The following is a 55,812-nucleotide window of genomic DNA, read 5'->3' on the forward strand; positions in this document are numbered from 1 at the left end:
GCCACCGACCGCAGCCAGGGTTTGCGAAACCGGCACGGTCACGTCTGCGCGGACCTGCTTTCCTTCAAACCGCTGATCCAGCTGGCTGCCATCCTCGCGTTGCCAACCGGCACCGACGCTCCAGCCAAAGGGCAGATCGCCCGGCTGCATAGCTACGCTGGCATTGGCGGAATGGCTGACACTATCGTCGAATATATCGACCGGGACCTGTCCGGCGGGCAGGACCCCGGCCGTTTCATCCTCTACCTTTGTATAACCGATACGGTAGCCGGCATTCACATCCAGAGCACCTGCCCGGGTCGAGAGGGACGGACCGGCATATACGGAATATACCTGCGTCACATTGTCGATATCGCCCACCGTATTGCTCGGTGCTTCGCCGCGCAGATCGACGCGGCTCCGGGCCGCAAAAGCACCGGCTTCCAGTGCCAGCAGATTCGGAACGACCTGCACGCTGCCACGGGCAAGACCGGTTATGATATCCTCATCACCCAAATTGTCCTCGTAGAAAAACCGGCGTTCGTAACGGACATTCACCTGGGCCTCGGCCCCGCGTGTCTGCAGCGACGTGTCGACACCGGCAGCAACCGACGTATAGGTCAGCACATCGCTGCCGTCTTTCAGGTCGGCGACCAGGATCTGCTGAATTTCGATATAGGGCGCCACATCGGCCTCGCGTTCGCGCGCTTCGACGGCGGGAACAGCCAATCCCGTCAACGGCAGGATGGCGGCTCCACATCTCAGGAAACTTCCGGTTTTATACGCGGTCATGGGTTACTCTCCATATCCATAATAGGATCCGAACCGCCGGCCTGTTGGCGAGAATTTCGTGCCGTTCAGCAGCAGCTGGATATGATCGCAGCCACCCAGCAAACTCAGCGCATCGCGCAGCGCGGTCTCGGTTGTGTCATCGGCTTTGACCACCATCAGCACCTGGCCGACATGCATTGCCAGAACCGAGGCCGGCGAAGCCGACAGGGCTGGTGGTGAATCAAAGATCACGATGCGGTTGGGATTGTTCTGGGTCAGGCGGTTGAGCACCTGCTCGGTTCGTGACGAGGCCAGATATTCGGTATCGGCGTTGGTCTGATCGCCAGCCGGCAAGATCGCCAGTCCAGGAATATCTGTATGGATGATACAATTTTCCACCGGCAGTTGCGGGTCGGCAAGCGCATCCATCAGGCCCTTGCTACCCTCCAGCCCAAGACTGGACAGAATACTCGGCTTGGCGAAATCCGCGTCGACCAGCAGGACTTCATTATCCTTCTCCGCGGCGATCGAAAGTGCCAGATTCAAAGCGCAGAATGTCTTGCCTTCATCCGGATGGGCCGAGCAGATCAATATCCGTTCACCCCGCGGTACCGGCGCCATTTTCTGGCTGCCTTTTGCGGCGAGCAGCAATTGGCGCTTGATGATGCGGAACTCTTCCGAAATCCCGGTCACCGGACCGTCGGGCACTATGAAACCAGCGTCTTTCAGCTTCTCCCGATCAACGATCACGGTCGGGCCATCATAGGCCTCGACCGGTCCGTGCCGGACCGGCGTCACTTGCCGCGCCGATGAGTCGATATCCGATCGTTGCGACGGGTTCTCCCGCTGCTCTCCGGTGCGGACAGCCGGGATGTAGTCATAGATTTCGCCTGCTCTTTCGAGCAACGAACCGGATTTCTTGGGAGGACTATATTTGTTCATTTCTGTTCTCTCAGGCCACCATGCCGCGCTGGATAAATTCAACGACCATCAGCATTCCGAACACGCCAAAAAGCGCGCCGCTTGTACCGAAAAAGAGGCGCAGCTTTTTCTTCTGAATTTCACGCTGCGCGCTGGTTACGATCTGGCTTACAGAGCCGATTACCGGCAAGCCGCTGGCTTTTTCCAGCCGCGCTGCGGTCGGATAGCTGGTCTGCACATGGCCCATGGCGAAAGCCGTGCCGACACCACCGCCAATTCCCGCGATCAGCACCATCGCCAGAAGCAGCGGCCGGTTTGGCGCAGCGGGCGAACGCGGGCTGGACGGCGGATCAATGACGCGGAATTTCAGCGAATCGGTTTCGGATTCTACTTGGCCGCGCAACTTGATCTGCTCCCGGTCGGCGAGCAGCTTGTCATATTGCTCCTTCAGGACCTCGTGGTCGCGATTGATCCGCGACATTTCCGCAGCAACGCCCGGTTCGAGCGTCTGTTTCGATGCTAGCTGGGTCATATCCGACTGCAGCGCATTTTTGCGTGCCTGCAATGCGGCCAGGCTGGCCTGGCGTTCCGCCCGCATGCTCTGCAAAGAACTATAGGCGGGATTGGGTGTCCGATAGCCACCGCCGCCAGCTGACTCTTTGCCGGCCTGAACACGCAGCGCCGCGATTTCCTTTTTCATCGAAATGATGTCGGGATGGCTGTCGGTCCAACCGCGTGCGCGGGCACCGGCAAGATTGGCTTCCAGCTGCGCAAGCTGGCCACGGGCTCCGCCACCGCCAACGCCCGGCGTCGCAATCGACGGCGGCGTACCGGCAAGCTGCCCGTTCAGCGCCGCCAGCGATCCGGATGCCTGGCTGATCTGCGATTCGATCTGCGCGAGTTCGGCCCGGGCCGCTTCCATCCTCTGGCTTATCGAGCCGACACCAGGCAGCAAGCCCAGGTTTTCGGTCTCGAACTGGACCCGCTTCTGCTCGACTTCCTGAAGCTCCTTTTCTCTCTGCGCGAGCTGCGCGTCGAGAAACTTGATCGTCTGGCTGGTTTCATCACGATCGCCCGACAGATTCTCCTCGACAAAAATATCGATCATCTTCTGGACGATGTCGCGGGCCAGCACGGCATTTTCGGCATCGGAAAAATTGCTGGCAGACGATTTCGCTGTAATCTCGAAGAGATTGTCCTTTTCCGACTTGATCTCGATATTCTCGCGCAGCATCTCGACCTTGCTGGCCAGTTCACGGTCTGTCGCCACCGACTGGTTCAGTGCGGTTCCGCGAACGACCTTTTCGAGATTGATAGTGGAGGCCAGCGTTTCCTGAACCCGTTCCATGTTTTTCTTGCGCTCGCGCTCGTCCACCCCGACCTTGTCGGATAGAATCGACTGCATTTCGACGGAAATGCGCGCCTGCGATTCGTAGCTGTTGGGAATGAGCGCAACGACAAGCCATCCCAGCAGACAGAGACCCCAGGCAACAGCCAGTGCCAGCCAGCGCCGGTTCCAGACGCTGTACAACGCTATTTTAAATTCATCATAAAGGCCGTTCATGGGTCTATTCAATTCCTGTGATGGGAAGCCAAAAACAAATCAGAACATACTTTCGGGGATGATGATCACGTCCCCGGGACGCAGCATGACATTGGCGCGGGTTTCGCCCTTCTTCATCAGATCGTCTATGCGGAGAGCAAATTCCTGCTGCTTGCCGGTACCCCGGTCGAAACGGATCAGCCGGGCCCGGTTGCCGGATGCAAATTCCGACATGCCCCCCACCGCGATCATCGCATCGAGCAGGGTCATATTGGCACGATAGGGGATCGAAGCCGGCTTTTCCGTCGCACCGACCACACGGATCTGCTGGGAAAACGTGCCGGAGAAATTATTGACGATGACGGAAACCAGCGGTTCATTGATATATTGCGACAATTGCAACGTCAGGTCTTGCGCCAGCATGGCGGGCGTCTTGCCGACAGCGGGCATGTCGGTGATCAGCGGTGTGGTGATCCGGCCATCGGGACGAACCTGGACCTTGGCCCCCAGTTCGGGATTGCGCCAGACAAAGATGGTCAGCTCGTCGAGCGGCCCGATAACATATTCCTCGCCCGGGCCTTCCTGCATCGAAACAAAGGAAGCCGGCGGCAGTTGCGGTCCGCCGGAATTGCCGGAACAGCCGGCAACGGCCAGTGACGCCATGCCGGCCCCGACCATCAGCTTTGCTAAATGATTGTTTTTAATCGCAGAACGCATTTTAACCACCTCGTATAAACCAACTGGCGAATGGCCGGTTTTCAGCAGAAAACGGACAAATCACGCAAAGTCACGAGATGGCTATGCTGGAAAATAGTGAATATAGCGTTAGGATTAGCTGAATTTCCGATTAACGAATGCCGCACTCCGACAGCAGCCCAATTTCCGGAAAAACTAGTCGAGCAAAAGCTCCGCCGCAGGCCCCTGACCCAGAAAATTGGCTGGGCTTGCAGATGCTCCGTAGGCGCCTGCGCAGAATATCGCGACGATGTCACCGACGCCCGCCCTTGGCATTGCAGCATTGTCGCTCAACCGGTCGAGCGGCGTGCACAGACAGCCGACGATCGAAACCGTCTCCTCCGGCTCCTCTTCAAACCTGCTGGCAATCGCAGCCGGATAGTTGCGCCTTACCACGGTCCCGAAATTGCCGCTGGCAGCAAGCTGGTGATGCAAACCGCCATCGGTGACCAGAAAGGTCTGCCCCTGGCTCTGCTTGCGATCGACAATCCGCGTCAGATAGACGCCCGCCTCGCCGACCAGATAGCGGCCCAGTTCAATCGCGAACTGCGTCGATGATAGAATGTCCGGCAGCCGCGCGAGCTGGTCCGACAGGGCATCACCCACCTTGATGATATCCAGCGGATCATCCCCCGGAAAATAGGGAATGCCGAAACCGCCGCCGAGATTGACATGGGCCGGTGACTGACCGATTTCGGTCGCCAGACGGGCCGCCAGCGCCACCGTTTGCGCCTGTGTCTCGATTATCGCATCCGCGCTAAGCGCTTGCGAACCGGCAAAAATATGAAAGCCGCGCCAGTCGGCACCGGCTTCCACGATTTGCTTCACGGTTGGTGCCACCAGCTCGATATCCATCCCGAACGGCTTGGCACCACCGCCCATTTTCATACCCGACCCCTTCAGGTCGAAATCCGGATTGACCCGGATCGCCAACCGCGGCTGTTTTGCAAAAGCCTTGCCGATTTTCAGCGCCCTATCGCATTCGCCGGCCGATTCAATATTGATCGTTACTCCAGCCTGGATCGCCTGCTCCAGTTCCTCGTCCCGCTTGCCTGGTCCGGCAAAGCTGACATGGTCGGGAGCCGCTCCGGCAGCCAGCGCCATCCGCAATTCGCCGCCGGATGCAATATCGATTCCGTCGGCCAGACCGATCATATGGCGAAGCAGCGGCGCATAGGGATTGGCCTTCATCGCATAATGCAGATCAAGACCATCCGGCATTGCTACGCGCAGTTCGGCCATTCGATCGTCGAGTCTGCTTTTCGCATAGACGAACAGTGGCGAGCCATGTTCTGCAACCAGTGCGCTGGCTTTCTGGCCGCCAAGGGCAAGCTCGCCGTCAATAGCCTGAAATCCGGTCGGGATCGGACCTGTCGCTTTCGTTTTGATCATTCGATATCCATGCTGGCCAGCGCGTTGCGGTCCAGCTTTCCGTTAGGGTTCTTGGGAAATTCAGAAAGCAGGATAATATCCCGGGGGTGCATAAAATTCGGTAAATTCTGTTTCAGATATTTTGCCAGCTGCTCGGCGTCAGCTGAATTGTCCCCGGCATGATCAACCGGCCGGGCGAAAAGCCGGATTGCATGACCCAGCCGGTCGTCGGCAACGCCCAGAGCGACGGCTTCGGCCACGATTCCCGATTCGACCGCGATCTCCTCGATTTCCGTCGGACTGATCCGGTTGCCGGAGCTTTTGATCATCGCGTCATCCCGGCCGACAAAATATAGCAGCCCGTCATCGCCGCGCTTTACCGTATCACCTGAAAATACGGCCGTTCCGCCAAATCGCGAAGCCGCGGGCGCCTTTTTGAACCGCTGCGCCGTCCGGTCCGGATCATTCCAATAGCCCTGCGCCACCAGCGGTCCGCAATGGACCAGTTCACCGGCCTGGTCCGGACCGGCGACATCACCGGCCGCGTCAACCACCAGGATCTCGGCAAAAGGAATCGCGGTCCCCATGCTGGTCGGATTGTCATCGACAAGGGCGGGATCAAGATAGGTCGAACGGAACGCCTCGGTCAGGCCGTACATCGCGTAAATATCGGTCGCGGAACCGAATATGCCCCGCAGCTGCTTGACCAGCGTCGGGGTCAGCGCGCCACCGCTGTTGGTGAGCCGGCGCATCGAGGCCACCGCTTCTTCGGGCCATTGCTGTTCCACCAATTGCACCCATAGCGGCGGGACGGCGGCAAGCGTCGTAATCTGTTCGCGAACGCATGCCTTCATGACGTGACGCGGCGTCAGATAGTCCAGCGGTACCGCGCAACCACCTGCCCACCAGGTCGAGAGCAACTGATTCTGGCCATAGTCAAAGCTGAGCGGCAAAACGCAAATCGTGCGGTCATCGGCAGACAGATCCAGATATTCGGCGACACTGACCGCGCCCAGCGTCAGATTGGCGTGGCTGAGCATCACTCCCTTCGGCCGCCCTGTCGAGCCGCTGGTGTAAAGGATCGCGGCCAGATCACCGGTATCGGTAGATTCGGCACTTGGCTCCATGGGTTCAGCGATGGATTCCAGCGCGCTCTCGACGATTTTGTCCTCGAACAGACGACAATGTGTCTCGTCAAGGCCTTCCAGGCCTTTGAGACGTCCTGCGTTGCTGATCAGCAGCTTGGCTCCGCTATCTGCGACGATGTGCGAAACCTGCGCCTGCTTGAGCAGCGGATTAACCGGAACATGCACCAGCCCTGCCCTCGCCGCCGCGAGCGGCATCAGACAGGCCAGTTCGGTCTTCGCCAGCCAGGTTGCGACTCTGTCCCCCTTGATCAGGTCCTGTTCCTGCAGCCATGCCGCCAGCAAGCCGATACGATGATTTAACATCTTGTAGCTAAGAGACCCTGAACGCGTCACCAGCGCGCAGCCATCCGGATCCTTGCCTATCGTCAGATGGTCAAGCGGAAATGCGGCGTTTTCGGATGTGATGTTCAATTTTTGACCTATGGGAAAAAGAGCAGATTTGTGACAGATACGACCTTAGCCATGACCAGTGAATATCATAGCAATTTCCAGTCCGTGCAAGCCATTGCCGGAGAAAAACTGGGGCGATCGGTCCAGAAGTCGCTGTTCGACCGGATCGAATGGCTGAAACCGCTTCACGAACTGTGCCTGCCAGACAAGTCCCCGCTGATCGTCCATAGCCAGGAAGGCGATGCGGAAGCATGGATGTTCCTGATGAAAACCGGATTTCGACGCCATGCCGCCCTCGCCAACTGGTATAATTTCACCTTCCGCCCGATTTATCTTGGTGAATATGACGAAGTAACCAAATTGGCTCTGCTCGCCAAATTGGCAAAGCAGCTGAAATCTAGCTCGCATCGTATTGAAATAACGCCAGTTCCTGACGAGGATTCTGCTGCCAGCCTGACCGAACGCGCCTTCCGGCAGGCCGGCTGGATTGTTTTCCGGTCAAAGGCTGACGACAATCATATTTTGAACGTCAAGGGCCGTACGTTCGACCAATATTGGGCGGGCCGTCCCGGGCAGCTCCGCAACACGGTAAGGCGCAAGGCGAAGAAAAATCTGGTGTCGGTCCGTATCGAAACAGAATTTTCCGACGAGGACTGGGACGATTATGTCTCCGTCTACGAACGCAGCTGGAAACCCGAGGAAGGCAATCCGGATTTTCTGCGAAACCTGGCCCGACACGAAGCGGCGGCCGGCTGCATGCGCCTCGGTCTCGCCTATATCGACGGAGAACCGGTTGCCGCCCAGTTCTGGACCGTGGAAAATGGCGAGGCGCTGATCCACAAGCTGGCGCATATCGAGGATGCAACCAAGACTTCACCGGGAACCTTGCTCTCGGTCGCCATGTTCCAGCATGCGATTGATATCGACCATGTCGATCTGATCGACTTCGGCACCGGCAACGACGGCTACAAGCGCGAATGGATGGAAGATGTCCGGGACCGCTATCGGCTGGAATTTTACTGGCCCAACAATCCGATGTCCTGGCTAGCAATTTTGAGGCACTATGCCTCGGGCCTTGCCGGAAAGCGCTGACCGCTTTAGGGAAGCGCCGTTATCCGAGATTCGGGGGAATTGATGCAAGACAAGGTCGAAGTTACGCCGGAAGCTGCCGTGCGTGCAGTGATGCAGGATATTTTGGGTCTGAGCGAGGAGCAGGTTGCCGAATTTACCGCGGAAACCGAGCTTTTCGGTGCCCTTCCCGAGCTCGACAGCATGGCCGTTGCCGGATTGCTGACAGAACTGGAAGACCGTCTGGACATCATGATCGACGATGACGAGGTCGATGGCGAACTGTTCGAGACTTTTGGCAATCTGGTCGCCTTCGCCGAGATGAAAGTCACCGAGTGACCCCCCTTCCCGCATTCGTCTCCTACGAATTTGCGGATCGCAAAGAATTATGTCTGGCACTCGATGCCCCGTCCGGCCGCAACGTCATGCTGGTCCCGCCGCTGTTTGACGAGATGAACCGCATGCGCAAGATGCTGGTCGATGTCATGCGTGCGCTGCAAACCTTTGATATAAAAAGCTTTTTTCCCGACCTTCCGGGCTGCAACGAAAGCCCGGTTCCGCTGGCGCAGGTCACGCTGACCGACTGGCAGCACGCCGTTCAGGCCTGCGCGCAGCAGCACCGGATATCCCATATTGCCTCGTTCCGTGCAGGCGCGCTGACGGTTGCGGCAATGCCAGATGCCGGGCACTGGATGCTCAGCCCGGTAAAAGGCGCGGCCATACTGCGCACCATGATGCGCACTAGGATCGCTGCCGACCGGGAGACCGGCCTGAATACAAGCCTCTCCGGGCTGGCCGAACAGGCCAAAGCGGAGCCGATCGAACTTGCTGGCAACATCATCGGGCCGGCGCTGTTCTCGCAATTGAATGACGCGAAACCTCCGACACCGAAGCATCAGCGAATCGCCCGCCTTGCTTCAGATAACAAACCGGCCGACGTCCAGATCGACGGTTCCGCCCTTTGGCTGCGCGCCGAACCCGGCGATGATCCGGCCATGTCTTGCGCCATTGCGAAGGATATCGCAGCGTGGGTGGGACAATGACGCGCGGTTTCCACCAGATAAGCTGTGAAGGCGATACGCTCGCGGCGACACTGGATTCCGGCTCCGGTCCCACCGCCCTGCTCATCGTCAGCGGCGGCAATGAAATCCGGTCGGGCGCCCATAATGGGATGGCCCGACTGGCGCAGCTACTCTCGCAACAGGGATTTCCCGTGCTCCGCTATGACCGGCGGGGCATTGGTGAAAGCAGTGGCGAGAATAAAACGTTTCTGGACAGCGCCGCAGATATCAAGGCAGCCGTCGCGTTTCTGCGACAGGAACTGCCACAGCTGCAGTCGGTCATCGCCTTCGGCAATTGCGATGCGGCGACGGCACTGGCCCTATTTGGTCCTACAGCCGGTATCGATGGCTATATACTGGCCAATCCCTGGGTGATCGAGATGGACGAGGAGGCAGCAGGCGAAGAACCGACCATGTCGGCGGCGGCCATCCGGTCCCGTTACTGGGACCGGATCAAAAACCCGCGCACCATCATCGATCTGCTTTCCGGGAAAATCGATTTCGCGAAGTTGCTAAAAGGTCTTAGGCGCGCCTCGCAGACGGAGCAGAACAGCCGGCTGTCCTTGCGGGTACGTGATGCTCTTTGCGGGATGGACAAGGATGCGCATATCTTGCTGGCAAAGCGCGACACCACGGCCCGTGCTTTTCTCTCTGCCTGGAACAGCTCCGATTTTGCACAGGCACGAGACTCAGCCATAATCCGGGTCGAAACGCTCGACAGCGCTTCCCACAGTTTTGCCGATGAAACGGCCAGCGAATGGCTCACAGAAAAATTGCTGGAAGCGTTGCGCGCCGCCTGACTATTCGGCTGCGATCTGCTCGAATTCCTGTTCCGCCAGAAAACGCTCGGCATCGAGCGCGGCCATACAGCCGGTACCAGCGGCAGTCACCGCCTGACGATAGACATGGTCCATGACGTCGCCGCAGGCAAACAGACCCGGGATTTTGGTCTTGGGCGTGCCTGGCTCAACCTCGATATAGCCGCCATCGATCAGGTCGAGATGGCCCTTGAAAATCTCTGTTGCCGGCGCGTGGCCGATCGCGACAAATGCACCATCCAGTGCGAGATGGCTTTTCGCGCCGGTCTGCGTGTCAACCAGATCAAGGCCGACCAGCCCGACCGGCTCACCACCGCCGACAAAACGTTCGACATTGGTGTTCCACAGCACGGAAATCTTGGGATTGGCAAACAGCCGTTCCTGCAGGATCTTTTCTGCCCGCAGACTGTCGCGGCGGTGGATCAGCGTCACATCGTCGCTATGGTTGGTCATATAGAGGGCTTCCTCCACCGCGGTGTTGCCGCCGCCAATGACCGCCACCTTCTTGCCGCGATAGAAAAAGCCGTCGCAGGTTGCACAGGCCGAAACGCCCTTGCCCGACAATTCCTCTTCCCCGGGAAGGCCCAGCCATTTGGCTTGAGCGCCGGTCGCGATCACCAGGGTATCACCCTCGTAAACGTCGCCGCCATCGCCCGTCATCCGGAAAGGTCGCCGGGAGAAATCGACATCGACGATTGTGTCGAAGATGAACCGGGTGCCGACTTTTTCAGCCTGCGCCTGCATCTCGTCCATCAGCCATGGCCCCTGGATCACATCGCGAAACCCGGGATAATTTTCTACATCCGTGGTGATGGTGAGCTGGCCGCCCGGCTGCAGCCCCTGAACCACAATCGGCTCCAGTCCGGCACGCGCGCCATAGATGGCGGCTGACAATCCGGCGGGTCCCGAACCCAGAATGAGCATTTTCGTTTTATGCGTTTCGGCCATTTTCCGTTCCTGACGATGATGATTCTGTTACCTGCAAATAGGGATGCCGGACGCCGGTAGGCAAGGCCTATCACCGGCAAAAGCGGCGAAGAATAATTATCGCCGGTGATAGCGGCCATTGACAGCGCGCGAGCCGGCTGAATATCGCAATGACAGGCGGGTTCCGCCAGCATTGACGGGCCGGATATCTCCAATACTAGATCAGCCGGTGGTCAGGCCGTGATTGCATATTTGGATTCCCCGGCGGCGCGGCACATCTGTTTGGATATGCGTGTCTCTTCGCCATCGATAATCGCAACATCGGTGATCGTCAGGCATTTGCGACCGTTTGGCTCGGTATTGAGGGCTGTCACCGTGGACGATCCGGAGACCCCGCCCCTGGTCGGGCTCTCCCACTTGGCTACCGCTCCCACTTCCTCCTGTTCAACCACGGCGAAAGTGGCTTCCGCCGCCTTTTCCTGTTCATCCTGACTCAATTTGCAGGCAATCTCGCCAACAAGCACCGCGCCGACCGCACCGGCAATCAGCGTTCCGACATCGTCGAGTCCGGCCACGGAGCCGACCACGCTACCGAAAATGCCGCCAAGCAGACCGCCGCGCCCTCTGGATTTCTTGCAGCTTTTATTGTCCGCAGATTTTTCCCTGGCCTTCTTCTTCGGCTTGTCGGTCTTGGCAAGGCTCTCTGCCACATAGGTATAGCCGTAATTTTCCGGCACCGGATAACCGCCGCAGCCGGTGTTGTAGCAATAGCGGTCGCTCAGATAATTGCGGTCCGCCTGATACAGCTGTTCGGCCGCCCGGTAGATCGCCATATTGGCACCATCGGGGTCGGAATTTGCATGTTCCTGCATTATTTCCTGGTAGAAACGATCCCGGCTGGCGGCGGAATATTCCATCCGCCCCGCCACTTTCTCGTTATATATCCGGGAAAGCTCATCCTGATACTGGTTCATCCGCTCGCGATATTCGGTCAGCACGCCGCTGTAATAATTGTCCAGCGCCGTCGTGCATGCATTGATATTCTTCGCCTTGTCGTGCGGATCCGCCAGATGCAGATGATCTTCGCGGCAGTCCGGATAATCCTGCTGCAACAATTGCGGGACCGGCGGCAGTTCCGGCAATGGTGGTTCCACCTGCGCGGGGGGCACATAGGCCTTGTCGTCCAGGGCCGGTGCCTGCCGATCGTCCGGGGTACCGTCGCCTCCGGGCTGCGCCTGCGAATCCGGAGAATCGACCGCAAACTGCCGGCTGCCATGGATGGCGACAGAGAGACCGGCCGGCCGGACCGACGACATAGCCCGCTGCTTTTGCCCGTCTCCGGTTTCAACATTGCACCCCAGACAGGCGGTGCTGCTGTTCATGGCAATAGCAACCTCGGCTACAACCGGATCAGGGGACAGGCCCAATGCTCCGGTTGCGAATGCCCCCGTGACTCCGACGGCCATCACCGAAAGTGCTGCTTGAACCTTGCTCAAATATTCCTCCTGTTTCATCCCCCCGAGACGAACCGGGACCCCATGCCCTAAACGAAATGTCCGGCCAAATCCAATTGCGTTAAATTTTCCACAACCACGCCCGTTTTACGGGCAGACACAATGACACTGAGAAACCGGCAATAGAAAGACTCTAAGCGCGCTATGTCCCGGCCAATCAACGGCGCGGGCTTCTGCCGCACAATAGCATGTTTGCTGATTGGGTGACCGTGATAGATCATGCGTCTTTGTTGGTAGCGGAGGGACCATGATTTCTCATTAGAATCAATGCTTTAGATGTAACTCTACTATCTGTGCCACGAGAACTGTGCCAGAATCACTGCCGGTTGGCACAGTTTGGCACACTCAAAATCCTACAAAATCGAACTTTTAATTGAAGACTATCGCGAATGCAGTGCCAGTCATGTTGTATCTGTGCCAGAAAGGATAATGAGAAGTAGAAGACATAACGGAATGAACCGAGGATTGCGCGCATGAACGACAAACTGCAGTTCGACGATCCCTACTATGACCGTCTGAGGAATTACCTGAACACTCTGAGAGAAGAGACCGATAGAGGCAGCACCCTTATAGTCGCCGCTCTACTCGAAGAGATGTTGGAAGAGGTGTTGAGAGGTTTTCTTATCGAGACACCTGCCACCGACAGCCTATTCAAGGCCCCCTATGCACCACTTTCAACTCTCTCTGCCAAAGCCGCGGCTTCCCGCTCCCTTGGTTTGATTGATGCCAACGAGTTTCGAGATATTGAACTTATCAGGAAAATCAGGAATAAGTTTGCGCACAATCTAAAGTGCTCATTCGACGAACCACAGCTGCGGGATCGAGCTAATGCGTTGCAGGTTGGGATGGGAATCTTGGACGCCCTAGAAGCAGGGCATGTGTCGAAAGTGACTGACCCAAGGCAGCGATTCATGATGGTAGCCACATCCCTAGTTTCGGCTTTGTACAATCGACGGCATCACGTCGTGAAGAGCAAAGCCCAAAATGTGTCTTGGCCCGACTAATCTGCGGTGACCTATACCTACCCGTATCGAATATCCAGTACTACACAAGCGTGCCAAAACTGACCGATATTTGTGCCAAAAGCGAGCAAAAACCCATAAGAATCTTGGCACACTTTGCCAAACAACCACCTAAAACTGCGTTTTTTACAACTGGTAATGGTAGCGGAGGAGGGACTCGAACCCCCGACACATGGATTATGATTCCACTGCTCTAACCACCTGAGCTACTCCGCCAACAGGTTAAGCCGGTTCACAATATTCCGGCAAAACTCTCTCTGGACGGCGGCGCTATAGTCATAGCCTTCGGTCTGGTCAACAAGCGGAAGTAAGAAATACGCTAAAACTTGCACGGCCAATACGATCCGCGCTAACAGCGCTTTTCCAAGCCGATATGTGGTACCAAGGGGCAGATATGAACGCATTTTATGACATATTGATTGTTGGCGCGGGCCATGCGGGCGCGCAAGCAGCCATCGCTTTGCGCCAGAAAAAATTTGAAGGATCGATCGGTCTGGTCGGCAACGAGAAATACCCGCCCTATGAGCGGCCACCGCTGTCCAAGGAATATCTCGCCGGAGACAAGCCGTTCGAACGGATTTTGCTACGCCCGGAAAGCTTCTGGTTGGAGCGCGATATTGATTTGCTTACCGGCCGGCGGGTGTCGAAACTCGATCCGGTTGGCAAGAAAGTAACCCTGGCCTCCGATGACGAGATCGGCTTCGGCAAGCTGATCTGGGCCACCGGCGGCTCTCCGCGGATGCTCGATTGTCCGGGCAGCCAGGCGCGTAACATTCACGCCGTGCGCTCACGCGCCGATGTCGACAAGATCATGGCCGCCCTGCCCGGCGTCAAGAAAGTCGTGGTTATCGGCGGCGGCTATATCGGACTGGAAGCGGCCGCTGTGCTGACCAAATTGGGCAAGCAGATCACCGTTGTCGAATCGCTCGACCGGGTGCTGTCTCGCGTGGCAGGTGAAACGCTGTCCCGTTTTTTCGAGGCCGAGCATCGTCGACAGGGTGTGACCATAGAACTGGGCGCCACGGTTTCCGGTTTTGAGACCGGCGAGGATGGCATCGCAACCGCGGTCATCCTCACCGACGGTCGCAAGCTCGACGCCGATATGTTCGTCGTCGGCATCGGTATCATCCCCGAAACCGGCCCGCTCGTGGCCGCTGGCGCCGCAACCGGCAATGGCGTGGACGTCGACCAGCATTGCCGCACCAGTCTGGAAGATGTCTATGCGATCGGCGATTGTGCCGCACACAGCAATGCCTTTGCCGACGGCGCGATGATCCGGCTTGAATCGGTCCAGAACGCCAATGACCAGGCCAAAGTGGCGGCCCTCGATATTCTTGGCGAGGAAACCGAATATGACGCCGTGCCGTGGTTCTGGTCGAACCAATATGATCTGAAATTGCAGACCGTCGGCCTTTCGACCGGCCACGACAGCTATGTCGTCCGCGGCGATCCCGATTCGCGCAGCTTTTCGGTAATTTATTATCGCGACGGCAAGGTCGTCGCACTGGATTGCGTCAACGCGACCAAGGATTATGTGCAGGGCCGCAAAGCGGTGGTCGAGGGACTGAACCTCGACAAGAACGAGCTGGCCAATACGGAGATTCCGATCAAGGAAGTTGGCGTCTACTAGCCTCTGAACGGCCATGTCCGGATGGTCTGCCATGGACCGTCGAGATAATAATGCAGCCCGATCCCGTGAATGTCAAAGGGACGCGGTTCGAATCCGGCCGACAATATGTCGAACAGGTGCCCGGCTTCCCGGGCGCTGACCTTGTTCTGGACGGTGATATGCAGCCGGGGTGTTTGCTGGTCCTGCGCGATCAGCAGGCCGGCAAAGCGATCGGCGAGCTCCATCCGGAGCGCCAGAAGCTCCGGTGCATGCAGCCTGTATGCCACGCCGTTTCCGAGATGGATCAAGCCGGATAAATGCGCTTCCGGTTTGGGCAGGGTGCCAGCGAGCCCGGCAATGGCGGCCTTTACTTCATCCAGCGCCTGGGGCGGCAGATGGTGGAACAGGGTGATATGCGCGTCGACCACATTGCGTTCAGGCGGAAAATAGCGCTGGCGCAGGCCGTTGGCCCAGGCGAAATCTGCCTTGCCCATCTGCGCCGTCATGATGATGGGTTTGTTCAGGCGCTCCATGCGCCCCCTATCGCACAATAAAAAACCGCGAGCAATTTCTTGCTCGCGGTTCCCTGCCATCGGGCATAAAGGCTTAGACCTTGTTGTTGTCCAGCCATTCCAGCAGCTTTTCAGGGGTCGATTCGACATAGGGATCATTGTCAACACCATCATCATTGATACCCGGCTCTTCGAACCATGCGCTGACAACGCCATCGTCGGCAATCATAGAGTAGCGCCAGCTACGGTCACCGAAACCAAGATGGTTTTTCTTGATCAGCATGCCCATGCGACGGGTAAAGTCGCCCGATCCGTCGGGCAGCAACTTGATTTTTTTCAGACCGAGAGACTTGCCCCACTGGAACATCACAAAGGCGTCATTCACGGAGATGCAATAGACTTCGTCAACACCGCGCGCCTGGAATTCTTCATAGAGGCGCTCATAGGCCGGGCACTGCTCGTTCGAGCAGGTGGGGGTGAATGCACCCGGCAAGGAGAAAACGGCTATGCGCTTGCCGGCGAACAGCTCCTTGGTATTCACATCTTCCCAGCGGAAGGGATTCTCACCACCGAGCGATTCGTCGCGGACGCGGGTTTTCAGGGTTACTTCAGGGATATTTCTACCGATCATCATTGGCTCCATTTGGTTGAACGCTGGCCGCCTAGCACCAAATATTTAACAGGTTTAATTGATTTATCTGTCTCTACTGATTGATAGAGCCACTCAAAACCAAGCTTTGCTTGAAAAGGCGCGACTTCCGGCACAAGTTCGTCCGGACAAATGGAGAGGATGGAGGGTGCTCATGGATAATATACAGAAAACGCCAGTCTGGTTCTGGGCCGTCGCGGTCGTGGCTGTGTTGTGGAACGCAATCGGCCTGCTCGCCTATTTTCAGCAGATCATGATGAGCGCGGAACAGTTTGCCGCCCTGCCCCAGGTGGAACAGGATCTGATGTCAATGCAGCCTTTCTGGGTCACCGCTGCTTTTGCGATTGCCGTATTTTCGGGATTCGCCGCGGCCCTCGCCTTGCTGCTGAGGAAACGGATCGCGGTGCGCCTGTTCCTGCTCTCCCTGCTCGCCGTCCTTGTGCAGTTCAGCAGCCATTTCATTCTCGATGGCTATAGCGAATTTGTCGCCGGTCAGGGATGGACCATGCCAATATTGATTCTGGCCTGTGCCGCGGGTTTTGCCCTATTTTCGCTGCGCGCCGAAAAGAACGGCCTGCTGCGCTAGATCAGGCTGATGTGCTAAACGGGGTGAAGTCGGTATCTTCATCATAGATATCGACACCCTCGCGTCGCTTGAGCCAGCCGACCACCAGATAGGTCAGCGGCGTCAGCACCGCTTCCCACAGCACTTTCAGCAGCCAGTTGGTAACCATGACGGTGATCACCGCCGAGGTTTCCCAGACGCCGAGAAAGGCCAGCGGATAGAAGATCAGGCTGTCGACCCCCTGCCCCACCACCGTTGAACCGATGGTCCGGCTCCACAAGGCCTTGCCCTGCGTCCAGACCTTCATCCGAGCCATCACATAGCTATTCACAAATTCGCCGGCCCAGAAGGCCGTGATCGAGGCGATAACGATCCGCCAGGCGCTGCCGAACACGGCTTCGTAATTCTGCTGGCAGATCGCGCCCTTGTTATCCGGCAGGGCGGGATCGGCGAACCGCAATGCGTCGCTGGCGGGAGGGCAGAGCCATCCGTCAAACGGTGGCAGCTTGACCACCACCCAGCTCATCAGCGCAAGAAACAGCAATGCGGCAAAGCCGGTCCAGATCACCCGCCTGGCTCTCGCAAAGCCGTAAATCTCAGTCAGCACATCGCCGATGACATAGCCGATAGGAAAGAAAAGTATGCCGGCGCCATAGATGAAAAGACCGTCGGCAGCCGGCCACCATCCGTCCGGCCACCAGGATATCTGCAGATAGGTCAGTTTCGCCGCGCCGATAATATTGGAGAGCAGCAACACCGTCACAAAAGCCGCCATCACGAAATCATAATAGCGGAACCGGTGACCGGTCTGGCTGGAAGCGGATGTGCGGACTATGGAATTATCGGTCATCGCCCGACCTTAGCCCGCGCCTGCGACAATTCAACATTTATGGCGGCCGATGCACATCACGGTTTGCAGCCGGTCAAAAGATGGCTAAAGCCCATGCCATGGCGCGCCCGTAGCTCATCTGGATAGAGCGCGAGACTTCTAATCTTGAGGCAGCAGGTTCGAGTCCTGCCGGGCGCACCATTTTCCTATTTTTTGAAACCGCGCTGGACGGCGTCCATAGGCTCCGAGGTAATCGGATAGCCGATACCTTCCGGGATACACAGATGGACTTCTTCGCCCCGTTTTTCAATATTGGGCGAGACCATCACCGACGGGTGGTCCTTCACATGGGCCACGGCCTCGTCAAACGACCCGAATTGCGCCAGCCGCTCGAGATTGCGCTTGGTCGGGAAGATGATCTTCACCTCGCCGGCTTCGGCGCGATCGAGCACCGATTGCGCATTGCCCCAGAACAGATTGTAATTTTCCGTCTCATCGACCGTCGCCAGCGCCTGGTGGTCGTCGTGCGAGATCATGTAGAATCGCGTGTCAAACACGCGCTTTTCCGCAAAGGGCGGACACCAGCGCGTGAAAGGAATCAGTTTTTCCAGCTCCAGCTGCCAGTCGAACTGGTTGCAGATATCGGCCAGAACGGTGCCTTCGTGCAACGCGGCGCGGGCGTCCAGGATACGCCTGGCATCAAGATCGCCCTCCACCGCGACCGCAATACCCGTTTCCTCGATCGTTTCGCGGATCGCGGCGATGCGCGCGCCATATTCGTCGACATCGTCATGGCCCAGCTTCCGGGCAAATTCAAAATCCGCGTCATCGATCCGGCCACCGGGGAACACCGCGGCGCCCGCAGCGAAGACCATCTTCGCCGAACGCTCGACCATCAGCAGGTCGGGGGCATTCTGACCCGGCTGATCGCGGAAGATCACCAGCGTGGAAGCGGGAATGGGCTTGGGCATGGGTTTGCCGGTAATGGCGTCGGTTGCTGGCCTATCGTTGCTGGTCGCTGGATCATTCATCGCTTCATATGAACAGCAAGCAACTGCTTTGCCAAGTCTTTTGATGAATAGCGGTCCGGGGCGAAGACATTTGCCAAATTCCAGCCGGCGTGGCAGAATCGGAAAATGGGTATCGTCGAGCTATTGGGATTGGCCGGTAGCGTCAGCCTGTTATCGGGCTGGCGGCTGTATCTCACGATATTTGTCACCGGCCTCGCGATGCGTCTGCAATGGATCAGCCTGCCGGAAAATCTGCAGATGCTGGATGCGTTGGCCAACCCGTGGGTTCTGGCGATCAGCGCATTTGGTGCTGTGGCCGAATTTTTTGCCGACAAGATTCTCTGGCTCGATTCGGCCTGGGATACGATTCACACCGCGATCCGGCCCTTGGGCGGGGCGCTGCTGGCCCTGGCGGTTGTCGATGCCGGCGATCCGGTCTGGCAGGTGGTGGTGTTCCTTCTGGGCGGCGGCGCGGCGCTGGTGAGCCATGGCGCCAAGTCGGGCGCCCGCGCCCTCGTCAACACCAGTCCGGAGCCGGTCAGCAACGCTGTGGTCTCAACCGGCGAGGATATCGCGACCGGCGGGCTGCTGTTCCTCGCCTTCGCCAATCCGGTTGCCGCACTGGTCATCGCCTCGCTGATGCTGATCCTGTGCCTGATTCTGATCTACAAGGGTTTCAGGCTCTGGCGGAAAATAGTATCGAACGGCAGCTAGCCGGCGGCGGAGCCGCGACCGGTCCGCACAGAAAGCGCAAGATACAGAGGGAAAAATGGTCGGGGAGACAGGATTTGAACCTGCGACCCCCTGTACCCAAAACAGGTGCGCTACCAGGCTGCGCCACTCCCCGACGCGCGCTTCCCCTAGGCGGTGCTTTTAGGAAAAGCAAAGGGTTTTTACGCTTCTTTTTTGCCACCGCCCGCAAGCGCGGCAAATCTCGGCTCTGGAAAGAATATGGTGGGCCCGGAGGGACTCGAACCCCCGACCTAGCCGTTATGAGCGGCCAGCTCTAACCAACTGAGCTACAGGCCCGTATGAGCCGCTTTTTCAGGCAATGCTCAATGGGAGGGTGCGATAGCGGAAGCCGGGATGATTTGGCAAGACTGATCGTCGCAATTCGTGCGATTGGCGGCAATCAAATATCAGAAGCCCCGTGCAGACCTGATCAATTCGTCGATTTCGATTGGTTTGACGTTCCTTGTTTCGAGGTGCGCGATGACCTCCCGCCACCAGTCATAGAAGCCGTCCAGTTCCTGCTGCGTCTGCACATAGGGCGTATGGCCCGGCGACAGCGAGGGTGAGTGGAAGGAGAACACCAGCAAGCGCAAATCATCGTCCAGAGCGACGTCGATGGCTTCCTTCGTCTCGCGGGCGGAAATACCTTCCGGGGTCAACGGAATACGTTCCAGCATCTTGCTGCGGGAGCAAAGGGCATTGACCAGCGGGTGCCTTTCCATCATCCCGGCGACTAGACCGGCCTGTTTGCGCAACAGGCCCGAATAGACCGTCGTCAGCGGTACTTCGAGAAGCCTGTTTTCGCTCCCCCACCAGAACGGTTCCGGACCAGCCGAGAGAAAGTCCGGGCCGCCTTCCCCGCTATAGTCGAATCGCGATCTTATGCTGCTGTCCATGACAAAGCCGTGCTTGACCAGCAAGTCGATCGTGTGCGGCCCGATGCCATAGCGGCCGGCGCGGAAAATCGTCGGGGTGATGCCGATCCGGTCGCGGATCGCATTGCGCAGAATGACAAGCTTCTGTTCTTCCAGTTCTTTCGGCAGATTGCCGGCAAAACTGTTGTGGACGTTTAGCTGTTCGTCAAAAGGAGGATTGATCCAGGGATGCAGATGAACCCCGATATCGGCGGTTTTCCGCTCCGCCACAATCCTCAGGAACGCCGCGGCTTCATCATTCTGGACGATCGCAAAATCGATAAAATAGACCGGTTTGAAGCCGAGCGTCTCGGCAAATTGCTGAAAGGCCTGCAATTCGGATACCGAAAGCGTTGTATGGCCTTCGCGCCGGAACGGGGCGTCCCAGTCAAATTCCTCCTCGGTATCCACCGAGACCAGAAAGCGTCTTCCGAAATTTTCCGGCCAGACGACAGGACTGTCCGGCCTCCGGATTTTTATCGGATGATGCCCCTGTACCGAAATGTCTGCCGTCCCCCCATTGCCCCTAATCTCGCGGAACTAAAGCCAAAAGCTGACAGGCTATTCTGACTCAGTTTCGCGGATCTTGATTTTGCTAGTCGTCGCTGCCGGTAGGGTCAAGGCAATGTTATCCGCATTAATGGTGAGCGATCCGCCCGCCGACTGCGCGAGATTCCGGACCAGCCGCAGCGAGAATCCCAGCCCCAGCAGCGAGGATTCGCCTGCCTCGCCGTCGATTCCCTGCGACGGGTCGAGCAGCTTGCTTTCTGCAACATCCTTGATCCGAGACGGCCGCGACAGGGTGAACCGGTTGGTCGGCTGCACGCCGATCCGGGTCCGCAATTCGCCCTTCAGCGTTTCCCCGTTCTCGCAGGAGATGATCGCCGCCGACAACAAGCGGGCAAAAATCCGCTCCACCGACTCGCCGTCGAGCGCGAAGGGCCGGACCGGCTCGGCCTTGCTGATATTGAGTTCGACCAATTTGCTATGTGTCAGCCCCTGCAGGCGCTGCGCCATCCGCTCGAACAGCCAGTCCGCTCTGGTGGTGCCGCTGGATTCCCGCAACTGGCCGGAGTCGACCTTGACCGCAATATCCAGATCTTCAAAACCGGCTAGCAGTCGCCGTGCTTCATCCATTATATTGCGTGCCAGAGAACGATATTCATAGGAGGCCGGGCCGAACAGTTGCTGCTCGATAATTTCGCTGAATCCGATCACCGCATTCAGCGGCGTGCGCAATTCATGAATGAGTTGCTGCAACTGCTCGCGGCGCTCGACTTCGATGCCGCTCTGGCCTGCGTCCTCGGCTATATTGGGTCGCCGCATGATGCCGCGATATCCTTCAAACCGGCCCGTCTCCTCGCTGAAACAGGGTATCGCGCTCATCCGCCAGTCACCGGTGACGACGGTTCCGCCGCACAACCGCATCCGGGCATTTTCCATTGGCATGCGCTGGCGAAATGCCGCGGCACCATAAGCGTCGGGTCCCGGCCCTTCGTCGAAGGCCGGCTGGGCGATGGTGACGCCGACGATCGCGCCCTTTGGCGGCCCTTCGGTCCAGTTGATCGTGCCCGACTCATCGGTTTCGAAACGGATCGTCTCGAGCGATTCGGCAAAGCTGTTCCTGCTGCTGTCTTCGCTGACCGAAGCGCGCGGCGGTTCGGCCGGGCGGTTCTTCTGATAGTCGGCAATTTTCTCGACCAGTGCGCTGATCTGCGATTCTGCCAGTTGTCCGGCAGGGTCGTCGGCCGGGTCTGCGGCGCAATCCGCTGCGACCTCGTCCTCCGGTCCATCATCGGATAGCAGCGCTTCGGTAACGGTTGGCAGAACAGGCGCCGGCGGCTGGCCCTCAGCCATGTCGAACCCTTGCTCACGCAATTGCTGCTGGGCGCGCGGCGAAAGCCTGGGAAAGGCGTCAGCGCAGATTTCCGGTGTCAGATCCGCCGCCGCCATGGCCGCGTCACAAACCGCATCGCTATCGGCGGTCAAATAGACCAGCAACGGCGCGGAACGCAACCGGCCGTTCAGCGCCTGTACGGCGGTCAGGCGATCCTGTTCGGAAACCCGTTCGTGCAGATCGCGGAGACGGGTCAGGCCCGCCTGGACGTCCTGATTCGCCAGCCCGGCCGGTTTTTGTGCGAGAAGATCGACCACCTGCCGCCATTGCGTTGCGGCACCGGAGCCTTCCGGCAGGCTCCCCTTGAGCACGGTGGTCAGGCGGTCATCGAAGCGCAATGTCAGATCCAGAAAATAGGTGGTGTATCCAATTGTTAACTGGGTGATAACCCTTTCGGGCTGCATCGGGAAGGGATGAAAATTTCGCGTCACAATGTGGGACATGGGAGAAAACGTTGCTTGGGCAACTTATTATATTATAACCATCAAATGATTCGCGAACGGATATTACTCCCCTATGGCTGATACAAACCTCGACGACATTGATCTGAAAATCCTGCAACGGTTGCAGGATGATGGACGGATTACCAATGTGGAACTCGCAAATAGTGTAGGCCTGACCGCGCCTCCCTGCCTCCGCCGCATGCGTGCGCTGGAAGACGAAGGGATTATCAATTCCTATCATGCCGCGATTGACCCAGCCAAAATGGGGTACACGATCACAGTATTCGCGATGGTAAGCCTGAAAAGCCAGGCGGAATCGGATCTGCAGGCCTTTGAAGAACATGTACAGCAGCTCCCGGAAGTCCGCGAATGCTATATGCTCAATGGCGAGATTGATTTCATATTGAAGGTGGTCGCCAAGGATCTGCAGCAGTTTCAGAGTTTCCTGACCAGCCAGCTGACGTCGGCGCCCAATGTTGCCAGCGTGAAGACATCGCTGACGATCCGATCCGCCAAACATCTGCCTGGCGTTCCTATTCAAGAATAAAAAAGGGCGCCAATAGCGCCCTTTTTCAAATATTCGGTTGGGAAGCGACTAGCTTGCCGGTTCTGCGGCTGCCGCAGGTGCAAGCGCAGGTGCGGCTGCTGCTGTCTGCTGGCCAATCCATGTCTGCCACATCCCGGCTAGCGGGGCGCGGGTTCCCGACACCTTGCTGAACGCCTGCTTGGCTGCGGAATAGTTGCCGGCATAGGCGTACGCCGTACCGATACCCATATAACCGCGGTTCATGTCCGCACCCGGCTTGGCAAGTCCCGCTTCGTAAAAGGCGACGGCCTTGTCAAAATCCTTGTAGCCGAGCCATACATCGGCGAAATTCATCATCACCGAGCTGCTGCCCGATCCCCGGACGCCAGAAGGCTGCGCCGGAAGCGAGGCCTTGTCGGCGGACACTTCGCGCCGCGCCGGAGCCAGGACTTCGGCGATCAGCGGATGGGAAGCACCGACGGTTCCATTCTGCTGGCCCTCTTCCAGAACCGCGACCACTTCACCGAAAAGGTTCTTGCGCTGCGCTTCCTCGGCATATTCCTTATAGTCATTGGAAGATTTCAGCGCGCCCGCGGCTTTCATGAACCGCAACAGTTCCAGATTCTGTGTGCTGTCTGCCTGCGTAGTGCGCCGGGTTGCCGATACTGCATCGGCCCAGGAATCGCCCGACGGATATGCGGCAGCCCATTTCGCCGCCCAGGTCGCATAGGCACCCATGTTACCGGTCGCCAGAGCGCGATCGCGTGCCAAGCGATACCATGATTCCGGTGCCTTGGTCTGGGACGCATTGGCATCCTTGATCAGCTGATCCCATTTGGCGAGACCTTCGGTTGGCATATTCTGCTTGAAGTAGGTTTCAGCCAGCAACGGTTCGAAATTATTACCGCGATAGCCAAGATCATAGGCTGCCTGGAAATAATGCTGGGCTTCGCTCCAGCGTTCGTCGCCAAAGGCGAAATTGCCGAGATAGAAATTGAAGGCAGGCATTTGTTCGGCAGGCGCAAATCCGCTGGCGACCATGGCACCCAAGCCTTTTTCCTGCAGACCCTGGTCTTTCAGCTTCACGCCGAGGTTAACAGCAAATTGTCCGGCGACAAACTGGTCGAATCCGGTCCATGGCTGGGCCAGAACATTCTCCATCAGCGGCTTGGCTGCTGCCGGATCGTCACCTTCCATGGCTTTTTGCACAGGAATGATCACGGCGGTGAATTCCTTGCTGTTTTTCGGGCCTTTCGACTTCTTCTTTGCTGCCTCGGCCTGCTGCGGCACGGCCGTCAGGGCGAGCGCACCAACCGTGGCCAATGCGACGGCCATGGAAAAATGAGATATAAAACGCATGAAAATCCTCCGGATAGTAATTATTTGGGAGAAACGTGTTCTCCGGAATATGGTTGCACCATACACTCTTGGCCCTATTACCAAGCTTTCTCGTCTTTTCTAGCGTTATTCCGCTGAATAGAGGTTGAACAGTCCGGGGTCGCTGCCACCGGTGGACAGCTACGAATATATAATGAGGTAAAATCGCGTGCTTGCAATCATATCCCCCGCCAAATCGCTCGATTTTGAATCGACTATCCCAGCCACCCCGCCATCGGAAAACCGCTTCCCGGACGAAACGGAAAAGCTGGCGAAGGCAATCGGAAATTTGACGGTCAAGAAACTGAAGTCCATCATGCCGGTTTCTGACAATCTGATCGCGCTGAACCGGCAACGGTATAGCGAATTTTTCGATCAGCCCGAACGACCGGCAATTTACGCCTATAATGGCGACGTCTATTCCGGCTTCGAAGCCGGCAGTCTCGACGATGAGAGCTTGGCCTTTGCCCAGGACCATCTGCGCATTCTTTCCGGTCTTTACGGGTTGCTGCGGCCGCTCGACCCGATCCGCCCGCACCGTCTGGAAATGGGGACGAAATGGGCGCCACGCTACAACAAGCTGACCGATTTCTGGAAAGACAAGATCGCCACCGCGCTGGCCGCCGATATGGAGCAGGTCGGCAGCGACACGATTGTCAATCTGGCCAGCAACGAATATTGGGCATCGGTCAAGCCGCATGTCGCAAAATTGCCCGGCCGGGTCATCGAGGTGGATTTCCGCAAGGACAGTCCCGACGGCCCAAAGTTCATCAGCTTCGAGGCCAAACGCGCCCGCGGAATGATGGCCCGCTATATCTGCGAGAATCATCTCACCGATCCGGAAGCGCTCAAGGGCTTCGACTATGACGGCTATCGCTATGACGACGACAGCAGCACGGAAAGCAGCCTTCGTTTCCTGCGGACATGACGGGACGATCCGCCGTCGTGATCGGTACGTCCGGCGGAATTGGTGGCGCGATCGCCGATACGCTCGATGCTGGCGGCGAATATGACACGGTCGTCCGGCTGTCCCGGTCCGGCAACAGCCCGATCCCGATCGACCTCACCCGCGAAGACAGCATATGCGAAGCCGCTCACTGGCTGAAGGACCGGGAGATCACCCCCTCGCTTGTCTTCGTCGCGACCGGCCTGCTCCACGAAGGTGCCAGAGGGCCGGAAAAAAGCCTGCGCCAGCTCGACGCCGACTGGCTGCTGAAAAATTTTCAGGTCAATGCGATTGGCCCCGCGCTGGCGGCCAAATATTTTCTGCCGCTGATGGAGAAAAAAGAGCCCATTCGGTTCGCCGCAGTATCGGCCAGGGTTGGCAGCATTTCGGATAATCGCCTCGGCGGCTGGCACGGTTATCGCGCGTCCAAGGCGGCGCTCAACATGATGATCCGCAATCTGTCGATCGAATGGTCGCGCAAGAATGAAAAGTCGATCATCGTCGCGCTGCATCCGGGGACCGTCGACACGGAATTGAGCGTCCCGTTTCAAGCCAATGTCCCGCCCGGGAAATTGTTCGATCCCGGTCGCGCCGCACGCCAGCTTCTGACCGTATTGGAAGCGCTGAAACCCGCCGATAGCGGCAAGATTTTTGCATGGGACGGTACGGAAATCGCGCCCTGAGAAAAGCGGTGTAATATTATTGTAAAACTGGCCCGAAAGGCTGGCTTTTGCCGACCCGTTCGCCTAGAAGAACCGGCAAGAAAAAACATATAAAAAAGGTCCGTTTGTGAACGAACAAACCACTCCGCCGTCGCCGTCCCATATCGAGCCGATAGACATCGTCGACGAGATGAAAACCAGCTACATGGATTATGCCATGTCGGTCATCGTCAGCCGCGCGCTGCCCGATGTCCGCGATGGCCTGAAGCCCGTCCATCGCCGCATATTATTTGCCGCGCAGGAAGGTGGTATGGTCGCCGGACGGCCCTATCGCAAATGCGCGAAGATTGTCGGTGACGTAATGGGCAACTATCACCCGCATGGCGACAGCGCGATCTATATGGCGCTCGCCCGGATGACGCAGGACTGGTCGATGCGGGTGCCGCTGGTCGATGGCCAGGGCAATTTCGGCTCGATGGATCCGGACATGCCCGCGTCGATGCGTTATACCGAAGCGCGGCTGAACAAGGTTTCCAATTTCCTGCTCAACGATCTCGACAAGGATACGGTCGATTTCATTCCCAATTATGACGGCAGCCTGCAGGAACCGAGCGTGCTCCCTGCCCGTTTCCCCAATCTGCTGGTCAATGGCGCCGGTGGTATCGCGGTTGGCATGGCCACAAATATTCCGCCGCACAATCTCGGCGAAGTGGTCAACGCCAGCCTCGCCTATATCGAAAATCCGGGTATCACGATCGACGAGCTGATCGAAATTGTTCCCGGCCCCGATTTCCCGACCGCACCGCTGATCCTGGGCCGGTCCGGCGCCCGCGCCGCCTATAAGGACGGCCGCGGTTCGATCATGATGCGCGCCCGCCACGAGATCGAGGAAGGACGCGGCGACAAGCGCTCGATCGTTCTGACATCGATTCCCTTCCAGGTCGGCAAATCCGCTCTGGTCGAAAAAATCGCCGAAGCCGCGAAAGACAAGCGTATCGAGGGCGTCTCCGACATCCGCGACGAGTCCAGTCGCGCCGGTGTCCGCGTGGTCATCGAGCTGAAACGCGATGCAACCCCGGATGTGGTGCTCAACCAGATCTGGCGCTTCACCCCTGCCCAGTCGAGCTTCCCGGCCAATATGCTCGCTATTCGCGGCGGTCGTCCGGAAGTGCTCAATCTGCGCGACATCATCGAATCCTTCGTCAAGTTCCGCGAGGAAGTCATCACCCGCCGCACCAAGTTCGAACTGAACAAGGCGCGCGAACGGGCGCATATCTTGCTTGGCCTGGTGGTTGCGGTCACCAATATGGACGAGGTCGTACGGATCATTCGCGGTTCCGCGACCCCGGCTGAGGCCCGCGAATCCCTGCTGCGGCGCGAATGGCCGATTGCCGAAATCGCACCCTATATCCGTCTGGTCGAAGCGACCGAAACCGATATCGAGGGCGACAGCTACACACTCTCTGCGGTCCAGGTGAAAGCGATTTTGGATCTGCGTCTGCAGAAACTGACGGCGCTCGGCCGCGAGGAAATCGGCGACGAGCTGAAGGAACTGGCCGCGGCGATCGAGGAATATCTTGCGATCCTGGCCGACCGCGCGAAACTCTACGCGGTGATGCGCGAAGAACTGGAAGAAGTGCGCGACCAGTTCGCCACGCCGCGCCTCTCCGAAATAACCGCTGCCTGGGATGGTCTGGAAGACGAGGATCTGATGGAACGGTCCGAGATGGTCGTGACCGTCACCCATGGCGGCTATATCAAGCGGACGCCGCTCGACACGTTCCGGGCCCAGCGCCGCGGCGGCAAGGGCCGCGCCGGCATGGCGACCAAGGACGAGGATGCGGTCACCGAATTGTTCGTGACCTCGACCCATACGCCGGTGCTGTTCTTCTCGACCCACGGCAAGGTCTATCGCCTGAAGGTCTGGAAACTGCCGGAAGGCGGACCGCAGACCAAGGGTCGGCCGATGATCAACCTTCTGCCGCTGGCTGACGGGGAAACCATATCCACCGTCCTGCCATTGCCGGAAGACGAAGCCGAATGGGCCGATCTGCACGTCATGTTCGCGACTGCCAAAGGCAGCGTCCGGCGCAACAGCATGGACAGCTTCACCAATGTGCCGTCCAACGGAAAATTCGCGATGAAGTTCGACGAGGACAGCGATGACCGCCTGATCGGCGTGGAATTGCTGACCGGCAATGACGATGTCCTGCTCGCGACCAAGAACGGCAAGGCGATTCGGTTCGCCGGTGACGCCGTCCGTTCGTTCCAGAGCCGCACCTCGACCGGTGTCCGCGGTATCGCGCTGAAGGGCGACGACGAGGTGATTTCGCTGTCGGTCCTGCGCGGGTTCGAAGCCTCGACCGAAGAACGCGACCAGTATCTCAAGGCCGCGCCCTGGAAGGATAATGAAAATGCTCCCGAACTGTCCGCCGAACGCATGGCAGAGTTCAGCGAGACCGAGGATTTCATCCTCACCGTCTGCGCGAACGGCTATGGCAAGCGGTCGAGCGCTTATGAATATCGCCAGTCGGGCCGCGGTGGCCAGGGTATTCTCAACATCGACAATATCAAGCGCAACGGTACGGTCGTCGCCAGCTTCCGCGCGTCGGACGACGAGCAGCTCATGCTGGTCACCGACCAGGCCAAGCTGATCCGGATGAAAGTCGCGGATATGCGCGTGATCGGCCGGAGCAGCTCGGGCGTCAAATTGTTCGACGTCGCCAAGGGCGAAAAAGTCGTCGGCGCCGCCAAGATTGACAAGGAAGAAGAGCCGGAAAACGAAGCGGAAGACGCCGTAGTCGAGGAAATGGTCGATCAGGGCGTTTCGGACGGCGATGTTGCGGCTGAGCCAGAAGCACCGGAAGAAGACAACGCCGAATGATTTAATGCCGTTCGTCCTGAGCTTGTCGAAGGACGCCTCTCACTAGAAAGAGGCGCTTCGACAGGCTCCGCACGAACGAGAATAATGCCGAGGGGAACGCCGATGAAGGTCACACTATCCGGGCAAGCCTGCGGAGCCGAAGTGACGGGTGTTGACCTGACACAGCCGCTTTCCGATGAAGCCATTGCCAATATCCGATCGGCCTGGCTGGAACATCATATTCTCTCCTTCCCCGATCAGGCGATGGATGACGACGATCTCGAGCGGTTCACGCGTTATTTTGGTGACTTTGGCACCGACCCGTTTTTCGATCCCATCGAAGGCCGCCAGCATATTGCCGCCATCCGGCGCGATGCCGATGAAACATCGCCTTTGTTTGCGGAAAACTGGCATAGCGACTGGAGCTTTCAGGCGCAGCCGCCGGCGGGGACCTGTCTGCTGGGCATCACGATCCCGCCGGTCGAGGGCGATACATTGTTCGCCAATCAGCATGCGGCACTCGATGCGATGCCGCCGGACATGCGCGCGCAATATGAAGGATTGACCGCGATCCACAGCGCGCAGATGGCCTATGCGCCAGATGGTGCCTATGGCGAACAGGATGTAGGCCGCAGCATGGCGATCCGTCCCGATGAATCCGCGCGCGAGACGCAGACACACCCGCTGGTCCGCGACCATCCGGAAACCGGTCGCCCCGGACTATTCAGCTGTCTCGGCTATATTATCGGCTTCGAAGATATGGCGCCGGACAAGGCCCTGCCCCTGCTCCAGCAACTATATGTCTGGCAGAGCCGCGAGGAGTTCATCTATCGCCACAAGTGGCAAGCCAACATGCTGGTCATGTGGGACAATCGTTCGGTGCTGCACTGCGCGACCGGCGGCTATGACGGGCACGACCGGCTTTTGCACCGGACCACGATCGCCGCCTATCAGGGCTGAACCGGGTCGGCACTATCCGCCGCCATTTCATGCCGCAGCGTTCTGACGATCCCCGTGGCAATCATGAACTGGCCGAAATAATAGAGAGGCCAGACCAGCAGGGTCGGCACGAAGCTGTTTTCCAACGCCCCCATGCGCGCAAAAATCAGCAAGTCTGAAACCAGGAACAGGATCGCCCCCGCGCCGACCTGATAACGGGTAAACCGGCTGGTCCAGGCCATGGATGCCATTACCGCCACCGACAGGCAATAGATTGCGATCATCAGCGCGTCGGTCCTGTTGGATGGCAATGCCCAGGCGATGTATACCGAGAGCGGGACTAGGAATATTGCGAAGATTTTCTGGCTGAATGCAAGCTTATGTCGCCGATAGCGCGAATAGAATGCAATGGCGAAAAAATGTCCGATCATGAACGCGACCGCCCCGATCGCCATATCGTATTTCAGCACCATGTCGCCGATCGCACCAAATGCCATGATCGCCCCGACAATCTTGCCATCCAGCCGGTGCAGCCGGACCAGCGCGTAGATCGCCAGAAAGCTGACGCCGAGCCCCTTCCAGAGAATAATCAGAGGCTCCGGCAGCTCCGGACTGTTGAGCACACAGGCGAAATAATAGCTGATGCCGAACAGCAGGCTGAGCAGCAAAAATGGCCGGTTCTCGGCAAAGGCACTTTTCATCGGAATATCATCTCCCCCTCGTTGCCACGGTCTTTAACATGCAAGCCGAACGACTGCCAGATTGACATTGCGGCCATGGGGCAACACTAAGGCGCGCATGACACAAGTACATATCATTGGCGGCGGACTCGCCGGGTCGGAAGCAGCATGGCAACTTGCGGAACAGGGTGTAAAAGTACGCCTTTCCGAGATGCGCGGAAGCGGCGAGATGACCCCCGCTCATCAAACCGACGGCCTGGCCGAACTGGTCTGCTCGAACAGCTTCCGCTCCGATGATGCGGAGAAAAATGCCGTCGGCCTGCTGCATCAGGAAATGCGCGATCTCAATTCGATCATCATTGGCGAAGGCGACAAGCACCGCCTGCCCGCCGGATCGGCGCTGGCGGTTGACCGTGATCATTTCTCCGAGGGTGTCACACAGCGGTTGAGCGAACATCCCAATATCGAGATTGTCCGCGAGCGGATCGATCAATTGCCCGAAAGCGGTCTGACGATTGTCGCCACAGGCCCGCTGACCGCGATGACTCTGGCGGAAAGCATCGGCGTTGCGACTGGCGAGGACTCCTTGGCCTTTTTCGATGCGATCGCCCCGATCGTCTATAAAGACAGCATCAATATGGACATCGCCTGGATGCAGTCGCGCTGGGACAAGGTCGGACCGGAAGGCGATGGCAAGGACTATATCAACTGCCCGATGGACGAGGAACAATATAAGGCCTTCATCCAGGGCCTGCTCGACGGCGAGAAAACCGACTTCAAGCAATGGGAAATGGACACGCCCTATTTCGAGGGCTGCATGCCGATTGAAGTAATGGCCTCGCGCGGTCCGGAAACGCTGCGCTATGGCCCGATGAAGCCGGTCGGCCTGACCAACAGCCATACCGGAGGCAAGGCCTATGCGGTAGTCCAGCTGCGACAGGACAATGCACTGGGGACCTTGTGGAACATGGTCGGCTTTCAGACCAAGCTCAAATATGGTGCACAAACCGAGTTGCTCAGAACGATACCCGGCCTCGAAAATGCCGAATTTGCCCGGATGGGCGGATTGCACCGCAATACCTTCATCAACGCGCCCAAGCTGCTCGACCAGCAATTGCGCCTTAGAAAAGCGCCGCATATCCGCTTCGCTGGCCAGATCACCGGCTGCGAAGGCTATGTCGAGAGCTCGGCGGTCGGGCTGATGGTCGGCCGGATGGTCGCGGCCGAGATCCGCGGAGAGCCCTTCACCCTGCCCCCGCAGACCACTGCTTTTGGCGCCTTGCTGTCCCATATTACCGGCGGTGCCGATGCGCGCGACTATCAGCCGATGAACGTCAATTTCGGCCTGTTCCCGCCGTTCGAGCAGCGGGTCAAGAAGAAGGAACGCAAGGAAGCCTATACCAGCAGGGCCCGGGCTGATTTCGCTCGATGGCTGCAACCGATATCGTCAGAAGATATCCAGCTCGCCTAGCATTTGCACCGCGCAGTCCTTCGTTTCGGCCGGGTGGTGCGGAATTCCGTGCGCGTCAATTGCCCGTTCCCGTCGCTGTCCGCACCGGCGAAACGCTCGCTGGTGGAAATCGCCCATTCCTCGAAGGTCAAAAGATTATTGCCATCCGTATCCAGCTTGCGGAATGCATCGGTGCGGCTGCTCATCATTTCCAGACGGGTTATGTTTTCGTCCCGATTGCGGTCATAGCGGTTGAACCGCATCTCTTCCCGCGTCGCCTTATAGGCTTCAGGAGGCGTTGGACCGATCGTTTCGGCGTCCAGCTCGGCAACGGGCAGGACTTCGGGATCCGGCGGTTCCGGTGGCGGCGGGGCTTCGGGCATCGGAACATCCTGCCCCTCCGCGCCAATCCACAGAAACAGGCCGGCGGTCAGCATCAGGATCATGCCGGCCGCACCGGCGAGGAATTTCTTCATAGGCACAGCCCGCGGATCTGCGGCTGTCAATCCAGGGTCTAGCGGCCAGCAATCCCGTGCCAGATGATGCGCGCGGCGCTGGTCGGACTGTAAAGATCGGCAGCCAGTTGGCCTTTCCTAACATCATGAATCATCAGTTTGCAGAGGATTGAGAGCGGTCGACCGCTTCTGTCAAAATCAAGCCTGTCGCCGGACCGCACAATTTCCGTACAACGGTCGAACGCGGACTGGCGCATCGCGGCATCCGAACAGTGGCGGGCAAAGTCCCACAACGCCCATGCCCGGGCGAGTTCGGTCTGACGCGCGGTCAACGCCTGTTCGCCCGACAGTCCGAAAGCAAAAAAGCCGCGACCGCGCGCAGCAGCATAATTCTCAAACTCGCGCTCGCCCCAGGGGAAATCATCCAGCATCGCTTCCCAACCGTCGAGCAGGATCAGCAGCGGCGCAAGATTTCCGCCTTTCCGTTCGAGACGATTAATCTGCTCGACCAGCGGCTCGCCGGCCGGACGCTCTGCCGGAGCCTTGGTTAAAATATCCCGCCACCAGGTTAACCGCATCTGTCCAATCAATATTTCGGAGGTTGAACGGATAATGTCGGCGAAACGGGAATCGAGCGCAAACAGCAACGCATATCGGGAGCGTTCCTGCTGCTTTGCATAAGCGTGGATCAACCTGTGTATTGGTTCAAGTTGTAAAACCGTGTCAGACATGGACATGGCGTCGACGGTTTTCTGCGAAAAATCAAGGTAAACATGGCTTTAACCACGCCTATTGCGCCGTCACTAACCCTTTTCTCCCTATCAGGCACACCGCAACGAAACGGGATGGCTCTGCTGTTCCCGTATAGATCGAGGGCATGGCATGGTTGACAGGAACAAGATGAAAACAGCGAAGTCTTTCTTACAAGAGCTGCGTTCAAATACCGCCGGCAATACGCTTGCCATGGCCGGCATGGCGATGTTTCCGCTGGCCGCAATGATTGGCGGCGGCGTCGATGTCAGCCGCATCTATCTGGTGCAGACCCGGCTGCAGCAGGCATGCGATGCCGGCGCGCTGGCCGGTCGGCGCCAGATGGGCGGCGGCACATGGACCGCCAACAGCAACGCGGCGAACACGGCCGCGGAGAATATGTTCAAGGCCAATTTCGATACCGATGCCTTTGGCTCCTATGACGGAACCTCCTCTTTCTCCGAAAATGCCGGCACGGTAACCGGCGTTGCCTCGGTCAAGGTCGATATGGCAGTGATGCAGATGTTCGGCTTCGGCACCAAGAATGTCTCCGTCGAATGCGATGCCTCAATGAGTATTCCCAACACGGACGTGATGTTCGTTCTGGATACCACCGGTTCGATGAACTGCCCGGACACCGGTTCCACCTATTGCAGCAACAATGGCAACAGGGAGGCCTCCAACGCCCGAATCCGGGGTCTGCGCTCTGCGGTGAAATGTTTCTACGAAACCCTCGCCAAAAGAGACAGCGACGAGGATTGCGGATCGACACCGGCTTCCGGCAGCGAGAATACAGCCCATTTGCGCTTCGGCTTTGTTCCCTACAGCACCAATGTGAACGTCGGCAAACTTCTGCCCAACGACTATATCGCCGATAACTGGACCTATCAGTCGCGGGAAGCCATTTCGACGGTGGAAAATGTCGTCGTCGATTATACGCCGGGCACGCCCTATCTCTATGGCAGCAACTATTATTATGACGGCGGCTGGAGCAGCAGGTCGACGATCGAAACGCATTATGACGTCCGCAACAGCAGTGCCTGCAGCGCGCTTCAGCCCGCCGATTATGATGATATGTCGGGTTCCGAAGGATCGAGATATGATGAATATAGCTGGACATCCGGCGGTCAGCAGATCACCCGCTGGTATGTTGACGTCAGGGGCACCCGATATGACTATAGCAGAAGCTATAGCAGCAGTAGGGATCGCTGCCAAATCAAGCTGCGGACGCGCGACATTGTCGAGCAGCGGGAATATCGGCAGGTCAACACGCCGGTCTATGAACAGCAACAGGTATTCTCCCATTATGACTACAAGCCTGTCACCTTTGATGTCAGCGCCCTGAAGGCTGGCGGATCGAACTGGAATGACTCGCTTGACCTTCCGGTCGGCAACGAGGGCCTGGACACCGGCGTAGCCTGGGATGGCTGCATCGAAGAGCGGCAGACCGTCCGGACCAGTAATTTCAGTCCGATACCAACCGCCGCCTACGATCTTAACATCGATCTGGTGCCGACCACCGGTAATCCCGCGACGCAATGGGGACCTTTGCTCGACGAAGCCGTCTGGGGCCGCTATAATTCCTACGGCAGCCGCACCACCTCGACCGTCTCGACTTCAAGCAATCTGAGCCGCAATTATAGCTATACCTGCGCCAATGAAGCGCGGAAATTGCAACGGTGGGACACGCCAAGCGACTTTGATTCCTATCTCGACAATCTCGACGCCATCGGCAGCACCTATCATGACATCGGACTGATCTGGGGCGCGCGGCTGCTATCGCCGACCGGGATTTTCGCATCGGAAAATGCCGCATCGGATACCGGCGGCGCGATTGACCGCCACCTGATCTTCATGACCGATGGCGACACGGTGACGAGCAGTTCCCAATATACATCCTACGGGGTGGAATGGTATGACCGGCGCCGGACTTCGGCGAGCAGTTCGCCATCGACCAACGATCTGACAACCCAGGTCAACAGCCGCTTCCTCGCGATGTGCAGTGCCATCAAGAACAAGAATATCACCTTGTGGGTGGTCTCGTTCGGCAATGGCGTCAGCGCGGGATCGATCACTAATCTGCAGAATTGCGCGACCTCCGGCAAATTCTACAACGCCAGCAACAGCTCTGAACTGCTGGAGAATTTCCGCTCGATCGCAAATGATATCTCGCAACTGAGGCTGACAAATTGATGTGCGGATTGCTGAAAAAATTTCGCGCCCTCAAAAAAGCGGACGACGGTGCAGCGCTGGTGGAATTCGCCATGGTGGCGCCCGTCCTCATCCTGCTGATAATGGGGATGCTCGATCTCGGCCACCGGATCTACGCGACGGCAATCCTGCAAGGTTCCGTACAGAAGGCTGCCCGCGACGCCAGTCTCGACGACGGCTCTGCCAACGCCAGCTCGATTGACGATCGGGTCAAGGAGCTGATGCTGCCGGTCGTGCAGGCCGAACCGTTTTCGGAGTTTGAATTTACGCGCAAGAATTACAGCGATTTCTCCGACGTCGCCAAGCCGGAAGATTTTACCGACACCAATGGTGATGGCGTCTGCAATAACGGCGAACCCTATGATGACGTGAATGGCAATGACAGCTGGGACGCCGACCGTGGCGTTGCCGGCCAGGGTAATGCCAAGGATGCCGTCCTCTATACCGTGAAGGTGACCTATCCACGACTGTTCCCGATGGCTGAACTGATCGGGCTGTCGCAAGACGAGGTCATTCAGGCCAGCACCGTCGTCCGAAACCAGCCATTCGGCGAACAATCTGATCGCGGGGAGATAAAGAATTGCAGTTGAAGAACAAACTCAGCTGGCGGAAACCCGTCCTGTCGATGAAACGCACATTGTCCGCTCTCGCGGCCAATACGAGCGGCCTGGCCATGATCGAACTGGCCTATTCCCTGCCGGTACTGATGGGCGTCGGCATGTACGGCGCAGAAGTCGCCAATGTCGCGATGGTGCGGATGCGGGTCAACCAGATTTCCATGCACACAGCGGACAACGCCTCCCGGATCGGGGAAGGCTCCTTGTTGTCCGAGAAAAAAATCTACGAGAGCGAGATCAACGACCTGTTCGTCGGCGCGGACCGCCAGGCCGGTGAATATGTCGATATATATGAACATGGCCGCGTCATCATCAGCAGTCTCGAAAAGCACAGCGACGGCGATCAATATATCCACTGGCAGCGATGCAAGGGCAAGAAAGTCCATCAATCCAGCTATGGCACCGCTGGCGCGAGTTCACCCTCCCGCCCTGTCAATGGCATGGGCCCCGCCGGTGCCAAGGTGACCGCCCCCGATGGACAGGCAGTGATCTTCGTAGAAATATCCTACGATTATCAGCCGTTGATATCGAGCACCTTCACCAGCACGCGGACCATTACGACGCGCGGTGCCTTTAACGTGCGCGATCGCCGCGACCTGTCGCAAATCTATGACCAGACCGGCAGTGACCCGGTATCCCGCTGCGATGTCTTTGACGGTGTCGACTAGCCCGGACCAGGCCGGGCCAGCACGGCTCTATTTGTAGCAGACTTTCTTCGCCGCCTCGATGATCCGCGCGCTGTCGATAAGCGCTGCCTTCTCCAGATTGGCGGCGTAAGGCAGAGGCACATCCTCGTTGGTGACCCGCATCACCGGCGCGTCGAGATCGTCGAAGCCCTGCTCCATGCACAGCGCGACAATCTCGCTCGCGATCGAGCAGGTCGGCCAGCCTTCTTCGGCCACCACCATTCGGTTGGTCTTGGCCAGACTCTTGAGCACGGTTTCCGTGTCGAGTGGCCGCAAGGTGCGCAGATCGATGACCTCCGCCTCTATCCCCTCGCCTGCCAGTGTGTCAGCAGCTTCCAGCGCCAGACCGACGCCGATCGAATAGCTGACGATGGTAACATCGCTGCCTTCGCGCATGATTCGCGCCTTGCCGATTGGCAGCGTATAATCCTCGATCTCCGGAACATCGAACGAGCGACCGTAAAGCAGCTCGTTTTCCAGAAACACCACTGGATCGGGAGTCTGGATAGCCGCTTTAAGCAAGCCCTTGGCGTCCGCTGCATCATAAGGCGCAATGACGATCAGGCCGGGAACAGCCGCATACCAGGGACCGTAATTCTGGCTATGCTGCGCGCCCACGCGGGATGCCGCACCATTGGGACCGCGGAAGACAATCGGGCAGCGCATCTGGCCGCCGGACATATAATTGGTCTTCGCCGCCGAGTTGATGATCTGGTCGATCGCCTGCATTGCGAAGTTGAAAGTCATGAATTCGACAATCGGCTTCAATCCGCCCATCGCCGCACCGGCACCAATGCCGGCAAAACCATGTTCGGTAATCGGCGTGTCAATCACCCGTTTCGCGCCAAATTCGTCGAGCAGCCCCTGGGTTACCTTGTAGGCGCCCTGATATTCGGCGACTTCCTCGCCCATCACAAAGACCGTGTCATCCTTGCGCATTTCTTCCGCCATCGCATCGCGCAGGGCTTCCCGCACGGTGATCGAGGCCATTGCCGTGCCCGCCGGAACCGACGGGTCATCAGCCCGCGAGACCGGCGCCGGCGGCGCGACCTCCATGATCTCGGGCTTGGCTTCGTCCGCCGGTTCGGGCTTGGCCTCCTCCTTCGCTTCGCTGGCCGGAGCGGCTTCGTTGCCGGATCCGGCTTCTTCGCCTTCGCCGGTCATTTCGGCAATTACCGTGCCGACCGCGACCTCGTCGGTTCCGGCCGCGACCAGAATTTTCGAAATCACGCCTTCATCGACCGCTTCGAATTCCATCGTTGCCTTGTCGGTTTCGATTTCCGCCAATATGTCGCCGGAGCTGACTTCGTCACCTTCCTTGACAAACCATTTCGCCAATGTGCCTTCTTCCATCGTCGGCGACAGCGCGGGCATTTTCAGTTCGATCGCCATCAATATTGCTCCACCAGCACGTCAGTATAAAGTTCGGACAATTCCGGTTCGGGTGACTCTTCGGCGAAATCCGCCGCCTCCATCACGGTCTTCCGGACCTTCTTGTCCATCGCTTTCAGCTCGTCTTCCTCGACGCCCTGCTTCAGCAGGGCCGCCTTCAACCGTTCAATCGGATCGGATTTCTCGCGCACGTCCTGCACTTCGTCGCGGCTGCGATATTTCGCCGGATCGGACATCGAGTGGCCACGATAGCGATAGGTCTTGAGTTCCATCAACACAGGACCACCGCCGCTGCGGACATCCTTCAACGCTTCTTCAATCGCGCCGCGAACCGCCAGCACATCCATGCCGTCGACCTGCACACCGGGAATGCGGAAGCTTTCGCCGCGACGATAGAGCTGGTCTTCGGCAGACGAGCGATTGACGCTGGTGCCCATGGCATATTGGTTATTCTCGATCACGAAAATCACCGGCAACTGCCAGAGCTCGGCCATGTTGAAACTTTCATAGACCTGCCCCTGGTTGGAAGCACCGTCGCCGAAATAGGCCAGACAGACACCGCCATCTTCCTTGTATTTATGGGCAAAGGCGAGACCGGTGCCAAGCGACACCTGCGCGCCGACGATACCATGGCCGCCGTAGAAACCATGATCGACCGAGAACATGTGCATCGAGCCGCCCTTGCCTTTCGATATGCCCGAAGCCCGGCCGGTCAGCTCGGCCATCACGATATTCGGATCAATCCCGCAGGCAAGCATATGGCCATGGTCGCGATAGCCGGTTATCACGCTGTCCTTGCCGGGACTGATTGCCGACTGCAGGCCGGTCACCACCGCTTCCTGACCGATATAAAGATGGCAGAAACCGCCGATCAGACCGAGGCCATAAAGCTGCCCGGCCTTTTCCTCGAAACGCCGGATGAGCAACATCTGTTCGTAAAACTCCAGCATTTCTGCTTTCGTTGCCTTGTAAATGGGAGCCTTCAAGCCTCCGGTCGACTGAACGGCCGACTTGGCTTTCGCCGGCGCGCGCTTCGGCGTCGCAGGCTTCTTGGCTGGGGTGGTTTTCCTGGGAGCTTTTGCCACGCTAGCGGGATCCTTCTTTTGACTAGCAAATAGCATAGCCAATAGTGGTCCGTTACCCAAGCACTTAGGTTCGGCGAACGATTAAATATTCAGCATATGGACGGAAACGGCTTGTCGCTATTTCAGAGGAACGATGATTTCGTCCGGATGGATGACGTTGACCTTCTTGCGCAACAATTCGCCGATCAGATCCGGATCGGCGCCTCGCGGATCGAGCAGCTCTACCCTGTTCTTAAGGGCGTCCCGCTCGGCCTCCAGCTTGGCCAGTTCAATGCCGCGCTGTTCCAGCTTTGCCTGATATTCCCCCCAGGCCAGCACGCCGGTTGGACCGAGCACGGCATAGCCGGCAATGGCAAGCAGGGTCATCAGGGCGAACCCCGGCCCGAGAGCCGCTTTGATCAGACCTGAAATTTTTTCGTGCTGCGCCATATTTCACCTTGAATCAGAAAAGTGATTCGCTGGCAAGGGGCTTAACACCCATTTTGGCAGATCAGCGCCCAAACGCCCCGCGGAAACGAGGAACCGGCGGTCAGCTGAAGATCGAGCGTCCTGCATAATGGGCGACATTGCCGAGTTCTTCCTCGATCCGGATCAGCTGGTTATATTTCGCAAGCCGGTCCGACCGCGCCAGGCTGCCGGTCTTGATCTGGCCGCAATTGGTCGCAACCGCGAGATCGGCAATGGTCGAATCTTCGGTTTCGCCGGAACGGTGCGACATCACCGCGGTGTAGGACGCATTATGCGCCATCCGCACCGCCGCGAGCGTTTCCGAAAGCGTACCAATCTGGTTGACCTTCACCAGCAGCGAATTGGCCAGACCGTCGTTGATACCCATAGACAGACGCTCGGGATTGGTAACAAACAGATCATCACCGACCAGCTGCACACTATCACCAACGGCATCGGTGATCAGCTTCCAGCCTTCGAAATCATCCTCCGACATGCCGTCCTCGATCGATTTGATCGGATAGTCCTTGCACAGTTCGGCGAGATAATCGGACATTTCCGCCGGGCTGAGCACCTTGCCCTCGCCCGAGATATGATATTTGCCGTCGCGGAAAAATTCGGTAGCAGCGCAATCGAGCGCCAGGACCACTTCGTCGCCGATCTTGAATCCGGCTTTTTCAACCGAAGCCATGATGAAGTCGAGCGCCTCACGGGTCGACCCCAGATTGGGAGCAAAACCGCCTTCGTCGCCGACTGCCGTCGCCAGCCCTTTTTCGGACAGACCCTTTTTCAGCGTGTGAAAGATTTCAGAGCCCCAGCGGACCGCTTCCGACAGGCTGCCGGCGCCCACCGGCATGACCATGAATTCCTGGAAATCAATCGGATTGTCGGCATGTTCGCCACCGTTGATGATGTTCATCATCGGCACCGGCAGAACATGAGCCGAGACGCCACCGACATAGCGATAGAGCGGCAGACCGCGCGCATCGGCTGCTGCCTTTGCCGCCGCCAGGCTGACGCCCAAAATGGCGTTGGCGCCCAGCCGCGCCTTGTTAGGCGTACCGTCGAGGGCGATCATCGCCGCATCCAGCTCTTCCTGGTCTTCGGCATCCAGATCGGTCAGTGCTTCCTTGATTTCGCCATTGACCGCCTCGATCGCCTTGAGGACGCCCTTGCCGAGATATTTGCTCTTGTCGCCATCGCGCAGTTCAACCGCTTCATAAGCGCCCGTAGACGCACCGGAGGGAACCGCCGCGCGGCCAAAACTGCCGTCTTCCAGCAAGATATCGACCTCCACCGTCGGGTTGCCCCGGCTATCCAGGATCTGGCGGGCATGAAGATCGATTATTGCGGTCATGATGGAGCTCCGAATGAAGGATAGATGTTGGCCACGGCCTTAATGCGATGACCGGCTTCTTGCAATCCATTGAACCGCTTTTCTGTCCGCTTTCCCCTTGTTTCATAGGCAAATGATACCATTTCGAGTAAACGGGGACCGCAAATGGAACGCTTTCCGCTTGTGGAGTGTTGGCAAGAGACAATGAAGAAGGAATAGTGATCATGGCAGAAGTCAAGAAATCAACCGCGAAGACCACTGCGAAGAAACCCGCGACGAAAAAACCGGCAGCCAAAAAGACCACTGCTACCAAGGACACGTCCGAGGTGCGCAGCACGAAAGCGCAAAAGGCAGCGCCCTTGAAAGCCGGCGCGACCAAGGCTGCGGCTGCATCGCCTGACGCCAGCGCCAATACCACCGGCGATTTCAAGGAACGCGCGGTATCGAAAGCCAAGTCGGCCGCCAGCCAGGGCAAGGAGCGCACCGGCACCGCGATCGAAAATCTGAGCAAGATGATCGAGGATAGCGCCAAAACCATCGACGATAATGTCGGCGAGAAATATGGCAATTATGCCCGCTCGGCCGCTGACGCCGTATCCTCCTTTGCCGAGAAGCTGAATTCGAAGGAAGTCGACGAAATCGTCGAAGACGCCCGCGAATATGTTCGCAAGAGCCCGGCCGTGGCGATCGGCGCGGCAGCGGTTGTCGGATTTCTCGTTTCCCGTCTGATCAAATCAGGGATGGATGACAACGACGCATGAGTCTATCGTGGCTGATGAACAGCCGCGGGTGACTGATGTTGCAGGACAAGGAAATTCCAGTTTTGGATGATGAACGTCTTTCCGAAGACTCCGCCACAGCTTTTGCCGATGAAGCGGACGCCAAATCGCTGAAATCGCAGATCACCGGCCTGATCGATGATGTGCGCGTTCTGGCCCATGCTGAAATGGAATATTATCGCGCAAAATTGTCGGTCAACATGGCGGCGACCAAGCGCATAGTGACGCTGGCCGGCATCGGCATCATTTTCGGCATAATGGCTATCATTGCGCTGATTTTGGGAATATTGCTGGTGCTGGCGGACCATGTCGGTCCGCTGGCCGCAACCGCTATTGTCACCGGCCTCACCTTGCTGGTCGCGGCAACGACCATGGGCGTGGCCATAAAGCAGGCGAAAAAGCTGCCGCTGGATGAAACCGATGCATGAGATTGACAATGCCGCACAATAATGACGATATCTTCAGCCTGCGCAATCTGGCGATCAACCGCGACCAGGCGCGCGCCGACCTGAAACGGGACACGGCGGAGACCAGGGAGCGGCTGAAACCGGCCAATCTCGTGTCCGAAGCCAAGAGCAAGGCAACGCAGCGGATGCGCGACGCCGGCACCAGTGCCGTCAACGGTATTCGCGCCAATCCCGGCCTGTCCGCCACCGTTGCCGCCACCGCGACGCTGATCGCGATGCGCAAGCCGATTGCCAGACTGATCGCCAACCGCAAGACATCCGAGCCGGATCAAATCGAGGAATAGAGCATGAACAAATTGACCGACAATATCGACAAGGCCCGCGCAGCGTCCCGGGAACGGCTCGAATCGGCCAGGGATATTGCCACCGAAAGCACGGCGGCAGCGCGTGAGAAAATGTCTGAAAGCAAGGCCCGGGCCGCGGCACTGCTCGGCGAAGGCCGCGAGAAAGCGGCCGAACGCGTGGCAGCGACCAAGGATGTCGCCAAGAAGGCCGCCGCCAAATCGGAAGAGACGATCACCAATAGCCCGCTGGCGATTGTCGCGGGTGGTGCAGCGCTTGGCGTCCTGATCGGCGCGCTGCTGCCCAAGAGCAAGGCCGAAGGCAAATATGTCGGCGCCGCCGGACGCAAGATCAACGAAACCGCGAAAACCGCCTATGAAGCAGCCAAGGATGCCAGCCGCGACCAGATTAGCGAGATGGGCCTGACCAATGACAATATGCGCGAACAGTTCAAAGATATGTTTGGCAAAGCGATCGAGGCTGCTAAGACCGCGATGGCCGCGGCACAGGATGCGGTAAAAGAAGAACATCAGGGCAAGAAATGAAAGAGCAACGCAGCAAAATGCATCTGGTCATGGGCGGACGGGTCAAGGATCCGCGCGGTCTGGAATTTGTCAATCTCGACAAGATCGATCTGGTCGGCGTCTATCCCGACTATGACGAAGCCGAGGACGCCTGGCGTTCAAAGGCCCAGATGACGGTCGATGACGCCGAAATGAAATATGTTGTCGTCCACCTGCACAAGCTGCTTGAGCCGGACGTTCCGCTGGAAGACCAGACGCCTGCGCAAGACTAGGCGTTGCGAAAACGCCACCTGAGCAACGGTCTGGTCAGCAGAAGACCGGCAACAAATCCGCCGATATGCGCGAAGATCGCGATCCCCTGCAAGCCGCCGCTGGCCGCGACCCCGATCATCAACTGAATACCGACCCAGGCCAGCGTCAGCCAGACAATGCGGACAATATGGCCCGGGATCGGGCCGACCGGATCAACCCGGTTGCGCGCAAACAACAGCGCATAGGAACCGAGCAGAGCAGAAATAGCGCCGCTTGCGCCCACCATCGGGACCAGCGAATCGCTGTCGACTGCATATTGCGCGAAGGCCGCCGCATAGGCACCGGCCACGTAGATCAGCGCCGTTAGCTGCACGCCCATCGCCTGTTCGACAAAGCGCCCGCAGAACAGCAGCATCAGCATGTTGAAGCTGAGATGCAGCAGGCCGCTGTGCAGGAAGGCCGATGACAAGGGCGTCAGCCAGGCCGGCACCATCCAGCCATAGGCGGCAGGATCCAGAGAATCGCCGCTGAACCGGACCGGAAACATGCCGCCGCGCAGGAACGCCTCCTGCTGCCAGCCGAAAACCCAGACCAACAGGAAGATCACGACATTGGCTATGATCAGCCAGTTGGTCAGTTTTCCCGCCGGAATTTGCATCTGGTCTAGATAAACTCGATCTTGTCGAGCAGGAAATATTTGTCGCCCGCCGGCACCGTCACCTCGATTTCGTCACCGACGCTGCGGCCGATCAGGGCGCGGCCGATTGGCGAGTTATAGCTGATTTTGCCGGCTTTGGCATCGGCTTCCGCCTGACCGACCAGCTGGTATTTCACGGGCTTGTCGTCCTCGTCGAGCAGGGTCAGCGTCGCGCCGAACACCGCCTTGTCACCAGACAGGGTCTTGGGATCGATGATCTGCGCGCGGGAGAGCTTGTCCTCGAGATCGCTGATCGTTGCCTCGACCTGGCCCTGCCGTTCCTTGGCCGCGTGATATTCGGCATTTTCAGAAAGATCACCATGCGCCCGCGCGGTCTCGATCGCGTCGACGATGACCGGCCGTTCAGCCTTCAGCGCCTTCAGTTCGGCCTCCATCTTGGCGTGGCCTTCAACGAGCATTGGTACTTTTTCAACAGCCATTAGATTGGCCTTTCCTTACTGATACGCTGCCGATTCCTGCCGTGCAGCGTCAAAAACAGTTTTCCGGCGCCCCTCCCCGGAGAAGCGCCCGCAGTGTGACGAAATGTCGGAAAATTAAGTCTGCGAAGCCTTGTAATAGGACTGTAACGCGCGAACTTCAAGAGTCTCGTCACGCAAAGCCTCGATCGCCTGCATTACCGCATTGCTCGCGGTCGCGGTTGTATAGATCGGAATCTTGCCAACCAGCGCCGCCGCCCGGATCGATTTGGAGTCCTTGGTCGACTGCCAGCCCTCGGTGGTGTTGAAGATCAGGTTGATATCCCCGTCCTTGATCCGGTCGACAATATGCGGGCGGCCCTCGGCCACCTTGTTGACCTTCTCCACCGCGATCCCGCGCTCCGCCAGATAGGCGGCCGTTCCCGACGTTGCGATCAGCTTGAAGCCCAGCTTTTCGGCCAGACGCGCCGCCGGTTCGATGACCTTCTTGTCGGTTTCCTTGACCGAGATGAAGATCGTGCCGCTATCGGGCAGCCGCGTATTGGCGCCAAGCTGCGACTTGGCAAAGGCAATCGGAAAGCTCTGGTCAATGCCCATCACTTCGCCGGTCGATTTCATTTCCGGCGACAGCACCGGATCGATGCCGGGGAAACGGTTGAACGGGAAGACCGCCTCCTTGACCGCGATATAGTCGATATGCCGGTCAATTGTCGGCAAATCTTTCAGCTTCTCTCCGGCCATCACGCGGGACGCGATCTTGGCAATCGGCACGCCAATCGCCTTGGCGACAAAGGGCACGGTCCGGCTGGCCCGTGGGTTGACCTCGATCAGATAGACTTCGCCATCCTTGACCGCGAACTGGATATTCATCAGGCCGCGGACTTTCAGGCCGAAAGCCAGCGCCTCGGTCTGCCGCTCCATTTCGGCGATAATATCGTCGGGCAGGCTGTACGGCGGGATCGTACATGCGCTGTCACCCGAATGCACGCCGGCCTCTTCGATATGCTGCAGCACGCCGCAGACCACCACCTGGTCACCATCGCAGATCGCATCGACGTCGACTTCGACCGCGTCGCGCAGATACTGGTCGACCAGCACCGGCTGATCGCCCGACACCTGCACCGCCGTGTTGATATAATCTTCCAGCTGCGCCGGACCGTCGACGATCTCCATCGCCCGTCCGCCGAGCACGAAGCTCGGCCGGATCAGCACCGGATAGCCGATGCGCTCGGCAATCTTCACCGCTTCGTCGCGGGTCCGGGCCATACCGTTTTCCGGCTGTTTGAGTTTCAGCTTGTTGACCAGCCGGGCAAAACGCTCACGATCCTCGGCCAGATCGATGGCATCCGGCGAGGTGCCAAGAATCGGAATACCCGCGTCCTCCAGCGCCTGCGCCAGTTTCAGCGGCGTCTGTCCGCCAAATTGCACGACCACGCCGACCAGTTCGCCCGACTGTTGCTCGACGTGCAGGATTTCCAGCACATCCTCGGCGGTCAGCGGCTCGAAATAGAGCCGGTCGGAGGTGTCATAGTCGGTGGAGACGGTTTCCGGGTTGCAGTTGACCATGATCGTCTCGAAACCGGCGTCCGACAGCGCGAAACAGGCGTGGCAGCAGCAATAGTCGAACTCGATCCCCTGCCCGATCCGGTTCGGACCGCCGCCGAGAATGACGATTTTCTTGCGGTCAGACGGCTGCGCCTCGCATTCCGGTTCCCCGAAAATCGGCGCTTCGTATGAGGAATACATATAGGGCGTCTTTGCCTCGAATTCCGCCGCGCAGGTATCGATCCGCTTGAACACCGGACGGACGCCCAGCTTGTGCCGCAAGGCCCGGACTTCGGCTTCGGTGGTCGCGCCCGCCATCGCGGCCAGCGCGTCATGGACCAGCCCGTGGCCTTCGGCGACGGCGCGTCCGGTGCCGCCGGCAACATGGACCGAATCAATCGCCAGCTTGGCCAGCCGCTCGTCGGAAAAGCCCATGGATTTCAGCTTGCGCATGCCCTGCGCATCATTGGGCAGACCATTGTCCATGATCGCCTGTTCGGCATCGATGATTTCGCGGATCCGCGACAGGAACCAGGGATCGAAACCGGCGATATCGTGGATCTCCTGGTTGGAGAAACCTTCGCGCATCGCCTGGGCGGCAACCAAAATCCGGTCCGGTGTCGCCAGCGCCAGGGCTGCGGCAATATCTTCCCGCGGCGCGCCGATCAGATCCTGCACCCGGTTGAAACCGTCGAGTCCGGTTTCCAGACCGCGCAGTGCTTTCTGCATGGATTCGTGGATATTCCGGCCGATCGCCATGACTTCGCCGACCGACTTCATCGCGGTGGAAAGCAGCGGCTCGGCGCCCTTGAACTTTTCAAAGGCAAAGCGCGGAATCTTGGTGACGATATAGTCAATCGTCGGCTCGAAGGACGCGGGGGTCGCGCCGGTAATGTCATTGTCGATCTCGTCGAGCGTATAGCCGACCGCCAGTTTCGCCGCGACGCTGGCAATCGGGAAGCCGGTCGCCTTGGACGCCAGCGCCGAAGACCGCGACACGCGCGGGTTCATCTCGATAACCACGAGCCGGCCGTCCTTCGGATTGACCGCGAACTGGACGTTGGAACCGCCGGTTTCGACGCCGATTTCACGCAGCACCGCAATGCTGGCGTTGCGCATGATCTGATATTCCTTGTCGGTCAGGGTCAGCGCCGGGGCCACGGTGATGCTGTCGCCGGTGTGCACGCCCATCGGATCGACATTCTCGATCGAGCAGATGATGATGCAATTGTCGGCCCGGTCGCGGACGACCTCCATCTCATATTCTTTCCAGCCGATCAGGCTTTCGTCGATCAGCACCTCGTTGGTCGGCGAGGCTTCCAGCGAGGTCCGCACATAATGGACGAATTCCTCCCGGTTATAGGCCACGCCGCCACCGGTGCCGCCCATGGTGAAGCTCGGCCGCATGATCGCGGGCAGACCGATATTCTCGAGGATTTCCATCGCCTGTTCTTCGCTATGCGCCACGGCGCTGCGCGGGCTTTCCAGCCCGATCTTGTCCATCGCCGCCTTGAACTTCTCGCGGTCCTCGGCCTTGTCGATGGCTTCGGCATCCGCGCCGATCATCTCGACGCCATATTTCTCCAGCACGCCCATCTTGTTCAGCGAGAGCGCCGTGTTCAGCGCCGTCTGCCCGCCCATCGTCGGCAGGATCGCGTCCGGCCGTTCCTTCTCGATGATCTTCTCGACAATTTCCGGCGTGATCGGCTCGATATAGGTCGCGTCCGCCATTTCCGGATCGGTCATGATCGTCGCCGGGTTGGAGTTGACCAATATGATCCGGTAGCCCTCTTCCTTCAGCGCCTTGCACGCCTGCGTGCCGCTATAATCAAACTCGCAGGCTTGGCCGATAATGATCGGGCCGGCGCCAATGATGAGGATGGATTTTATGTCAGTTCTTTTAGGCATTAAAAGTGCTTACGCCCCAGTTCTACTAGTTTTTCAAATGCTTGTTGATCAAGCCGAGTGGTTTGAGAGAGTTTACCCGGCTTTTCGCGGGTAGTGCGTCCATAGGTATCAATTTGGATAAACTTTTCTTTCCCACAATCAACCAACCTGACGGTGGCAGAAGCCACTTCATCATGAGGGGTTGCGTTATCCAACGTTTCGACATCAAATTTTCGGACGGTTGCCATTCGTTATGCTCCCAATATTTCTGCAAATTTATTGAACAGCCCAAAACTGTCCTTCCGGACAGCATCCGCCGTGGAACGATCAAACAAACCCTTCACGCCGGATTCTCGTCAGAAATCTCGCCATTCTCGTTGCAGGCAAAGCAGCCCCAACCGTCATGGTCGATGTCATATTCGCTCTCGATCTCGAGGCATTTGCGAGTCAGTTCGCGGATCGTCTCGCGCTTGGTGTCGAGGTCGATCTGCAGTTCGATCACCCACTCGCCATCCTCATTGGAGACCAAGGCCGAGCGAAAGCCCCATTTGGCCGCATCATTCTTCAGCTTGTTGAGATCGGCAACCGCGCCGACAAATTGCACGTTAATCTCGCGCACAACATGCGACAAATCGCCGCCCGCTGCCATATTTTGCAGGATTTCGTCATCAATTGCCCATTCTTCGGCAAGATGTGCAGGATCAATCGGTCCGCTCATTTGGTCAGGCCCCCGACAAATTTCTCGAACAGATAGAAACTGTCCTGCGGGCCGGGGCTGGCTTCGGGGTGATATTGCACGCCGAATGCGCGCTTGCCGATGATTTCGATGCCGCAATTGCTGCCGTCGAACAGGCTCTTGTGGGTTTCGTGAATAGTGTCGGGCAGCGTTTCGCTGTCCACCGCAAAGCCATGGTTCATGCTGGTGATCTCGACCAGCCCTTCGGTCTCGGCCCAGCCGCCGCCGATCCGCTGCACCGGATGATTGGCACCGCGATGGCCCTGATGCATCTTGACCGTCTTGGCGCCCGCCGCGAGGGCGAGCATCTGGTGGCCAAGGCAGATGCCGAACAGCGGAATATCCGCTTCCAGCAATTGCTGGATCACCGGAACCGCATAGGAACCGGTCGCCGCCGGATCGCCGGGGCCATTGGACAGAAACACGCCCGCCGGTTTCAAAGCCATGATTTCTTCGTAGGAAGTTTCAGCAGGAACTACAGTGACTTTTGCGCCAGCCTTAACAAGGTTTCTGAAGATATTGCGCTTTGCGCCATAATCAATCGCCACAACATGCGGACGGGTTGAAGATGCTTCCAATTCTTCCAATGGCGCATAGCCATGACCGAGCCGCCACGCTCCGCCCTTGTCCCACAAATGCGTCTGGTGCCCGGTCACTTCCTTGGCCAGATCCAGACCTTCCAGCCCCGACCAGGCCCGCGCCTTGCCGAGCAGTTCATCGATATCGAACTGGCCCTCGGGATCATAAGCGATCACCGCATTGGGCGCGCCCGCTTCCCTGATCCGCCGGGTCAAAGCCCTTGTATCGACACCGGAAATGCCGATCCGGCCCTGTTCGGCCATCCACTGGTCAAAAGGCTTCTGGTCGCGGAAATTGGACGGTGCGGTGATATCCTCGCGGACGATACAACCCAGCGCGTGCGGGCTATCCGCCTCGACATCCTCCTCGTTGGTGCCGACATTGCCGATATGGGGAAAGGTGAAGGTGACAATCTGCCCGGCATAGCTGGGGTCGGTCATCACTTCCTGATAGCCGGTCATCGCGGTGTTGAAGCAGACTTCCCCGACCGCAGAGCCGGTTGCGCCAAAGCCGCGTCCCCATATTATTGTGCCATCGGCCAATACCAATATCCCTGTTGCACCCTCGGGAGCGGCGGGATTATGGGCATGGGTCATGGGCGGTTCCTTCGGGTCGGTGACAGGCGCAAAATTTCACGGGACCTAGAACCAGATTTCTGGCGTCACAATCTATGAAAAATATTATCTTCCCGCTATGGTGGTAGCTTATTCCAAAAATATGAGGAAAGCCATGATTCGCGAGACCGTGAAAGCCGCGCAAATTGCCGCCATGAAGGCCGGTGACAAGGATCGCACCGCCGCGACCCGCAGCATATTGGCAAAGATCAAGGACAAGGATATCGAGCTGCGCACCAAGGATGCCGCAGCGGACGATGACGCCATGGTCACCGATGTCCTGCAGAAAATGGCCAAACAGCGCCGCGAATCGATCGCCATGTTCGAAAGCGGCGGCCGCACCGAACTCGCCGCTGCCGAGAAACAGGAACTCGCCGTGATCGAGGAATTTCTCCCCGCGCAACTGAGCGAGGAAGAAACCGCCGCCCTGATCGCCGGAATCAAGACCGAACTCGGCGCCGACAGCATGAAGGACATGGGCCGGGTGATGGGCGAACTGAAAAAGCGCCACGGCACGGAAATCGACATGAGTCAGGCCAGCGCGCTGGTGAAGGCGGCGCTAAGCTGAAAAATCCCCCTCCCGCCTGCGGGAGGGGTTAGGGGTGGGACTGAAAAGAAAAACAGTGGCAGTTTTCAAACCAAGAAATACCGACCGCGCCAAGTCCCTGCGCAACGCAGCCACACCGGCTGAACGAAAGCTCTGGAAATATCTATCGAAACGACAGGTGGGCGGACGCAAATTCAGCCGGCAAATGCCCGTTGGGCCCTATTATGCAGACTTCCTATGCCGCGAACTGGGATTGATCATTGAAATCGATGGATATTCGCATGAGACACAGCAAGACTATGATGCGAAGCGAACAAGGGCTCTTGTCAAGCACGGGTATAAGGTCATTCGATTCACAAATGATGATGTTTTGAACAATATTGAGGGTGTTGTTGGGCGGATTGAGCAAGTCTTGGCTGATATGCCCACCCCTAACCCCTCCCGCAGGCGGGAGGGGGATTTATGACCCTCACCCCGCAATGGCTGGAAGAACTGCGCTCGCGTGTCACGCTGTCGACGCTGATCGGGCGGACCGTGAAGGTGCAGAAAGCTGGCCGGGAATATAAGGCCTGCTGCCCGTTCCATAACGAGAAGACTCCCAGTTTCACGATCAACGACGAAAAGGGCTTTTATCATTGTTTCGGTTGCGGCGCCCATGGCGATGCGATCAGTTGGATGACCGAGCAGCGCGGGCTGGGCTTCATGGACGCGGTCAAGGATCTCGCCGCCGAAGCGCAGATGGAAGTCCCTGCCCCCGATCCCCGCGCGGCGCAGCGACAGGAGGTCCGGGCCACGCTGCATGACGTCATGGCGGCAGCGCAGGACTGGTTTGTCGACCGGTTCAACAGCGCCGAAGGCGCGGCGGCGCGGGATTATCTGAAGAACCGCGGCATTTCGGAAAAGACGATCCGCGAATTCGGTTTCGGCTTCTCTCCCGATTCGCGGGGACAGTTGAAGAATGCCCTGTCGAAACATGGCCTCGACCGGCTGATCGAGGCCGGACTGCTGATCAAGGTCGACGGCAAGGATCCTTATGACCGGTTTCGCGGCCGTCTGATGATCCCGATCCGCGATCCTCGCGGCCGGGTGATCGCCTTTGGAGGCCGGATATTGGGCGACGGCGAGCCGAAATATCTCAACAGCCCCGACACGCCTCTGTTTGACAAGGGCCGGACGCTCTACAATCTCGACAAGGCCTCGCCCGCTTCGCGCCAGACCGGACGGATATTGGTGGTCGAAGGTTATATGGACGCCATAGCCCTGGCACAGGCCGGGTTTAACGACGTGGTTGCGCCGCTCGGCACCGCGCTGACCGAGCATCAGATCGAACGCATCTGGAAGATGGTCGAGGCCCCGATCCTTTGCTTCGACGGCGATAATGCGGGTCAGAAAGCGGCGATGCGCGCTGCAGTGCGCGCCCTGCCCATCTTACGCCCATCGCACAGCCTCAATTTCGTTTCGCTCCCCGCAGGACAGGACCCCGATGATCTGATCCGTGCGGAGGGTGCCCATGCCTTTGCTGCCCTGATCGCCAGGCCGCAGATGCTCGACGAGAAGATTTGGCAAGTCGAATATGACGCAGAACCGCTCAACTCGCCCGAAACCAAGGCGGGTTTAAAGAAACGGCTGTTTGACCATGTCCGCGATATCGCCGATCAGGATATCGCCCAGCACTACCGGCAAGTATTCAACGAACGCTACCAGTCGACCTTCTTTGCCCGGATGGACAATCGTCCCGAAGGCCGGCGACCCCAAAATTCGAACCGCAAGTTCCCGTCGAAATTTGTCTCCTACAAGCCGACGGATGATACAAAATCCTTCCTGATCGAAGGCTATGATCTGCAGATTGCGAAAGGCATATTGGGCGGCCTGATCCGGCATCCGTGCCGGATTTCCAGCCATTTCGAGGAGCTCAGCGCGATCCGGCTGGCCGATTCGACCATGCAGTCCCTGCTCGGCGAACTGATCAATGTCGCCATGCGCAAAGAAACGCTTGATATGCAGGGCCTTCTTACCATATTGGAGAAGACAGATTGTTATAATGTCGCAAAAGGGCTGTTACGGGCCGATGCGCTGAATTTCACTTTCAACCGCAAACTGCCAGACGATGCCCCTTCGCTATTGATCGAACGGGCACATCGGGATTTGGCAGAAGCGATTAAAGTGGTGACCGCGCGCCCCGGACTGGAAGCGGCCCTGGCAGAGGCGACGCGGCGGGTGCAGGATGATCTTACGGAAGAAAGTTATGCCGAGCAGCAGCGCCTTCGCAAAGCGAAGCAGTTATTTCACGAGCGGTTGGTCGAACTGACCCAGATCGACGACACAATATAGTTTTTAATTAGGGGCCTGAGCCATTGGCAAGCAAAGCGAAAAATACCAAAGCCGAAGACGAACCGTTGATCGACCTCAACGACAGCGCGATCAAGAAGCTGATCACCAAGGCGAAAAAGCGCGGCTATCTGACGATTGACGAGTTGAACGAGGCCCTGCCCCAGGATCAGAATGAACAGATTGAGGACGTGATGTCCGCAATTTCCGAAATGGGCGTCCGCATCGTCGAGAATGACGAGGAAGCCGCCGAGGAAATGGGTGGTGACGAAGTCGAGTCGATCGACGGCAAGGACAAGGACAAGAAATCCGCGGCCGCCGCTCCGAAAAAAGCGACCGGTGACCGCACCGACGATCCCGTCCGCATGTATCTGCGCGAAATGGGTGCAGTCGAACTGCTCAGCCGCGAGGGCGAAATTGCCATTGCCAAGCGGATCGAAGCCGGCCGCGACACCATGATCTGGGGCCTGTGCGAAAGCCCGACGACGTTCAACGCGATTATTGAATGGTCCACCGCGCTGAACGACGGCGAAATGCAGCTGCGCGAAATTCTCGACCTTGACGCAATGCTTTCCAAGGATCCGGTTCCGGAGAATCTGGAAGACGCGGAAGATGACGATGATGGTGAAATCAGCGAAAAAACCGCCGGGCCGTCCTTCAAGGACGATGACGAGGTTGAAGACGAGGAATCGGCCGACGGCGAAGATGATGATGAAGCCGGGCTGACCGAACGCCGTACCAAGCGTGTTGTCGAGGAAGAAGAAGAAGACAATACCCTCTCCCTCGCCCAGATGGAAGAAGCGCTGAAGCCCGACGCGCTGGAAAAATTCGCGCTGATCACGTCGGTGTTCAAGAAATTCTCCAAATTGCAGACAACCAGGCTGGAAGCGCTAGCGGCCGGTCAGGATTTTCCGGCCGCTTCGGAGAAGAAATATCACGATTTGCGCGAGGAATTGACCGCGTTGGTCGAAAGCGTGCAGTTTCATGCCAATAAAATCGAGTTTCTGGTCGACCAGCTCTACTCGTTCAACCGGCGCCTGACGACGCTGGGCGGACAAATGCTGCGGCTGGCTGAACGTCACAAGGTACCGCGGCGCGCGTTTCTGGATAGCTATATCGGCAACGAACTTGACGACAACTGGTTGGCAAGCATGGCCAAAGTCGACAAGAAATGGGCGGCCTTTGTCGAAAAGGAAGCCGATGCCGTCGACCGTATCCGGACGGAAATTTCCGACATCGCCAACGCGACCGGCACGTCGCTGGTCGAATTCCGGCGGATCGTCAATATGGTCCAGAAGGGCGAACGCGAAGCGCGTATCGCCAAGAAGGAAATGGTCGAGGCGAATCTCCGCCTCGTGATTTCGATCGCCAAGAAATATACCAACCGCGGCCTGCAGTTCCTTGATCTCATTCAGGAAGGCAATATCGGCCTGATGAAAGCGGTCGACAAGTTCGAATATCGCCGTGGTTACAAGTTCAGCACCTATGCGACATGGTGGATTCGCCAGGCAATCACGCGATCGATCGCCGATCAGGCGCGGACCATCCGTATTCCGGTTCACATGATCGAAACGATCAACAAGCTGGTCCGCACCAGCCGCCAGTTTCTGCACGAGCAGGGCCGCGAACCGACGCCGGAAGAAATGGCCGAGCGCCTGTCCATGCCGCTGGAGAAGGTCCGCAAGGTGATGAAAATCGCCAAGGAGCCGATCTCTCTCGAAACGCCGATTGGTGATGAAGAAGATTCGCATCTCGGAGATTTCATCGAGGACAAGAATGCGATTATTCCGGTCGATGCGGCAATTCAGGCCAATCTGAAGGAAACGGTAACGCGCGTGCTGGCAAGCCTGACCCCGCGCGAAGAACGCGTGCTGCGCATGCGCTTCGGGATCGGCATGAACACCGACCATACGCTCGAGGAAGTCGGCCAGCAGTTCAGCGTTACCCGCGAACGTATCCGTCAGATCGAGGCCAAGGCCTTGCGCAAGCTGAAGCATCCGAGCCGCAGTCGCAAAATGCGGAGTTTCCTGGACCAGTAAAACCGGATGGTCGCACCGGGCTGCTATGGTTTGTAATTCCCTAACAGCCGGTAAACCTACTCTTTAGGTATCGTTGGTATATTCCAAGAATGTTGAGAATGCTTCGGGCATTTTCGTAACTTCATTCGGATATCGGAAACGCGATGCTAGGACAAAACGCACAATTGGTGAGACAGCCAGGGTTCGCTGGCCTGATCGATACTTATGGCAGCGACGCCGTTCCCTATGTCCAGCTGATGGGTGAAGACCTATCCCAGCTGTCGGGGGCTGATATTGCCGATATCGTGCATTTCCTGTGCGTTTTGCACGGACGCCATCCCGGTGTCATCGACCATGCGGCGACCAAGACGGTCGATGATGCAGCGCGGGAATGGCTGATCCAGGCGACCGACGGCTTTGCTGCTGAACGGGCCTTGCTGACAAAATTGACCGTCGCCGCCGGCCCGATTTCGGGTGTGAGCCTTGATGACCAGAGCAATGCCGCGGTGCTGGGCCAGCGGAAGGCGCTGGATATGCTGTCTCAGTCGGAGCGCGCCGGTTGTGCAATCGGAGCGGCCATTGCCCTGGTGGCGGACTGGCATTGCATCAGACATATTCTGGAACAGATTGCCTTGCGCATCGGCGTGGAAGCACGCGCTTCCATTTTGCCGCATGTGGAACAGACAGCCGCGCTCAGCGACAATCTGGCCGCGACACCGGCCCTGGAAAGGGCACTGAATTTCGGGGCCGAACAGCTGCTCAACCAGCATCGCGGACTGTGGCAACTACTGGAAGCGCGCCGGAATATGCGGCTTTCCCGCTAATCCCCCTGCGGATTCCCGAATAAATTAACTAAATGATTAACTTGCCTGGAACGGGAGTTTTCCCTATCGCCTTTGCTTTGACTATTAAGGCAAGGAATAGAATATCATGCGTTTTGACGGCACCAAAGACTATGTTGCAACCGATGATCTGAAGGTTGCTGTCAATGCCGCAATGACCCTCCGGCGCCCCCTCCTCGTCAAGGGCGAGCCGGGCACCGGCAAGACGGTTCTGGCCTATGAAATCGCCAAGGCAATGGGGACCCCGCTGATCGAGTGGAACGTCAAATCCACCACCAAGGCCCATCAGGGCCTCTATGAATATGACGCGGTCGCGCGGCTTCGCGACGGTCAGCTGGGCGATGAGCGTGTACACGATATTTCCAACTATATCCGCAAGGGCAAGCTGTGGGAGGCCTTCACCGCTCCCGAACTCCCCGTTCTGTTGA

56 protein-coding genes and 4 tRNA genes (2 of these 60 only partly in view) are annotated in these 55,812 nt (G+C 58.1%); 29 read left to right on the forward strand and 31 right to left on the reverse strand.

Annotated elements, in window-relative coordinates; translation table 11 throughout:
- The 6 genes from ACHZCJ_RS04120 to ACHZCJ_RS04145 all read right to left on the reverse strand — a co-directional run.
- Window positions 1-771 carry the beginning of a hypothetical protein gene (locus tag ACHZCJ_RS04120; protein ID WP_321324118.1) on the reverse strand. The gene continues 852 nt to the left of window position 1, outside the view, so 771 of the gene's 1,623 nt are visible here — the first part of the coding sequence; its start codon is at window positions 769-771; its stop codon lies beyond the left edge, outside the window.
- Between the two features lie 3 nt (window positions 772-774).
- Complete coding sequence (locus ACHZCJ_RS04125) at window positions 775-1,692, reverse strand: AAA family ATPase (RefSeq protein WP_321324120.1); 918 nt, start codon at window positions 1,690-1,692, stop codon at window positions 775-777.
- Window positions 1,693-1,702: 10 nt separating this feature from the next.
- On the reverse strand, window positions 1,703-3,235 hold the full coding sequence (locus ACHZCJ_RS04130; protein WP_321324122.1) for an XrtA system polysaccharide chain length determinant: 1,533 nt from the start codon (window positions 3,233-3,235) through the stop codon (window positions 1,703-1,705).
- A gap of 39 nt (window positions 3,236-3,274) precedes the next feature.
- Entirely contained in the window at window positions 3,275-3,892 is a 618-nt protein-coding gene (locus ACHZCJ_RS04135) for an XrtA/PEP-CTERM system exopolysaccharide export protein (protein WP_394700057.1), read from the reverse strand.
- A gap of 213 nt (window positions 3,893-4,105) precedes the next feature.
- The gene (locus ACHZCJ_RS04140) at window positions 4,106-5,341 is read right to left on the reverse strand and encodes a pyridoxal-dependent decarboxylase, exosortase A system-associated (protein WP_321324124.1); all 1,236 of its coding nucleotides are present in this window, start codon (window positions 5,339-5,341) and stop codon (window positions 4,106-4,108) included.
- Window positions 5,338-6,879: an acyl-CoA ligase (AMP-forming), exosortase A system-associated gene (locus ACHZCJ_RS04145; protein WP_321324126.1), complete on the reverse strand. Its 1,542-nt coding sequence runs from the start codon at window positions 6,877-6,879 to the stop codon at window positions 5,338-5,340. The genes ACHZCJ_RS04140 and ACHZCJ_RS04145 overlap by 4 nt, the downstream gene beginning before the upstream one ends.
- 30 nt (window positions 6,880-6,909) lie before the next feature.
- Between ACHZCJ_RS04145 and ACHZCJ_RS04150 the strand changes: the two genes are divergently transcribed.
- Genes ACHZCJ_RS04150 through ACHZCJ_RS04165 form a run of 4 tightly spaced genes read left to right on the forward strand, consistent with a single transcriptional unit; the run spans window position 6,910 to window position 9,787 of the window.
- Window positions 6,910-7,950 (forward strand): GNAT family N-acetyltransferase, encoded by a 1,041-nt coding sequence (locus tag ACHZCJ_RS04150; protein WP_321324128.1) that lies wholly within the window; start codon window positions 6,910-6,912, stop codon window positions 7,948-7,950.
- A gap of 42 nt (window positions 7,951-7,992) precedes the next feature.
- Window positions 7,993-8,265 (forward strand): acyl carrier protein, encoded by a 273-nt coding sequence (locus ACHZCJ_RS04155; RefSeq protein ID WP_321324131.1) that lies wholly within the window; start codon window positions 7,993-7,995, stop codon window positions 8,263-8,265.
- Entirely contained in the window at window positions 8,262-8,969 is a 708-nt protein-coding gene (locus ACHZCJ_RS04160; RefSeq protein WP_321324133.1) for a hypothetical protein, read from the forward strand. The genes ACHZCJ_RS04155 and ACHZCJ_RS04160 overlap by 4 nt, the downstream gene beginning before the upstream one ends.
- The gene (locus ACHZCJ_RS04165; protein WP_321324135.1) at window positions 8,954-9,787 is read left to right on the forward strand and encodes a hydrolase 1, exosortase A system-associated; all 834 of its coding nucleotides are present in this window, start codon (window positions 8,954-8,956) and stop codon (window positions 9,785-9,787) included. Before ACHZCJ_RS04160 ends, ACHZCJ_RS04165 begins: the two co-directional genes overlap by 16 nt.
- On the opposite strand, the gene trxB is transcribed toward ACHZCJ_RS04165, so the two are convergent.
- Both trxB and ACHZCJ_RS04175 read right to left on the reverse strand, forming a co-directional pair.
- Complete coding sequence (gene trxB / locus ACHZCJ_RS04170; protein WP_159642153.1) at window positions 9,788-10,753, reverse strand: thioredoxin-disulfide reductase; 966 nt, start codon at window positions 10,751-10,753, stop codon at window positions 9,788-9,790. It lies immediately after the preceding gene.
- 212 nt (window positions 10,754-10,965) lie between these two features.
- On the reverse strand, window positions 10,966-12,228 hold the full coding sequence (locus ACHZCJ_RS04175) for a hypothetical protein (protein WP_321324137.1): 1,263 nt from the start codon (window positions 12,226-12,228) through the stop codon (window positions 10,966-10,968).
- 491 nt (window positions 12,229-12,719) lie between these two features.
- Here ACHZCJ_RS04175 and ACHZCJ_RS04180 point away from each other — a divergent pair, with 491 nt between their 5' ends.
- A complete protein-coding gene (locus ACHZCJ_RS04180; protein WP_321324139.1) occupies window positions 12,720-13,250 on the forward strand; it encodes a hypothetical protein in 531 nt (176 codons plus the stop codon).
- Window positions 13,251-13,407: 157 nt separating this feature from the next.
- Here ACHZCJ_RS04180 and ACHZCJ_RS04185 read toward each other — a convergent pair.
- A tRNA-Met gene (locus ACHZCJ_RS04185) sits at window positions 13,408-13,484 on the reverse strand.
- A 178-nt stretch (window positions 13,485-13,662) separates the two neighbouring features.
- On the opposite strand from ACHZCJ_RS04185, the gene ACHZCJ_RS04190 reads away from it, so the two are divergent.
- On the forward strand, window positions 13,663-14,898 hold the full coding sequence (locus ACHZCJ_RS04190; protein WP_321324141.1) for an FAD-dependent oxidoreductase: 1,236 nt from the start codon (window positions 13,663-13,665) through the stop codon (window positions 14,896-14,898).
- Here the strand turns inward: ACHZCJ_RS04190 and ACHZCJ_RS04195 are convergent.
- On the reverse strand, window positions 14,895-15,410 hold the full coding sequence (locus ACHZCJ_RS04195; protein WP_321324143.1) for a 2'-5' RNA ligase family protein: 516 nt from the start codon (window positions 15,408-15,410) through the stop codon (window positions 14,895-14,897). The two genes, ACHZCJ_RS04190 and ACHZCJ_RS04195, sit on opposite strands and share 4 nt — an antisense overlap.
- Window positions 15,411-15,483: 73 nt before the next feature.
- Complete coding sequence (locus ACHZCJ_RS04200; protein WP_159647874.1) at window positions 15,484-16,020, reverse strand: peroxiredoxin; 537 nt, start codon at window positions 16,018-16,020, stop codon at window positions 15,484-15,486.
- A 172-nt stretch (window positions 16,021-16,192) separates the two neighbouring features.
- On the opposite strand from ACHZCJ_RS04200, the gene ACHZCJ_RS04205 reads away from it, so the two are divergent.
- A complete protein-coding gene (locus tag ACHZCJ_RS04205) occupies window positions 16,193-16,624 on the forward strand; it encodes a hypothetical protein (RefSeq protein ID WP_321324146.1) in 432 nt (143 codons plus the stop codon).
- Between the two features lies 1 nt (window position 16,625).
- Here the strand turns inward: ACHZCJ_RS04205 and ACHZCJ_RS04210 are convergent, their stop codons facing one another.
- Complete coding sequence (locus ACHZCJ_RS04210; RefSeq protein WP_321324148.1) at window positions 16,626-17,453, reverse strand: queuosine precursor transporter; 828 nt, start codon at window positions 17,451-17,453, stop codon at window positions 16,626-16,628.
- Between the two features lie 103 nt (window positions 17,454-17,556).
- Here ACHZCJ_RS04210 and ACHZCJ_RS04215 point away from each other — a divergent pair.
- Window positions 17,557-17,633: transfer RNA gene (locus tag ACHZCJ_RS04215), tRNA-Arg, on the forward strand.
- A gap of 5 nt (window positions 17,634-17,638) precedes the next feature.
- Here the strand turns inward: ACHZCJ_RS04215 and ACHZCJ_RS04220 are convergent.
- Complete coding sequence (locus ACHZCJ_RS04220) at window positions 17,639-18,463, reverse strand: NUDIX domain-containing protein (RefSeq protein WP_321324150.1); 825 nt, start codon at window positions 18,461-18,463, stop codon at window positions 17,639-17,641.
- Window positions 18,464-18,568: 105 nt separating this feature from the next.
- Between ACHZCJ_RS04220 and ACHZCJ_RS04225 the strand changes: the two genes are divergently transcribed.
- The gene (locus tag ACHZCJ_RS04225; RefSeq protein WP_321324152.1) at window positions 18,569-19,156 is read left to right on the forward strand and encodes a DUF4126 domain-containing protein; all 588 of its coding nucleotides are present in this window, start codon (window positions 18,569-18,571) and stop codon (window positions 19,154-19,156) included.
- Between the two features lie 56 nt (window positions 19,157-19,212).
- On the opposite strand, the gene ACHZCJ_RS04230 is transcribed toward ACHZCJ_RS04225, so the two are convergent.
- From ACHZCJ_RS04230 to ACHZCJ_RS04245, 4 genes are all read right to left on the reverse strand, one after another.
- Window positions 19,213-19,289, reverse strand: a tRNA-Pro gene (locus ACHZCJ_RS04230).
- A 105-nt stretch (window positions 19,290-19,394) separates the two neighbouring features.
- A tRNA-Ile gene (locus ACHZCJ_RS04235) sits at window positions 19,395-19,471 on the reverse strand.
- 110 nt (window positions 19,472-19,581) lie between these two features.
- Window positions 19,582-20,499 carry a polysaccharide deacetylase family protein gene (locus ACHZCJ_RS04240; RefSeq protein ID WP_321324154.1) on the reverse strand — a complete coding sequence of 306 codons (918 nt, stop codon included), beginning with the start codon at window positions 20,497-20,499 and terminating at the stop codon, window positions 19,582-19,584.
- A 150-nt stretch (window positions 20,500-20,649) separates the two neighbouring features.
- Window positions 20,650-22,428 carry a histidine kinase dimerization/phospho-acceptor domain-containing protein gene (locus ACHZCJ_RS04245; RefSeq protein WP_321324157.1) on the reverse strand — a complete coding sequence of 593 codons (1,779 nt, stop codon included), beginning with the start codon at window positions 22,426-22,428 and terminating at the stop codon, window positions 20,650-20,652.
- 73 nt (window positions 22,429-22,501) lie between these two features.
- On the opposite strand from ACHZCJ_RS04245, the gene ACHZCJ_RS04250 reads away from it, so the two are divergent.
- Complete coding sequence (locus tag ACHZCJ_RS04250; RefSeq protein ID WP_159642137.1) at window positions 22,502-22,975, forward strand: Lrp/AsnC family transcriptional regulator; 474 nt, start codon at window positions 22,502-22,504, stop codon at window positions 22,973-22,975.
- A 48-nt stretch (window positions 22,976-23,023) separates the two neighbouring features.
- Here the strand turns inward: ACHZCJ_RS04250 and ACHZCJ_RS04255 are convergent, their stop codons facing one another.
- A complete protein-coding gene (locus ACHZCJ_RS04255; RefSeq protein ID WP_321324160.1) occupies window positions 23,024-24,313 on the reverse strand; it encodes a hypothetical protein in 1,290 nt (429 codons plus the stop codon).
- 187 nt (window positions 24,314-24,500) lie between these two features.
- Here ACHZCJ_RS04255 and yaaA point away from each other — a divergent pair, with 187 nt between their 5' ends.
- From yaaA to ACHZCJ_RS04275, 4 genes are all read left to right on the forward strand, one after another.
- A complete protein-coding gene (gene yaaA / locus ACHZCJ_RS04260) occupies window positions 24,501-25,259 on the forward strand; it encodes a peroxide stress protein YaaA (protein ID WP_321324162.1) in 759 nt (252 codons plus the stop codon).
- Complete coding sequence (locus tag ACHZCJ_RS04265; protein WP_321324164.1) at window positions 25,256-25,960, forward strand: SDR family NAD(P)-dependent oxidoreductase; 705 nt, start codon at window positions 25,256-25,258, stop codon at window positions 25,958-25,960. Before yaaA ends, ACHZCJ_RS04265 begins: the two co-directional genes overlap by 4 nt.
- Before the next feature lie 169 nt (window positions 25,961-26,129).
- The gene (gyrA, locus tag ACHZCJ_RS04270; RefSeq protein WP_394700058.1) at window positions 26,130-28,823 is read left to right on the forward strand and encodes a DNA gyrase subunit A; all 2,694 of its coding nucleotides are present in this window, start codon (window positions 26,130-26,132) and stop codon (window positions 28,821-28,823) included.
- A gap of 102 nt (window positions 28,824-28,925) precedes the next feature.
- Window positions 28,926-29,762 carry a TauD/TfdA family dioxygenase gene (locus tag ACHZCJ_RS04275; protein ID WP_321324168.1) on the forward strand — a complete coding sequence of 279 codons (837 nt, stop codon included), beginning with the start codon at window positions 28,926-28,928 and terminating at the stop codon, window positions 29,760-29,762.
- Here the strand turns inward: ACHZCJ_RS04275 and ACHZCJ_RS04280 are convergent.
- Window positions 29,753-30,442, reverse strand: coding sequence for a lysoplasmalogenase family protein (locus tag ACHZCJ_RS04280; RefSeq protein WP_321324170.1), 690 nt, complete (start codon window positions 30,440-30,442; stop codon window positions 29,753-29,755). The genes ACHZCJ_RS04275 and ACHZCJ_RS04280 overlap by 10 nt on opposite strands.
- Before the next feature lie 97 nt (window positions 30,443-30,539).
- Here ACHZCJ_RS04280 and trmFO point away from each other — a divergent pair, with 97 nt between their 5' ends.
- A complete protein-coding gene (trmFO, locus tag ACHZCJ_RS04285) occupies window positions 30,540-31,892 on the forward strand; it encodes a methylenetetrahydrofolate--tRNA-(uracil(54)-C(5))-methyltransferase (FADH(2)-oxidizing) TrmFO (RefSeq protein WP_321324172.1) in 1,353 nt (450 codons plus the stop codon).
- On the opposite strand, the gene ACHZCJ_RS04290 is transcribed toward trmFO, so the two are convergent.
- Window positions 31,889-32,347: a hypothetical protein gene (locus tag ACHZCJ_RS04290; RefSeq protein WP_321324174.1), complete on the reverse strand. Its 459-nt coding sequence runs from the start codon at window positions 32,345-32,347 to the stop codon at window positions 31,889-31,891. The genes trmFO and ACHZCJ_RS04290 overlap by 4 nt on opposite strands.
- 38 nt (window positions 32,348-32,385) lie before the next feature.
- Window positions 32,386-33,057 (reverse strand): hypothetical protein, encoded by a 672-nt coding sequence (locus ACHZCJ_RS04295; protein ID WP_321324176.1) that lies wholly within the window; start codon window positions 33,055-33,057, stop codon window positions 32,386-32,388.
- A 169-nt stretch (window positions 33,058-33,226) separates the two neighbouring features.
- On the opposite strand from ACHZCJ_RS04295, the gene ACHZCJ_RS04300 reads away from it, so the two are divergent.
- Genes ACHZCJ_RS04300 through ACHZCJ_RS04310 form a run of 3 tightly spaced genes read left to right on the forward strand, consistent with a single transcriptional unit; the run spans window position 33,227 to window position 36,572 of the window.
- Window positions 33,227-35,269 (forward strand): TadE/TadG family type IV pilus assembly protein, encoded by a 2,043-nt coding sequence (locus ACHZCJ_RS04300; protein ID WP_321324178.1) that lies wholly within the window; start codon window positions 33,227-33,229, stop codon window positions 35,267-35,269.
- Between the two features lie 8 nt (window positions 35,270-35,277).
- Window positions 35,278-35,877, forward strand: coding sequence for a TadE family protein (locus ACHZCJ_RS04305; RefSeq protein WP_321324180.1), 600 nt, complete (start codon window positions 35,278-35,280; stop codon window positions 35,875-35,877).
- Entirely contained in the window at window positions 35,874-36,572 is a 699-nt protein-coding gene (locus ACHZCJ_RS04310) for a TadE/TadG family type IV pilus assembly protein (protein WP_159642115.1), read from the forward strand. The genes ACHZCJ_RS04305 and ACHZCJ_RS04310 overlap by 4 nt, the downstream gene beginning before the upstream one ends.
- 27 nt (window positions 36,573-36,599) lie before the next feature.
- On the opposite strand, the gene ACHZCJ_RS04315 is transcribed toward ACHZCJ_RS04310, so the two are convergent.
- The 4 genes from ACHZCJ_RS04315 to eno all read right to left on the reverse strand — a co-directional run bounded on the left by ACHZCJ_RS04315 (window position 36,600) and on the right by eno (window position 40,871).
- Window positions 36,600-37,982, reverse strand: coding sequence for a pyruvate dehydrogenase complex E1 component subunit beta (locus tag ACHZCJ_RS04315; RefSeq protein ID WP_159642113.1), 1,383 nt, complete (start codon window positions 37,980-37,982; stop codon window positions 36,600-36,602).
- Complete coding sequence (gene pdhA / locus ACHZCJ_RS04320) at window positions 37,982-39,067, reverse strand: pyruvate dehydrogenase (acetyl-transferring) E1 component subunit alpha (RefSeq protein WP_321324183.1); 1,086 nt, start codon at window positions 39,065-39,067, stop codon at window positions 37,982-37,984. The genes ACHZCJ_RS04315 and pdhA overlap by 1 nt, the downstream gene beginning before the upstream one ends.
- Window positions 39,068-39,184: 117 nt before the next feature.
- Window positions 39,185-39,496 (reverse strand): septum formation initiator family protein, encoded by a 312-nt coding sequence (locus ACHZCJ_RS04325; RefSeq protein WP_159642109.1) that lies wholly within the window; start codon window positions 39,494-39,496, stop codon window positions 39,185-39,187.
- Between the two features lie 100 nt (window positions 39,497-39,596).
- Window positions 39,597-40,871 (reverse strand): phosphopyruvate hydratase, encoded by a 1,275-nt coding sequence (gene eno, locus ACHZCJ_RS04330; RefSeq protein WP_321324186.1) that lies wholly within the window; start codon window positions 40,869-40,871, stop codon window positions 39,597-39,599.
- A 203-nt stretch (window positions 40,872-41,074) separates the two neighbouring features.
- On the opposite strand from eno, the gene ACHZCJ_RS04335 reads away from it, so the two are divergent.
- The 5 genes from ACHZCJ_RS04335 (at window position 41,075) to ACHZCJ_RS04355 (ending at window position 43,174) form a co-directional block, all read left to right on the forward strand.
- Window positions 41,075-41,611 carry a hypothetical protein gene (locus tag ACHZCJ_RS04335; protein ID WP_321324189.1) on the forward strand — a complete coding sequence of 179 codons (537 nt, stop codon included), beginning with the start codon at window positions 41,075-41,077 and terminating at the stop codon, window positions 41,609-41,611.
- 62 nt (window positions 41,612-41,673) lie between these two features.
- Window positions 41,674-42,057, forward strand: a complete 384-nt coding sequence (locus tag ACHZCJ_RS04340) for a phage holin family protein (protein WP_321324190.1) — start codon at window positions 41,674-41,676, stop codon at window positions 42,055-42,057.
- Complete coding sequence (locus tag ACHZCJ_RS04345) at window positions 42,054-42,380, forward strand: hypothetical protein (protein WP_394700026.1); 327 nt, start codon at window positions 42,054-42,056, stop codon at window positions 42,378-42,380. The genes ACHZCJ_RS04340 and ACHZCJ_RS04345 overlap by 4 nt, the downstream gene beginning before the upstream one ends.
- A gap of 3 nt (window positions 42,381-42,383) precedes the next feature.
- Complete coding sequence (locus ACHZCJ_RS04350) at window positions 42,384-42,923, forward strand: hypothetical protein (RefSeq protein ID WP_159642099.1); 540 nt, start codon at window positions 42,384-42,386, stop codon at window positions 42,921-42,923.
- Window positions 42,920-43,174, forward strand: coding sequence for a DUF4170 domain-containing protein (locus tag ACHZCJ_RS04355; RefSeq protein ID WP_159642097.1), 255 nt, complete (start codon window positions 42,920-42,922; stop codon window positions 43,172-43,174). Before ACHZCJ_RS04350 ends, ACHZCJ_RS04355 begins: the two co-directional genes overlap by 4 nt.
- Here ACHZCJ_RS04355 and ACHZCJ_RS04360 read toward each other — a convergent pair.
- The 6 genes from ACHZCJ_RS04360 to carA all read right to left on the reverse strand — a co-directional run bounded on the left by ACHZCJ_RS04360 (window position 43,171) and on the right by carA (window position 49,631).
- Window positions 43,171-43,812, reverse strand: a complete 642-nt coding sequence (locus ACHZCJ_RS04360; RefSeq protein ID WP_321324194.1) for a rhomboid family intramembrane serine protease — start codon at window positions 43,810-43,812, stop codon at window positions 43,171-43,173. The genes ACHZCJ_RS04355 and ACHZCJ_RS04360 overlap by 4 nt on opposite strands.
- Before the next feature lie 5 nt (window positions 43,813-43,817).
- On the reverse strand, window positions 43,818-44,291 hold the full coding sequence (gene greA / locus ACHZCJ_RS04365) for a transcription elongation factor GreA (RefSeq protein ID WP_159642093.1): 474 nt from the start codon (window positions 44,289-44,291) through the stop codon (window positions 43,818-43,820).
- Between the two features lie 114 nt (window positions 44,292-44,405).
- Window positions 44,406-47,741, reverse strand: coding sequence for a carbamoyl-phosphate synthase large subunit (carB, locus tag ACHZCJ_RS04370; protein WP_321324197.1), 3,336 nt, complete (start codon window positions 47,739-47,741; stop codon window positions 44,406-44,408).
- A complete protein-coding gene (locus ACHZCJ_RS04375; RefSeq protein ID WP_321324199.1) occupies window positions 47,741-47,968 on the reverse strand; it encodes a hypothetical protein in 228 nt (75 codons plus the stop codon). Before ACHZCJ_RS04375 ends, carB begins: the two co-directional genes overlap by 1 nt.
- Before the next feature lie 92 nt (window positions 47,969-48,060).
- On the reverse strand, window positions 48,061-48,438 hold the full coding sequence (locus ACHZCJ_RS04380; RefSeq protein WP_321324201.1) for a ribonuclease E inhibitor RraB: 378 nt from the start codon (window positions 48,436-48,438) through the stop codon (window positions 48,061-48,063).
- Window positions 48,435-49,631, reverse strand: a complete 1,197-nt coding sequence (carA, locus tag ACHZCJ_RS04385; protein ID WP_321324203.1) for a glutamine-hydrolyzing carbamoyl-phosphate synthase small subunit — start codon at window positions 49,629-49,631, stop codon at window positions 48,435-48,437. Before carA ends, ACHZCJ_RS04380 begins: the two co-directional genes overlap by 4 nt.
- Before the next feature lie 133 nt (window positions 49,632-49,764).
- Here carA and ACHZCJ_RS04390 point away from each other — a divergent pair, with 133 nt between their 5' ends.
- The 6 genes from ACHZCJ_RS04390 to ACHZCJ_RS04415 form a co-directional block, all read left to right on the forward strand.
- On the forward strand, window positions 49,765-50,217 hold the full coding sequence (locus tag ACHZCJ_RS04390; RefSeq protein ID WP_159642083.1) for a GatB/YqeY domain-containing protein: 453 nt from the start codon (window positions 49,765-49,767) through the stop codon (window positions 50,215-50,217).
- Between the two features lie 55 nt (window positions 50,218-50,272).
- Window positions 50,273-50,662, forward strand: a complete 390-nt coding sequence (locus tag ACHZCJ_RS04395) for an endonuclease domain-containing protein (RefSeq protein ID WP_394700027.1) — start codon at window positions 50,273-50,275, stop codon at window positions 50,660-50,662.
- Window positions 50,659-52,527: a DNA primase gene (dnaG, locus tag ACHZCJ_RS04400; RefSeq protein ID WP_321324208.1), complete on the forward strand. Its 1,869-nt coding sequence runs from the start codon at window positions 50,659-50,661 to the stop codon at window positions 52,525-52,527. The genes ACHZCJ_RS04395 and dnaG overlap by 4 nt, the downstream gene beginning before the upstream one ends.
- A gap of 23 nt (window positions 52,528-52,550) precedes the next feature.
- The gene (rpoD, locus tag ACHZCJ_RS04405; RefSeq protein WP_321324209.1) at window positions 52,551-54,563 is read left to right on the forward strand and encodes an RNA polymerase sigma factor RpoD; all 2,013 of its coding nucleotides are present in this window, start codon (window positions 52,551-52,553) and stop codon (window positions 54,561-54,563) included.
- 167 nt (window positions 54,564-54,730) lie between these two features.
- Window positions 54,731-55,366: a DUF6975 family protein gene (locus ACHZCJ_RS04410; RefSeq protein WP_321324211.1), complete on the forward strand. Its 636-nt coding sequence runs from the start codon at window positions 54,731-54,733 to the stop codon at window positions 55,364-55,366.
- Between the two features lie 106 nt (window positions 55,367-55,472).
- Window positions 55,473-55,812, forward strand: the start of a protein-coding gene (locus ACHZCJ_RS04415) for a MoxR family ATPase (protein ID WP_159642075.1). The gene runs 506 nt beyond the window's last position; the window shows 340 of its 846 coding nt (coding positions 1-340); the start codon lies at window positions 55,473-55,475; the stop codon falls past the right edge of the window.

Source organism: uncultured Parasphingorhabdus sp. (assembly GCF_963677535.2).
In the GTDB taxonomy this organism is placed as follows: domain Bacteria; phylum Pseudomonadota; class Alphaproteobacteria; order Sphingomonadales; family Sphingomonadaceae; genus Parasphingorhabdus.

What these genes read in the sequence shown, in the direction of transcription:
- ACHZCJ_RS04125 (WP_321324120.1), bottom strand. Translation starts at nt 1,692, where the DNA reads ATGAACAAATATAGTCCTCCCAAGAAATCCGGTTCGTTGCTCGAAAGA.
- ACHZCJ_RS04130 (WP_321324122.1), bottom strand. Translation starts at nt 3,235, where the DNA reads ATGAACGGCCTTTATGATGAATTTAAAATAGCGTTGTACAGCGTCTGG.
- ACHZCJ_RS04135 (WP_394700057.1), bottom strand. Translation starts at nt 3,892, where the DNA reads ATGGTCGGGGCCGGCATGGCGTCACTGGCCGTTGCCGGCTGTTCCGGC.
- ACHZCJ_RS04140 (WP_321324124.1), bottom strand. Translation starts at nt 5,341, where the DNA reads ATGATCAAAACGAAAGCGACAGGTCCGATCCCGACCGGATTTCAGGCT.
- ACHZCJ_RS04155 (WP_321324131.1), top strand. Translation starts at nt 7,993, where the DNA reads ATGCAAGACAAGGTCGAAGTTACGCCGGAAGCTGCCGTGCGTGCAGTG.
- trxB (WP_159642153.1), bottom strand. Translation starts at nt 10,753, where the DNA reads ATGGCCGAAACGCATAAAACGAAAATGCTCATTCTGGGTTCGGGACCC.
- ACHZCJ_RS04180 (WP_321324139.1), top strand. Translation starts at nt 12,720, where the DNA reads ATGAACGACAAACTGCAGTTCGACGATCCCTACTATGACCGTCTGAGG.
- ACHZCJ_RS04190 (WP_321324141.1), top strand. Translation starts at nt 13,663, where the DNA reads ATGAACGCATTTTATGACATATTGATTGTTGGCGCGGGCCATGCGGGC.
- ACHZCJ_RS04195 (WP_321324143.1), bottom strand. Translation starts at nt 15,410, where the DNA reads ATGGAGCGCCTGAACAAACCCATCATCATGACGGCGCAGATGGGCAAG.
- ACHZCJ_RS04200 (WP_159647874.1), bottom strand. Translation starts at nt 16,020, where the DNA reads ATGATCGGTAGAAATATCCCTGAAGTAACCCTGAAAACCCGCGTCCGC.
- ACHZCJ_RS04205 (WP_321324146.1), top strand. Translation starts at nt 16,193, where the DNA reads ATGGATAATATACAGAAAACGCCAGTCTGGTTCTGGGCCGTCGCGGTC.
- ACHZCJ_RS04210 (WP_321324148.1), bottom strand. Translation starts at nt 17,453, where the DNA reads ATGACCGATAATTCCATAGTCCGCACATCCGCTTCCAGCCAGACCGGT.
- ACHZCJ_RS04220 (WP_321324150.1), bottom strand. Translation starts at nt 18,463, where the DNA reads ATGAATGATCCAGCGACCAGCAACGATAGGCCAGCAACCGACGCCATT.
- ACHZCJ_RS04225 (WP_321324152.1), top strand. Translation starts at nt 18,569, where the DNA reads ATGGGTATCGTCGAGCTATTGGGATTGGCCGGTAGCGTCAGCCTGTTA.
- ACHZCJ_RS04245 (WP_321324157.1), bottom strand. Translation starts at nt 22,428, where the DNA reads ATGTCCCACATTGTGACGCGAAATTTTCATCCCTTCCCGATGCAGCCC.
- ACHZCJ_RS04250 (WP_159642137.1), top strand. Translation starts at nt 22,502, where the DNA reads ATGGCTGATACAAACCTCGACGACATTGATCTGAAAATCCTGCAACGG.
- ACHZCJ_RS04255 (WP_321324160.1), bottom strand. Translation starts at nt 24,313, where the DNA reads ATGCGTTTTATATCTCATTTTTCCATGGCCGTCGCATTGGCCACGGTT.
- ACHZCJ_RS04265 (WP_321324164.1), top strand. Translation starts at nt 25,256, where the DNA reads ATGACGGGACGATCCGCCGTCGTGATCGGTACGTCCGGCGGAATTGGT.
- gyrA (WP_394700058.1), top strand. Translation starts at nt 26,130, where the DNA reads ATGAAAACCAGCTACATGGATTATGCCATGTCGGTCATCGTCAGCCGC.
- ACHZCJ_RS04275 (WP_321324168.1), top strand. Translation starts at nt 28,926, where the DNA reads ATGAAGGTCACACTATCCGGGCAAGCCTGCGGAGCCGAAGTGACGGGT.
- ACHZCJ_RS04280 (WP_321324170.1), bottom strand. Translation starts at nt 30,442, where the DNA reads ATGAAAAGTGCCTTTGCCGAGAACCGGCCATTTTTGCTGCTCAGCCTG.
- trmFO (WP_321324172.1), top strand. Translation starts at nt 30,540, where the DNA reads ATGACACAAGTACATATCATTGGCGGCGGACTCGCCGGGTCGGAAGCA.
- ACHZCJ_RS04290 (WP_321324174.1), bottom strand. Translation starts at nt 32,347, where the DNA reads ATGAAGAAATTCCTCGCCGGTGCGGCCGGCATGATCCTGATGCTGACC.
- ACHZCJ_RS04295 (WP_321324176.1), bottom strand. Translation starts at nt 33,057, where the DNA reads ATGTCTGACACGGTTTTACAACTTGAACCAATACACAGGTTGATCCAC.
- ACHZCJ_RS04300 (WP_321324178.1), top strand. Translation starts at nt 33,227, where the DNA reads ATGAAAACAGCGAAGTCTTTCTTACAAGAGCTGCGTTCAAATACCGCC.
- ACHZCJ_RS04315 (WP_159642113.1), bottom strand. Translation starts at nt 37,982, where the DNA reads ATGGCGATCGAACTGAAAATGCCCGCGCTGTCGCCGACGATGGAAGAA.
- ACHZCJ_RS04325 (WP_159642109.1), bottom strand. Translation starts at nt 39,496, where the DNA reads ATGGCGCAGCACGAAAAAATTTCAGGTCTGATCAAAGCGGCTCTCGGG.
- eno (WP_321324186.1), bottom strand. Translation starts at nt 40,871, where the DNA reads ATGACCGCAATAATCGATCTTCATGCCCGCCAGATCCTGGATAGCCGG.
- ACHZCJ_RS04335 (WP_321324189.1), top strand. Translation starts at nt 41,075, where the DNA reads ATGGCAGAAGTCAAGAAATCAACCGCGAAGACCACTGCGAAGAAACCC.
- ACHZCJ_RS04345 (WP_394700026.1), top strand. Translation starts at nt 42,054, where the DNA reads ATGAGATTGACAATGCCGCACAATAATGACGATATCTTCAGCCTGCGC.
- ACHZCJ_RS04350 (WP_159642099.1), top strand. Translation starts at nt 42,384, where the DNA reads ATGAACAAATTGACCGACAATATCGACAAGGCCCGCGCAGCGTCCCGG.
- ACHZCJ_RS04355 (WP_159642097.1), top strand. Translation starts at nt 42,920, where the DNA reads ATGAAAGAGCAACGCAGCAAAATGCATCTGGTCATGGGCGGACGGGTC.
- ACHZCJ_RS04360 (WP_321324194.1), bottom strand. Translation starts at nt 43,812, where the DNA reads ATGCAAATTCCGGCGGGAAAACTGACCAACTGGCTGATCATAGCCAAT.
- greA (WP_159642093.1), bottom strand. Translation starts at nt 44,291, where the DNA reads ATGGCTGTTGAAAAAGTACCAATGCTCGTTGAAGGCCACGCCAAGATG.
- carB (WP_321324197.1), bottom strand. Translation starts at nt 47,741, where the DNA reads ATGCCTAAAAGAACTGACATAAAATCCATCCTCATCATTGGCGCCGGC.
- ACHZCJ_RS04375 (WP_321324199.1), bottom strand. Translation starts at nt 47,968, where the DNA reads ATGGCAACCGTCCGAAAATTTGATGTCGAAACGTTGGATAACGCAACC.
- ACHZCJ_RS04380 (WP_321324201.1), bottom strand. Translation starts at nt 48,438, where the DNA reads ATGAGCGGACCGATTGATCCTGCACATCTTGCCGAAGAATGGGCAATT.
- carA (WP_321324203.1), bottom strand. Translation starts at nt 49,631, where the DNA reads ATGACCCATGCCCATAATCCCGCCGCTCCCGAGGGTGCAACAGGGATA.
- ACHZCJ_RS04390 (WP_159642083.1), top strand. Translation starts at nt 49,765, where the DNA reads ATGATTCGCGAGACCGTGAAAGCCGCGCAAATTGCCGCCATGAAGGCC.
- dnaG (WP_321324208.1), top strand. Translation starts at nt 50,659, where the DNA reads ATGACCCTCACCCCGCAATGGCTGGAAGAACTGCGCTCGCGTGTCACG.